Genomic DNA, 57,671 nt, shown 5'->3' on the forward strand with positions numbered 1-57,671 from the left:
GCTGGCGGGGGCGCACGGCGCGGGCTTCGGCGGCGATGCGGGCGTCGCGGCGGGCGGCGGCGCGCTTGGCCTGGGCGAAGGTGACGCGGCCGGCGCGGCGCAGGGCGCGGTAGGGGCGGAAGACGTGCGGGCGGCGGATGCGGCGGGCGATCCACTCGCCGAGGACCAGACCGGCGGCCAGGCCGCAGGCGATGGCCAGGGCGCGCACGATGTTGGTGAAGCCGAGCAGCATCTGGTCCGACATCGCCGCGTACATGCCGCGGTAGACCGCCAGGCCCGGCAGCAGCGGGGTGATGCCGGCGATCGCGGAGATCAGCGGGGGCACGCGGAAGCGGCGGGCCAGCAGGCCGCCGGTCAGGCCGATGGCGACGGCGGCCAGGGAGGAGGCGGTCACGTCGCCGATGCCGAGGAACATGACCATGCCGTGGTACATCGCGGCACCGAACGCGCCGACCAGGCCCGAGAGCGCCACGGCGGACCACTCGGCGTAGGAGCCGATGGCGAAGCCCATGACGGTCAGCGCCGCGGCGATCACGCGGACGGGGAAGGTCTGCGGGTTGCGGGTGGCCGCGGACTCCAGCGGCGGCAGGTCCACGCCGACCAGGTCCGCCAGCTGCAGGCCGATGCCGACGCCGGCGATGATCGCGCCGGTGAACAGCAGGGTCTCGAAGAAGTGCGCGCCGGCGGTCACGGGTGCGCCGGTGATGGCGTCCTGGATCGACTGGACGAGTGTCAGGCCGGCCAGCAGGACGATGATCCCCGAGGCCACGATCTGGCTCGGTCTCATCTCCGCGGCGTGGTTCTCCACCAGCGCCCAGACGACGGCGGCCGGGATGGTGGCGATGACGCCGCCGGCGACGCACTGGAAGAAGTAGGGCAGCCCGTACCAGTTGAGCAGCTTGCCCACGCCCATGATCAGCATCGAGGTGATGAAGGCGATCAGGCCGACGAGCCAGGAGCCGCCGAGCATGATCGCGACCGCACCGCCGAGCAGTCCCCAGCCGAAGACGGCGGTCAGCGGGCCGTAGACGCCGCGCTTGGGTTCGAGCTCGTCGAGGGCCTTCTCGGCGGCCTCGGGCGGGGTGGTGCCGTCCTGGATCGAGCGGATGAGCCGGTCGACGGCGGAGAGCTTGGAGAAGTCGGTGGTCAGCGCGTGCACGACGCGGAAGACGGTGACGGGCTGCTTCTGTACGGTGCCGATCTGCGCGAAGATCGTGATGTTGTTCATCGTGATGTCGCTGTGGCACCAGTACAGGCCGTAGGCCGAGGTCACCGCGCGCATCTGCACCTTGGTGTCCGCGTTGGACGTCCCGGAGCTGAGCAGGATGTCGCCGATGCGTGCGGCGATGTCCATCACGGCGGCGACCTGCGCGCGGTCGGTCAGGTCGATCGGGGCGAACGGGGAGGGCGGCGCGGTGTGCGCGACGTCGACGGTCGCGAGGGACACGGGCCGCTTGCTCCAGCTGCGCAGGCGCGCGAAGAGACTGGACACGGCGGTGAGCGGGCCTTTCTACCAACGTCTACCAACGGGGCGCGCCGCGTGGTCGAACGCGGCGGCGACGTGCCGCCCGCAGGCGACGCCCCGTACTCTAGCGCCGGGGGACGTGGTGCGCGAAGAAGTCCACAAGGTAGGCTTTCTGCGTCGCCCGTCCGCTTCATCGCGGCGGGTGGTCCGCTGGAGTGGCGCAATTGGTAGCGCAACGGTCTTGTAAACCGTAGGTTGCGGGTTCAAGTCCCGTCTCCAGCTCTGTTTTGGCCGGTCACCGGTCCTTGATGCGCTCGTAGGCCGCCAGCGCGCGGCGTCGCGAGGCCTTCAGGTCCAGCATCGGCTCCGGGTAGGCGTCGGTGCCCAGCTCCGGCACCCACCGCGCCACGTATTCCCCGTCCGGGTCGAAGCGTTCGGCCTGCGTGACGGGGTTGAAGATCCGGAAGTACGGCGCGGCGTCGTCCCCGCACCCGGCGACCCACTGCCAGTTGAACGGGTTGGCCGCGTGGTCGGCGTCGACGAGCCGCTCCCAGAACCACTCCTCGCCGTGGCGCCAGTGGATCCCGAGGTTCTTGGTCAGCAGACTGCCGACGACCATCCGCACCCGGTTGTGCATCCGCCCCGTCTCGGCCAGCTCGCGCATCCCGGCGTCCACCAGCGGGATCCCGGTGCGCCCGGTCTGCCATCTCTCCAGGTCCTCGCGGTGCTCGGCCGGCCCGTCGGCGGGGAAGTACTCCCAGCCGAAGTCGTCGAAGCGGGAGCGCATGTTCGCCCACGCGATGTCCGGGTGGTGGTGCAGCCGGTGCCACGCGAAGTCGCGCCACAGCAGCTGCCGCAGAAACGCGTGCGCGTCGCCGGCGGCCTTGGGCTCCCGGTCGGCGAGCTCCGCGGCCGTCACCCACACCTCCCGTGGGCTGACCTCCCCGAACCGCAGGTGCGCCGAGAGCCCGCTCGTCGCGTCCACGGCCGGGAAGTCGTGGCCCTCCTCGTAGCCGGGCCCCTCGACGAGCTTGCGCAGGAACTCGTCCAGTCGCGCCCGCGCGGCCTGCTCACCTGGCGCGTTGTGGCGTTCCAGGGAGACGTCGCGTGGCCGCGCCACGTCCCCTCGATTGCCGACGTCGCGCCGCGCGGCGTCGGCAATGTCCGTTCCGGGTCCCTGCAGCGCGGGCTCGGGCAGCGGCGCGCCGAGCGCGCCGGGGGTGTCGATCAGTTCGCCGGCGCGGTGGGAGAACGGGGTGAAGACGCGGTAGGCGCCGCCCTGCCTGGTGGTCACGTCGGCCGGTTCGGTCAGCAGGTGGCCGGGGTGCTCGGTGACCGTGAGGCCCGCGGCGCGCAGGGCGTCGGCGACTGTGGCGTCGTGCTCGGCCAGCGGGGTGTGGTGGCGGTGCTGCCAGGTCGTGGCGCCGGCACCAGTGACCCGGGCCAGCCGGGGGAGGAGCGTGGCGGCGTCGCCGCGGGCCCGGATGAGCGGCACGCGGTGGGCGGCGAGGCGCCGCTCCAGCTTGCCGAGGCTCTGGTCCAGCCACCACACCGCGGCCTCGCCGGGCTCGCGCACGCCGGTCGCGGACTCGGGTTCGTCGACGTGGACGACGATGACCGCGCCGCGGGCGGCGGCCCAGGTCAGAGCGGGGTTGTCGGCGAGGCGGAGGTCGTCGTGGAGCCAGACGAGGGTCAGCGGTTCGGCGTCGGTGCGCCCGGCCTGGCCTGGCTGTCGGGCGTGGTCTGCCTGGCCTGGCTGCCGGGCTTGGTCTTCCTGGCTGGCCTGTCCGGCCTGCGGATCTTGGTCCACGAGGTGCTCCTGTTCTTCCGGTCTCCCGGTCTGCCGTCCATCGGTTCGTCGGTCTTCGGGGTCGCCGGTTCCCGGGTTTCCATCCGTCCGCGGGCCCGGCGGGCCAGTCTATGTGCCCTTCCCGGCCCCGCCGCGGCCGCGCGACCCCACCGTGACCGCGTGTGCCCCATGGTGACCGCGTGTGCCCCATGGTGTCCGTGTGTGCCCCACGGTGTCCGCGTTTACCGACCCCGGCCCGGTAATCCCGAAATCGGCCCCGCATCGCCGCAGGTCAGTGGATCGGCCGAAATCGCTTACCGACCCTGGGTCGGTAAAACCGCACCCGCCGGGCCGTGTCCGGGCCGGAAAATCCCGCCCGACCGGCCGCGGACCGGTAGCGGACCGGCCGCACCCGGGCCAGACCACCACCGGCCCGGTGTAGAACGGGAGGGAGACACTGAAAATCTCCAGGAACGCTCCCGAAACCCCGAAAGGACCCAGAAAAGTGAGCACCACCGGCCAGAACACCCCCGCGGACGGCGCCGTCGCCGTCGACCAGGTACGTACCTGGAACGAGTCCGTCGGCTCGGAGCCGGCGGTGCGCGTGGCCACCAACGCGGCGACGGTCACGGACGTCGACAAGCTCACCCTCAACCGCGGCGCCGTCACCGCGCTGGACACCTCGGTCTCGCACAAGGTCGACGACTGGGCCGTCGCCGACCAGAAGCGCTCCGGGCGCTGCTGGATCTTCGCCGGCCTGAACTCCCTGCGTGCGGCCGTGATGAGCAAGGAGAACATCAAGGACTTCCAGTTCTCCCAGGGTTTCGTGCACTTCTACGACAAGCTCGAGAAGGCCAACCACTTCCTCGTCGCCATGGACCAGCTCGCCGACCGCGAGCTCGACGACCGCACCGTCCAGCGCCTGCTCTCCCAGCCCGTCGAGGACGGCGGGCAGTGGAACATGTTCGTCGCGGTCATCGAGAAGTATGGCGTCGTGCCGAAGTACGCCATGCCGGAGACCTGGTCCTCCGAGCACACCGCCAGCCTCAACCGCGACCTGCACACCGTGCTGCGCCGCGGTGCGCTGCGCGTGCGTGCCGCCGCCGGTGCGCCCGAGTCCGGCGCCTCGCGTGACGACGCCGCGGTGGTCGCCGCGCGCGAGGAGACGTTGCGCGCCGTGCACCGCGTGCTCACCGTGCACTTGGGCGTGCCGCCGGAGTCCTTCGTGTGGCAGTACCGCGACAAGGACGGCGGCTTCCACCGCGACGGCGAGTTCACCCCGCAGGAGTTCGGCAGGACCTACCTGCCGGAGGACCTGGGCGACTACGTCTGCGTGGTCAACGACCCGCGCAACGAGTACAACCACGCCTACACCGTCGACCGGCTGGGCAACGTCGTCGGCGCGCCGAAGGTGACTTACCTGAACGCGGAGATCGACGTGCTCAAGCGCGCCGCGATCGCCTCCGTGGTCGACGGCCACCCGGTGTGGTTCGGCTGCCAGACCACCGCCTTCACCGACCGGGAGAAGGGCTACTGGGCCAGCGACCTCTACGACCGCGCCGGCTTCTACGGCCTGGACGCCGGGCAGATGGAGATGGACAAGGCCGACCGCCTGCGCACCGGCGAGTCGCTCATGGAGCACGCGATGGTCTTCACCGGCGTCGACCTGCCCGACGAGAACGTCTCAAGCTCCGCCGACCTGCCGGCCACCGCCGAGGAGATCGCGCCGCGTCGCTGGCGCGTGGAGAACTCCTGGGGCGACGAGAAAGCCGACAAGGGCTTCTGGACCATGGCCGACAACTGGTTCGCCCCCTACGTCTTCGAGATCGCCGTGCCCCCGCGCTACCTGCCCGAGGAGCTGCTCGCCGCCCGCGACGAGGAGCCCACGGTGCTGCCCGCCTGGGACCCGATGGGCGCCCTGGCGAAGTAGAGCCGGTCGGCCCGTCCCGTAGCCCGGGGGCGGGCGGACCCCTCCGGCCTCCTGCTCCGTAGCCGGGGGCGGGGCACCGCTCCCGGCCGACGCACCCGCCGGCCGCTCGTCCGCGGAACCTTCCCGTTCCGCGGTCTTTGTCGTGTGTCGGGCGCGCCCGCGCGCGCCCGCGCGCCAGGCACGGTGGCGGTGGGACCGGGGGCACTAGCCATGCCACAGCGCGCGCGCCCGCGCGGCGACGAGCACGACCAGGTCACCGAGTGGCGAGGCCATGCCACAGCGCGCGCGCCCGCGCGCCGGGCACGGTGCGGGACGTCGGCAAGCGGCGGTGGGGCGCGACGTCGGCAAGCGGAACCTGGCTCCGGTTGAGCCGGAGCACACGTTCAACCGGCGGAACGTGAGATCTCACACATCATTGGTGTCCTCTTTGTTGTCCCTTGGACGTAGGCTGTCTCCATAGGCGATAGCCTGTGCAACTTAAAAAGAAGACAGCGATAGTCAAGAGGAGCATTCACCACAGTGGCACTCACGTACGCTGAAGCACTGGTCAAGACCCTGGAGAAGCTGGGGGTGCGCCGTATCTACGGCGTCGTCGGCGACTCCCTCAACCCGATCGTCGACGCCGTGCGCGACTCCGACATCGAGTGGATCCACGTGCGCAACGAGGAGGCCGGCGCCTTCGCCGCCGGCGCCGAGTCCGTCGTCACCGGTGAGCTCGCCGTGTGCGCCGCCTCCTGCGGCCCCGGCAACACCCACCTCATCCAGGGCCTTTACGACGCCAACCGCAACGGCGCCAAGGTCCTGGCCATCGCCAGCCACATCCCGTCGCGCCAGATCGGCTCGGAGTTCTTCCAGGAGACCCACCCCGAGCAGATCTTCCAGGAGTGCTCCGGCTACTGCGAGATGGTCAACTCCGGCGAGCAGGGTGCCGTGATCACCCACCACGCCATCCAGTCCACCCTCTCCGGCAAGGGCGTGTCCGTGCTGGTCGTGCCCGGTGACGTGGCCACCCAGGAGGTCGAGGACTCCCGCTTCCTGGACTCCACGTTCTCCACCGCCCGCCCGATCGCCTACCCGGACCCGGCCGAGGCCGCGGACCTGGTCGCCGCGATCAACAAGGCCAAGTCGGTCACGCTCTTCGTCGGCGCCGGCATCGCCAACGCCCGCGAGCAGGTCCTCGAGCTCGCCGAGAAGATCAAGGCCCCGATCGGCCACGCTTTCGGCGGCAAGCACTTCATCCAGTACGACAACCCCTTCGACGTCGGCATGTCCGGCCTGCTCGGCTACGGCGCCTGCTACGACGCCTGCCAGGAGGCCGACCTGCTGATCCTCATCGGCACCGACTTCCCGTACAACGACTTCCTGCCCTCGAAGAACGTCGCGCAGATCGACGTCGACGGCGCCAAGATCGGCCACCGCACCACCGTGCGCCACCCCGTCGTCGGTGACGCCGGCGCCGTGATCGAGAACATCCTGCCCTCGATCGAGGAGAAGAAGGACCGCTCCTTCCTCGACCGCCAGCTCAATAAGCACGCCAAGCTGCTCGAGAGCGTCGTCGACGCCTACTCCAAGAACGTGGACAAGCACGTGCCGATCCACCCGGAGTACGCCGCCGACATCCTCGACGAGCTCGCCGCCGACGACGCGATCTTCACCGTCGACACCGGCATGTGCAACGTGTGGGCCGCGCGCTACCTGACCCCGAACGGCAAGCGCATCGACATGGGCTCCTACCGCCACGGCACCATGGCCAACGCCCTGCCGCAGGCCATCGGCGCCCAGGCGCAGGACCGCAACCGCCAGGTCATCAGCATGTCCGGCGACGGCGGCCTGGGCATGCTCATGGGCGAGCTGCTCACCGTCAAGCTGCACGACCTGCCGGTGAAGATCTTCACCTTCAACAACTCCTCGCTCGGCATGGTCAAGCTGGAGATGCTGGTCCAGGGCATGCCGGAGTACGAGACCGACCACGAGCACGTCAACTACGCCAAGATCGCGGAGGCCGCCGGCATCAAGGCCATCCGCATCGAGGACCCGAAGAAGCTGCGCGAGGGCATCCAGGAGGCGCTCGACTACCGAGGCCCGGTCCTGGTGGACATCGTCACCGACCCGAACGCGCTGTCCATCCCGCCGAGCATCACCTGGGAGATGCTGATGGGCTTCTCCAAGGCCGCGACCCGCACCGTCATGGGCGGCGGCGTCGGCTCCATGATCAACATGGCGCGTTCCAACCTGCGCAACATCCCGAAGTCGACCGCGCAGTTCTAGGAGCTGGGGTTCCCGGGTTCCAGGGCTCCGGGTTTCCCGGGCTCTGGGTTTCCGGGCCGTGGTCGGTGCCTCCGAGAGGGCTCCGGCCCGGCTGTTCCTGGTCGCAGGGCCGGCTGATCTTCGTCGTAGGGTCGGACGGCCCGGTCGCAGGGCCGGATAGTCCGGCCGGTTTCCCGGTCAGGTTCCCGAAAGGGTTCCTGACCGGGGTTTTCGTCTGCCCGGGTTGACCTTGACGCGGCGTTAACCAGCAGACTGATCGGCATGAGCGAAACGGACATGACCCCGCGCGACGGTGGAGACCGGACGATCGGTGAGACCGCCGGACTGCTCGGCGTGAGCACCCGCACGCTGCGGCACTGGGACGAGATCGGGCTGTTGCAGCCCGCGTGGCGAACCAGTGCCGATTACCGCCTCTACACCGAGACGGACATCGAGCGTGCGCTGACGATCCTGGCCTACCGGAGCGCGGGGTTGTCCCTCGGGGAGATCGCCGACCTGCTGGACGAGCAGGCGCGGGACTCCCGGGTCGCTCAGCTACGCAGGCAGCGCGGCGTGCTCCTCGAGCGTGCGGCGCACCTGACCAGGATGATCGCGGCGGTCGACCGGCTGCTGGAGGAGGAGAATGACATGAAGGACGACGAGCGCATGACGATCGAGGAGAAGGTCGAGCTGTTCGGCAAGGACTGGCCGCAGTGGCAGGACGAGGCGCGGCAACGCTGGGGCGACACCCCGGAGTGGGCGGAGTCTGAACGCCGTCAGCAGAAGATGAGCCGCTCGGACGGGGAGGACGCGAAGGCGGAGATGGACTCCTTCCGGGACGCGCTGGTCGACGCCTGCGACCGTGGCGTCGAGCCGGGCAGCGCCGAGGCCGATGACCTGGTGCTGCGCCACCGCGCCTCCATCGACCGCTACTACCCGGCGAGCCCCGAGAAGCAGGTGATCCTGGCCCGGATGTACCTCAGCGACGACCGCTTCGCGCCCGCGTACGGCGACGCTGCCACGGATCCCGCCGGTTCTGATGTGGCGGTGGGTTCCGATGCGGCGGTGGGTTCTGATGAGGCTGCGCGCTCCGGCGACTCGCCCGCTGATGAGGCTGTGTCCCGGGGCGGGGCCCGCTACCGCGAATACCTGCGCGACATCGTGGAGGCCCGCGCCGTCGCCGAGGAGGTCGACCTCGATCGGGTTCAGTGGCGCTGAGCTTGTGAGGTCGGGGTGCCGGAGACCCTGTTCGGGGTGCCGGGGCCTTGCAGGGGGGGTGCCGGGGCCTTGCAGGGGGTCCCGGGGCCTTGCAGGGGGTACCGGGGCCTTGCAGGGGGTCCCGGAGACCTTGCGCGGGGTCCCGGAGACCTTGCTCGGGGCCCCGGGGCCTTGCACGGGAGGGGCGCCGGGCCTGAGATACCGGGTAGTCGTGATGCCGGGGGACGTGATACCGGGAAAATGTGTCATGGGGGAATTCAACGACCGACGTTTTCCCAGGTCACGGTGAAGGCTCCGTCCTGCGATAACACAAAAAGTCGGTCGGCACGCCGGAACCCCGGCCGGGATGACACAAAAACCCGGCCGGGACGACACAAAAACCCGGCCGGCGCTCCAGATCCGCGGCCGGCACGCCCCGAGCCCCACACCCCGGATCCCACACCCCGGATCCTCGTGCTCTGAGCTCCTGCGCGCCAGCTCCGCCCATGTTCCCGGTAACGTGCTCCGGGGGCTGTGAAATTCGCCCTAATTGCGCCTCCCTGTACGCCGATCCCACACCCCCTTAAATCGCCATGACCTGCATGAACGCCATTCGCTACGTACAGAAAACATTCAGGAACCGTTCAGGCACGACCGATGACGCACGTGTCTAATGGATGTCAGTGAATCGGCGGAAGGTATCGCGCCGCCGGCACGGGCCCACCGGGCACACGGATCGGTCGGCCGACCACCCGGCACCGGATGGCCAACCGGAACCGGATGGCCTCCCGACACCGGGCAGACAACCCGAGACCGACCGGCCACGAAACACCGGCAACCGGGCCCAGACGTCGGCAACCAGCCCCGCCGGACCGAGCAGAGAGATTGAGCAGGATCCATGGACAACATCAATGACACCAACCAGATCAAGGTCCTCGTCGTCGACGACGAGCCCAACATCGTCGAGCTGCTGACCGTCGGCCTGAAGTTCCAGGGCTTCGACGTCCGCTCCGCGGGCAACGGTAACGAGGCCCTCGAGGTCGCCAAGGACTTCCACCCGGACGCCTTCATCCTTGACGTGATGATGCCGGACATGGACGGCTTCGAGCTCCTGCCGAAGCTCCGCGAGGCCGGCATGGAGGGCCCGGTGCTCTTCCTGACCGCCAAGGACGCCGTCGAGAGCCGCATCCACGGCCTGACCATCGGCGCTGACGATTACGTCACCAAGCCGTTCTCCCTGGAGGAGGTCATCACCCGCCTGCGCGTGATCCTCCGCCGCGGCGCGGCCCAGGACGGCGGCCGCGACGACGCGACCGTCACCTACGCGGACCTCACCCTCAACGACGACACCCACGAGGTCACCAAGGCCGGCGAGATCGTCGAGCTCTCGCCGACCGAGTTCAACCTGCTGCGCTACCTGATGCTCAACGCGGAGGTCGTGCTCAGCAAGTCAAAGATCCTCGACAACGTCTGGCACTACGACTTCGGCGGCGACGGCAACGTCGTCGAGTCCTACATCTCCTACCTGCGCCGCAAGGTCGACACGGGCGATCAGCCGTTGATCCACACCGTGCGCGGCGTCGGCTACGTGCTGCGCCGCCCGCGCTCCTGACCCACACCCCGCCCGGCGCCGCCGGGACGGGGGGCCAGCGCCCGCGCACCACGCGGGTGAATCGAGAGTAGGGACGGAGCGAGCCCACGTATGCACGGTGACGACCGCGCCAAGCGCCAGATTTCCGACGCCCGCGCAGACGCCGCGAGCGCCGCATCTGCGGCGTCCAGCGCCGACGCGGGTTCCGGCGTGCCCGAAAGCGCCGGCACAGCCGGCGCCTGGGCCGCCCCGGCCGCCCCGACAGGCGGGCCCGGCTCCACGGACGGCCCGCAGACCGGCTCCACGGACGCGGCGCACGGCCCGCAGGCCGGCGCCCCGGGTTCCGCCGGCGGGCAGGGCTCCGCGGGCGCGACCGCCTGGTCGGCCACGGCCGGCGCTGGCACCACTGACGCCACCGACGCCACCGGCGCCCCAGGCGCCGGGGAACCGGACACCGCACGGAGGGGCAACCGGTGGGGCCGACGGGGCGTCGGCAAGCAACGGAAGAGGGCGCGGTACGGGCGGCGGCGCACGTGGCGCGGGCCGATCGCCGCGCTGAGCACGAGCGTCTCGCTGCGTTTCCTGATCCTGACGCTGATCATCCTGATCTCGGGGGCGGGGCTGTTCGGCTCGTCGATCGCGGTCTCGCAGATCATGCGCGACGCCGTCTACGGGCGCGTCGACGAGGAGCTGCACGACTCGCTCGGCGGCTGGGCCAACAACGCCGAGATCTTCCACGCCGGCGGCGCCGGGGCGCGCCCGCCCAGCGAGTACGTGGTGATCAAGATCTTCCAGGACGGCTCGATGGTCACCTACAACGAGGCCGGCGGCGGGCCCGACCTGGGGCAGGTGCGCCTCGGCGTGGGCATCCAGACCGTCGGCAGCGACCCCGACACCGGCGACCAGGTGCGCTGGCGCACCATCACCGACAGTCAGCAGGGCGTGACGACGGTCGTGGCGAAGTCGCTGGCCTCCGAGGACTCGATCATGGCCAACCTGAACAACATCCAGGGCCTGATCAGCCTCGTCGCGCTCGCCATGATGGGCGGGCTGGGCTACGTGATGACCACGCGCGCCCTGCGCCCGCTCAGTGAGGTCAAGGAGACCGCCAACGCCATCGCCGCCGGCGACCACGACCGGCGCCTGCCGAAGTGGAACACCGACACCGAGGTCGGCCAGCTGGCCCGATCGCTGAACACGATGCTGGAGCGCCTGCAGGCCTCGATCCGCGAGTCGCAGGCCAAGGAGGAGCAGATGCGCCGCTTCGTCGGCGACGCCTCCCACGAGCTGCGCACCCCGCTGACCAGCGTGCGCGGCTACGCCGAGCTCTACCGCAGCGGCGCGGTCGGCGACGTGGACATGGTGCTCGGCAAGATCGACGAGGAGTCCAAGCGCATGAGCCTGCTCGTCGAGGACCTGCTCGCGCTCACGCGCGCCGAGGGTCAGAAGCTCGAGATGAAGCCCGTCGACATGCTCGAGTTGTGCCTGTCGGTCGCCGGCTCCGCGCGGGCGGCGTTCCCCGAGCGGCGCATCGGCGTGGACAACCGTGTCGACGAGGTGCCCATGGTCGAGGGCGACAAGGACCGCCTGCACCAGTGCCTGCTCAACCTGGTGACCAACGGGCTGCGCCACGGCGGCGACGCCGCCGAGGTCACCCTGCGGCTGCGCGAGGACGGGCCCGATCACCTGCTGGTGCAGGTCGCCGACGACGGCCGCGGCATGTCGGCCGAGGACGCCGCGCACATCTTCGAGCGCTTCTACCGTGCGGACACCTCGCGCTCGCGGGCCTCGGGCGGCTCGGGGCTGGGTCTGGCGATCACCAAGTCGCTGGTGGAGAAGCACGGCGGCTCCATCTCGGTGGAGTCCGAGCAGGGCGTGGGCTCCGTGTTCACGATCCGGCTGGCGCGGCTGCCGGAGTAGGGCTCGCCCGGGCCTTGGCCTGCGGCGGGGGCGCGCCTGTGTGGCGCTGCGGGCCCGGGGCGGCAGCGCAGTAAGTCACTGCAGCGCGGCGAGGACCTCGTCGACCAGCTGCGGGAGGTTCTCGTGGCGCACCCCGTGCACGCGCACGAGGCGGAAGGCGAGCGCCGAGCCCGCGGCGGCTGCCGGGCCAGGCTCCGCGCCGGGAGCCGCGCAAGGCCCCTCCGGCACCCCGGCCAACCCCCGCAGGTCCGAGGAGGCCTCGGGAACCACGCGATCGGCGTCCGAGACGACCGAGACGACGCTCAAACCCCCGTCAAAGACCGCGCCCAGCGGCCCCTTAAGCCCGGGCACCTCGCCCGGCCGGTCCGTCATGACCTCGGCCGCTCCCGCCGAGAAGAACCGCACGATCCCGCGGGCCGGCACCCGGCGCAGCCACGGGTCGGCCAGGTGCGCGGGCAGCCCCCTGAAACACGCCCCCAGCCCCACCAGCCGGCGCACCGGCACCCCGGCGCCCGCCAGCAGCAGCCCGTGCAGCCCGCCCAGCGAGTGGCCCACCACGTCGATGGACCCGTCGGGCGATCCCGCGGCCAACCGCCGCGCCACCGGAAGAAGTTCGTTCTGCGCCGCGCCCAGCGGCGCAGTGCCGCGCCCGCCGTACGGGGGCGCGCAGACGGTGCGCTGCGCGACGTCGGCAAGCGAGGAAAGCAACGGGCCGAAGTTCCCCGGCGAGCCGACCGAACCGTGCAGCACCAGAAGCGGGCGCACGCCGGTGGCCCGCGAGACGGCCGGCCCGGGCAGGTCGGGCACGCTCCCGCGGGTGGGCACCAGCCTCAGCAGGGGATTCAGCGCGGGCGACCCTCAGAGTCGGTGTCGAGGGCGGCGCGCAGCTTCTCGGCGGCCTCGTCCATCTTGGCCGGGTCCGTCTTATCCGCGGGGATGGCGGCCGAGAGGTCGTAGCCGGACATGTCGTCGGCCGGGAAGACGTGGATGTGGGCGTGGGGCACCTCGAAACCGGCGATCAGGTAGCCCGCGCGCGCCGAGCCGAACGCCTCGATGACGGCGCGGCCGACGGTCTGGGCGACGTCGTTGAGGTGGGCCCACAGCTCAGGGGCGATGTCCGTCCATTTGTCGACCTGCTCGACCGGCACCACCAGCACGTGCCCGTAGGCGACCGGCTCAATGCTCAGGAACGCGACCGCGCGGTCGTCCCGGTAGACGAAGCGGCCCGGCAGGTCGCCCTCGATGATCTTCGTGAACACGCTACTCATGGCCCTCAGCCTACGGGGCCGTACACTCAGTGTCATGAAAATCCTCGTCATCGGCGCCGGCGCGCGCGAACACGCACTGCTCAAGGGCCTTTCCGCGGACCCCGTCCGCCCCGAACTCCACGTCGCCCCCGGCAACGCCGGCATGGCCGGGCTCGCCACGATTCACGACGTCCCGGTGACCGACGCAGGCGGTCTCGTCACCCTGGCACGTTCGGTCGCCGCGGACCTGGTGGTCATCGGCCCGGAGGCGCCGCTCGTGGCGGGTGTGGCCGATGAGCTGCGTGCCGAGGGCTTCGCGGTCTTCGGGCCCTCGGCGAAGGCGGCGCGGCTCGAGGGGTCGAAGGCCTTCGCCAAGGACGTCATGGCGGCCGCGGGCGTGCGCACCGCGCGGGCCCGGCAGCTGGCCCCGGGCGCGGAGGCGGAGGTCGATTCCGCGCTCGACGAGTTCGGGCCGACCTGGGTGGTCAAGGACGACGGGCTCGCCGGCGGCAAGGGTGTGGTGGTCACCCCCGATCGTGCGGTCGCCCGCGCGCACGCCGAGGAGGTGCTCGCCGCCGGCAACCCCGTGCTCTTCGAGTCCTTCCTGACCGGCCCCGAGGTCTCCCTGTTCTGCCTGGTCGACGGCGAGACCGTGGTGCCGCTGCTGCCCGCGCAGGACCACAAGCGCGCCTACGACGACGACAAGGGACCCAACACCGGCGGCATGGGCGCGTACTGCCCGCTGCCGTGGCTGCCGTCCGACGGTGTGGAGCGCATCGTCGACGAGGTCTGCCGACCCGTCGCCGCCGAGATGGTGCGCCGCGGCGAGCCGTACTCCGGCCTGCTCTACGCGGGTCTGGTGTGGGGTCCGGAGGGCCCGGCCGTGGTGGAGTTCAACGCCCGCTTCGGTGACCCGGAGACCCAGGCGGTGCTCTCGCTGCTCAAGACCCCGCTGGCGGGGCTGCTGGATGCCGTGGCGCGCGGGACGCTCGCCGAGCACCCGGCCCTGGAGTGGGAGGACGGCGCGGCGGTCACGGTCGTGCTCGCGGCCGAGGGGTACCCGGCCGGCCCGCGCAAGGGGGATGCGATCAGCGGGCTTCCCGAGGACACCGAGGACGCGTACGTGCTGCACGCCGGGACGGCTGCTGCTGGTTCTGGTTCTGGGGTCGGTTCTGCGGCGCCGGAGTTCGTCTCCGCCGGCGGTCGGGTGCTGTCGGTCGTGGGCAAGGGCGCGGACCTCGCCGAGGCCCGCGAGCGTGCCTACGCCCTGCTCGAGGGCATCGAGCTGAAGGGCTCGTTCTACCGCCACGACATCGGCGCGGCCGCCCTGGAGGGGCGCATCTCGCTCTGATCCTGGTCTGACCTGGGACGGACGGGTGCTCCCTGTCCTCTCTGTCCGGTGGGCCCGGGCCAGTTTCCTCTGGTCCGGGCCTTTCTGTCCTCCCGATCGGGCCGCGGGCCCTGTCCTGCCTCCCCGACCGACCCGTGTGCTCCGTCCTGCTCCTGAGGGACGGGTCCGTGGGCATTTTGCGTAGGTTTGTCGGGTCGCCTCCGCGTTTCCGCAGGTCAGATTTCAGGCCGGCGGACAAACCCACCCAAAATGCCCACGGGGATGCCGTCGGACACCGACCCTGGTGCCGGTGGTGCGCGTGTGGCGTGCCCGCGGGATCGGGGCGCGCCTGGGGTGCGCGTGTGGCGCGGTCACCCGATCAGGGCCGGGCCGGAAGTTCCGGCAACTGGGCTCTGCTGGTGTAGGCCCGGGCCAACCTGTCCGGAAGGTCGGGTCTGCCGAGTCAGGGGCCGGGGAACCAGGGGTCCCGCGATCCGTGGCGGCGGCCGCGACCGAGGTCCGGCACGGACCCGTCGACCGTCGGCTGATAACCCGGGGACTCCTCGGGGAAGGAATCCATGTAGTCCCGCCTGCGGTCGTAGGGGAGCTTCGGGACGTCGGCGTAGAAGCGGCCGTCGTCACCCGGGCGCACCCGCGTGAAGTGCCGGTCCCGCCCGTAGCGGTACCGCAGCCCCGCCGTCCACTCCTCCCTGCTGGGCGGCAGCGACCACCGGGACGGGTCCAGCGCCAACCCGCGCCCGGCCAACCGCCGGTGCAGATCCACGATCTCGGTGAAGGTCTGTCCCCGCCGGAAGGCCGCGGCGTCCACGTGGCGCAGCGTCAGTCCCGCGTTCGTCAGGAGTCGGGCGCGTTCCAGCTCATGGGACGCCCGTCGCGCACCCGCCGCCCCCGCGGTCTTCGCCGCGCCCTCGTACTCGACGATCAACCCGGAGTGCGGAAACAGGAAGTCGGCGCGCCCGAGCGACACCCCGCATTCGTCGTACATCTCAGCCTGCTGCACAGGGCGAAGTCCCAGCTCACGAAGCTGGACACGCAACCTCGCTCCTGCGGGGACTCGCTCCACGGGCCCGCGAGGGCGGCCACGCGTCGCGCGTGCGATGCCGCGCGTGAGCAGGCGCCGGCCGAGGGCCGTGCGGATGGACTCCGGGCCCGCGAGTCCGAGGTGCAGTGCGTGTTCCAGCGGGACCAGGCCGTGCAGGAAGCCGTCGAGGCGCGCGGCGTCGAGTGCGCACTGCGTCGGGTCGAGGACCGGGACCCGGTGCTCGCCGATCTCGGGGTGACCGGCCTGTCCGCCGATGTCGCCGGCGGAGGCCGGTGCGGCGAGGAGCCGTATGTCCGGGCGTTGGCGGGCGTGGGCGTTTTGGGGGAGGAGGACGTCGACGGTGATGTCGCGGTCGGAAATGTGCAGGTGGAGGCCGTTGATCAGTGAGCCCGTCTGCCCCGTGATGACGCTGCCGGGAAGCGAGATCTGTGCCGCGGCGGCGTGGAACATCGCGCGTGCGGTTCGTTTGAGCTCGCGCCACTCGCTCTTGGCCACGAAGACGCCGGGCGCGAGGCGGATCATGCGGCCCGCGCGGTGGTCGGCGTAGATGCGGTTGCGGACGCGCTTCCCCAGGGCGCGCATGACGAGAAGTTCTCCCCCGAGATCCATAAGTGCGCTGAATCACTCGGGGTGGGGTGGCGCAACCGGAGAGGTGGGGTGGGGAGGGGGTTGGGTGGGTTTTTGGGGTTTGGGTGGTGGGTGCGGGATCCAGGGCCCGGTGTGCGTGGGGCGTGGGCTTCTGGCCTGGTGCTCGTGGGCATTTTGGGTAGGTTTGTCGGGCTGGTTCGGCGTTTTCGCAGGTCAGATTTTGAGGCCTCGGACAAAACGCAACAAAATGCCCAGAAAAACCCAAAGGGGAGGCCGCGAGCACCGGTCGTGGTGCAGGTGGGGCACATGGGGCGCGCTTGTCGTGTCGGCGGAGGGAACCAGCTCCCACGCGGAGGGCGCACGGGATCCACACCCCACCACCCACTCCACCGCACGGGGTGCGCCACGGGGGTGGGGCGCGGGCGTCGGCAATAATGGGGGACATGGCTGAGAAGAAGCAGATCGCGAATGTCCTGGCGTCCCGCTACGCCTCCCCCGAGCTGACGGAGCTGTGGAGCCCGGAGCACAAGATCGTCCTGGAGCGACGCCTGTGGATCGCGGTGCTGCGCGCGCAGCGCGACCTCGGCGTCGAGGTGCCCGGGGAGGCCATCGCCGCCTACGAGGCGCAGGTCGACAACGTCGACCTCGAGTCCATCGCCGCGCGCGAGCGGGTCACCCGCCACGATGTGAAGGCCCGCATCGAGGAGTTCAACGCGCTCGCCGGCTACGAGCACATCCACAAGGGCATGACCAGCCGCGACCTGACCGAGAACGTCGAGCAGCTGCAGATCCACCGCTCCCTGACCCTGGTGCGTGACAAGGCCGTCTCCGTGCTCGCGCGCATCGCCGAGCGCGCCGCCACCTACCGCGACCTGGTCATGGCCGGCCGCTCCCACAACGTCGCCGCCCAGGCCACCACGCTGGGCAAGCGCTTCGCCTCCGCGGCCGACGAGATGCTCGTCGCCGTCGCCCGCCTCGACGACCTGATCTCCCGCTACCCCCTGCGCGGCATCAAGGGCCCCATGGGTACCGCCCAGGACATGCTCGACCTGCTCGACGGCGACGAGACCAAGCTCGCCGAGCTCGAGCACCGCATCGCCGGCCACCTCGGCCTGGACCGCACCTTCGACTCCGTCGGCCAGGTCTACCCCCGCTCCCTGGACTACGACGCCCTGTCCGCGCTGACCCAGCTCGGCGCCGGCCCCAGCTCCCTGGCCACCACGATCCGCCTGATGGCCGGCAACGAGACGGTCACCGAGGGCTTCAAGGAGGGGCAGGTCGGCTCCTCGGCGATGCCGCACAAGATGAACGCGCGGTCCTGCGAGCGCGTCTGCGGCTTCCAGGTCATCCTGCGCGGCTACCAGTCGATGGCCGCCGACCTGGCCGGCCAGCAGTGGAACGAGGGCGACGTCTTCTGCTCCGTGGTCCGCCGCGTCGCGCTGCCGGACGCCTTCTTCGCCGCCGACGGCATGCTCGAGACCTTCCTGACCGTGCTCGGCGAGTTCGGCGCCTTCCCCGCGATGATCGACCGCGAGCTCGAGCGCTACCTGCCGTTCCTGGCCACCACCCGCATCCTGATGGCCGCCGTGCGCGCCGGGGTCGGACGTGAGACCGCCCACGAGGTCATCAAGGAGAACGCCGTCGCCGTCGCCCTGAACATGCGCGAGAACGGCGCCGGCCAGGACCTCGTCGAGCGGCTGGCCGCCGACGACCGCCTGCCGCTGGACAAGGCCCAGCTCGACGCCGCGCTGGCCGACCGCCACGCCTTCATCGGCGCCGCCCAGTCGCAGGTCGACCGCGTGATCGCCCGCGTCGACGAGCTCGCCCAGGCCCACCCGGAGGCCGCCGCCTACCGGGGCCAGGAGATCCTGTAAAACGACGCTTGCCGACGCCGCGCCCACGGCACCGTGGGCGCGGTGCGGCGTGGGACGGGACGTCGGAAAGTGGGGGAGTGGGTGGTGGCGGGGGTCGCCGCCGATTACCGCGCGCCCGGGGCGGGTAATACACTTCGGTCCATGCGTCCTGACCTCTCCGAGTACACGCACCTGACCGCCGGCAAGGTCCGCGAGATCTACGAGGTGGACGAGGATCACCTGCTGATGCTCGCCACCGACCGGATCTCCGCCTACGACCACATCCTGGACACCGAGATCCCGGACAAGGGTCGGATCCTGACGGCCATGAGCTTCTTCTTCTTCGATCAGATCGACTTCCCGAACCACCTGGCGGGCCCGGCCGACGACGAGCGCATCCCCGAGTCCGCGCTGGGCCGGGCGATGGTCTGCCGCAAGCTGGAGATGCTGCCCTTCGAGTGCGTCGCGCGCGGCTACCTGACCGGTTCCGGCCTGCGCGAGTACAAGGCGACCGGCAGCGTCTGCGGCGTCGAGCTGCCCGCGGGCCTCGGCGAGGCGGACAAGCTGCCCGAGCCGATCTTCACCCCGGCCACCAAGGCCGAGCTGGGCGACCACGACGAGAACGTCTCGTTCGACGTGATGGTGGACAAGCTCGGCCGCGAGCGCGCCGAGGAGCTCCGCGACACCACGCTGAAGATCTACCGGCAGGCCGCGGCCGTCACCGAGGAGCGCGGCGTGATCCTGGCCGACACCAAGTTCGAGTACGGCCTGGACCCCGAGGGCAACCTGGTGCTCGCCGACGAGGTGCTCACCCCGGACTCCTCGCGCTACTGGCCCGCCGAGGGCTACCAGCCGGGCAAGGTGCAGCCGAGCTTCGACAAGCAGTTCGTGCGCGACTGGCTGACCGGCCCGGAGTCGGGCTGGAACCGCGACTCCGACGAGAAGCCGCCGGCACTGCCGGGCTCCGTGGTCGAGGCCACGCGCGACCGCTACGTCGAGGCCTACGAGCTGGTCTCCGGCAAGTCCTTCACCAGCTGGTTCGGCACGGACTCCGAGTAAGGGGTCCGCTCGGGGGTCGGGGGATCGGGGGCACCCCACCGCCCGCCGCCGGTTTTACCGGGTGCGGGGCGGTAATCCTGAAAGGAGGCCTGCATCGTCGCAGGTCAGGGATGGGCGCTTTTCGGGTACCGACCGGGGGTCGGTAAAACCGTGCCCCGCTGCGCCGTCAACCCCGCCCGGCTGCGCCGCCGACACCGCCCGCCGACCCCACGCGCCCCACCAACCCCACCCGATCGCCGACCACACCCGACCCACCACGCGGCGACCCGCCCCGCCCGCTCTATGCTTTCCGCATGACCAGCCCGGCCGGCGCCGCCATGCGGCTGTTGCTCGTGGACAACCGCGACTCGTTCACCCACATCCTCGCCGAACAGCTGCGCCGCTGCGGCGCGACCGTCACGGTGCGCGACCACCAGGCCGCCCTGACCCGCGCGGAGGTCGAGACATTCGACGCCGCGGTGCTCTCGCCCGGCCCGGGCCGCCCGCAGCGCGCCGCCGACGTCGGCACCTGCCCGACGGTTCTCGCGGCGGACATCCCCGTCCTCGGCGTCTGCCTCGGCCACCAGCTCATGGCCCACACCCTGGGCGCGCGCGTCGACGAGCTCGCCCCGGTCCACGGCCGCACCGCCGAGGTCACCCACGGCGCGACCGGGCTCTTCACCGGCCTGCCCAGCCCGCTGCGCTGCGTGCGCTACCACTCGCTGGCCGTGCTCGAGCCGGTCCCCGACTCCCTCGTGGTCACCGCGCGCGCCGAGGACGGCACCGCGATGGCCTGCGATTTCCCCGGTCGGCCCTGGTGGGGAGTGCAGTTCCACCCCGAGTCCCTCGACGCCGCCGGCGGCCTGCGGCTGCTCGGCAACTTTCTGCGCCTGGCCGCCGCGTGGAACGCCGCGCACCGCCCGCGCGTGCGCACCCGCCGCCTGCCCTTCCGCCCGGACCCCGCGGCCGCGTTCGAGGCGTTGTTCGCCGCCTCACCCACCGCCGTCTGGCTTGATGACGCATGCGGCGGCCCCAGCGTGCTCGCTGACACCTCCGGTCCCCGTGCCCGCACCGTCACCGCCGACGTCGCGGCCGGGACCGTCACCGTGGACGGGGTGAGCTGGCCCGGCGACGTCTTCGAGTTCCTCGCCGCGGCGACCCCGCGCGGTCAGTCGGCGGGGGAGTGCCCGGTGGGCCCGGGGTGGATCGGCTACCTGGGCTACGAGCTCAAGGGCCAGTGCATGCCCGGCGGTGATGCCGGAGCCGCGGTGCACCGGGCGCCGTACCCGGACGCCGCGCTGATCTTCGCCGACCGCGGCGTGGTCGTCACCGACGGGGCCGCCTGGCTCTTCGCCTACGCGGCCGACGCCGGGGACGGGGACGCGGGGAGCGGCCACGAGACCTGGTTCGACGAGACCGAGGCCCGGCTGCGCGCCACCCTGACCGCGGAACCGGCCGCCGCCTCGGCCGCCGCCCCAACCGCCGCCACCCCGGCCGCCCCGCCGCGCCTGCGCCTCGTCGAGAGTGCCGGGCGAGGCGAGTACCTGCGCCGCATCGCCACCATCCAGCGCGCGATCGAGCAGGGCGAGACCTACGAGGCCTGCCTGACCACCGCCCTGATCGGCACCGGCGAGGTCGGCCTCGACCACTACCTCGCGCTGCGCGCACACAACCCGAGCCCCTTCGGCTCCTACCTGCGCTTCGCCGCCGCGGACCTGCACCCGCAGGCCGCGGACGGCCACCCCGCGCCGGCGCCGAATCACAGGAATGCCGCGCTCCAGGTGCTCTCGACCTCCCCGGAGGTCTTCCTCACCGTCGACCCCGACCCGACCCACCGAACCGACCCGACCCACCGAACCGACCCGGCCCACCCCACCCGCCGCGTCACCCGCTCCAAGCCGATCAAGGGCACCCGCCCGCGCGGGCGCACCGCGGCCGAGGACGCCGCCCTGCGCGCCGACCTGGCCGAATCCCCGAAGGACCGCGCGGAGAACCTCATGATCGCCGACCTCGTGCGCAACGACCTGGCACGCACCGCCGAGCCGGGCAGCGTGCGCGTGCCGGTCGCCTTCGACGTCGAGACCTACGCGACCGTCCACCAGCTGGTCACCACCGTCGAGTCGACCCCGCGCGCCGACGTGACCGCGATCGAGGTGCTGCGCGCGGCCTTCCCGGGCGGCTCCATGACCGGCGCGCCGAAGGCCCGCACCCTCGAGATCCTCGACCGCCTCGAGGACTCCGCCCGCGGCGTCTACTCCGGGGCCGTCGGGCACATCGGTGTCGACGGCACCGCCCGCTTCGCCATGCCGATCCGCACGCTCGTCGCGCACGGCACCGACCTGCACTACGGTGTCGGCGGTGCGGTCCTCGCCCTGTCGGACCCGGACGCCGAGTACGAGGAACTGAAAGCCAAGTCCGCCGCCCTCGCCCCGATCGCAGAGGTGATCTTCCCGCAATGACCGCAACGAACACGCCCACCGTCATGGACTCCTGGCTCGTCGTGGACGGGTACGCCACCGGGCTGGAACGGCACCTCGAACGGTTCCACCGGGGCGTCGGAAATCTCCTGGGCACGCACGTGCCGGCGGAGTTCGACGCCGCCGTGCGCGCCGCTTGCGCCGCCGAGGGCGCGTGGTTCCCGCGCATCGAGGCCGCCGACGGCTTCACGCTGCGGCTGCGGCCGGCCCCGCGCACGCGCACCGAGACGGCGCTGTGGGCCCCGCCCGAGCCCGACCCGCGCACGTGTCCGCAGGTCAAGGGGCCGGACATGGATGTGCTGCAGCGCCTGCGCGCCGAGGCCGTCGCTCGCGGCGCCGACGACGCCGTGCTGCACGCCGACGGCCGCGTGCGCGAGGCCGCCAACGCCGCGCTCATCTTCTTTGCCGGCGACGAGCCCGTGCTGCCCACGGGCCCGCGCCTCGACTCCGTCACCGTCAGAGAGCTTGCCGACGCCGTGGGGGTCATCGTCGGCGAGCGCGACGTGGCGTTGGCGGACGCGCCCACCATGGCCTGCTGGGCGCTCAGCTCGCTGCAGGAGATCACCGAGGTCACTGCGTGGATCGGCGCGGACGGGGAGAAGGTGGCGTGCCCGCGGCGCGACCCGGGCGAGGTCGCCGCGGCGCGCAGCGCGCTGGACCGGCGCCGCCGCGCCGTCTAGAACGCCCCGCGTCGCGGGAAGCGGCGTGATCACTAGCATCGGGTCCCATGACTTCCTCCCGACCCGATCATCCCGTCGAACCGGTGCCCGCGACCCAGGAGCTGCCCGAGCTTCCCGACGTCGCCGGTGGGCGCGACGCCGCCGGCGGTGCCGAGGTGCCCGCCGCGCCGGTGGCCCCGGTGCGCACCGTCGAGCGCCTGCACCACGGCATCAGCTTCATGGACGACTACGAGTGGCTGCGCGACAAGGGCGACCCGGAGACGATCGCCTACCTCGAGGCGGAGAACGCCCACACCGAGGCCGCCACCGCCGGCTTGGAGACGCTGCGCGGCAACATCTACGCCGAGATCTCCTCGCGCATCAAGCAGACCGACATGTCCGTGCCGCAGCGCTCCGGCGACTGGTGGTACTACGGGCGCACCGAGGAGGGCCGCGACTACGGCTTCTCCTGCCGCATCCCCGTCGACAAGGAGGCCGACCCCTGGACCCCGCCGGTCATCCCGGAGGAGGGCCGCCCCGAGGGCGAGCAGATCATCCTCGACCTCAACGAGCTGGCGGAGGGCCACGAGTTCTTCGCCCTCGGCGCCTCCTCGGTCACCGACTCCGGGCGGCTGCTGGCCTACTCGGTGGACACCGCCGGCGACGAGCGCTTCGAGCTGCGTGTCAAGGACCTCGAGACCGGGGAGCTGCTCGAGGACCGCCTGGAGAACATCTTCTACGGCGCGGCCTGGGCCGGCGAGGGCTTCCTGTTCTACACCACCGTCGACGACGCCTGGCGGCCCGACGCCGTGTGGCGCCACCGCCTGGGCACCCCGCAGTCCGAGGACGTCTGCGTCTTCCGCGAGGACAACGCCCGCTTCAACGTCGGGGTCGGCTCGACGCGCTCGCGCAAGTACATGTTCATCGTCACCAGCTCGAAGCTGACCACCGAGGCGTGGGTCGCCCCGGTCGACGAGCCGGAGTCCGACTTCACGGTGCTCTGGCCGCGCCGCGACGGCGTCGAGTACGACGTCGACCACGCCGTCGTCGGCGGCGTGGACCGCTGGGTGGTCACCCACAACGCCACCGGCCCGAACTCCGCGGTCGCCGAGTGCCCGGTGGGCACGCTCGGCGAGGAGCTGCCGGCCTTCGAGGACATGCACGAGCTGGTCGCCCACAGCGAGTCCGCCCGTGTCGAGGGCGTGGACTGCTACCGCGACCAGATCTTCCTGGGCTACCGCGCCGAGGGCATCGGGCGCGCGGCGGTGATGCGCCTGACCGGCGAGGTCGACGAGCGAGGCTTCGGCACCTTCGAGGAGATCACCTTCGACGAGGAGCTCTACACCGTCGGCGTGGTGGGCAACCCCGAGTGGGACGCGCCGGTGGTGCGCCTGTCCTACGGCTCGTTCACCACCCCGGCGCAGCTGCTGCAGTACCGGGTGGCCGACGGCGAGCGGACCCTGCTCAAGCAGCAGGAGGTCCTCGGCGGCTACGACCCGTCGCGCTACACCGCCTACCGGCTGTGGACCACGGCCTCGGACGGCGCGGAGATCCCGGTCTCCGTGGTGCACCGCACCGACGTCGACCCGCTGGCCGAGCCGCGCCCGACGCTGTTCTACGGCTACGGCTCCTACGAGTCGGCCACGGACCCGGCGTTCTCGGTCTCGCGGCTGTCGCTTCTGGACCGCGGCATGGTCTTCGCCATCGCGCACGTGCGCGGCGGCGGCGAGATGGGCCGCGCCTGGTACGACCACGGCAAGCAGCTGGAGAAGAAGAACACCTTCACCGACTTCATCGCGGTGGCCGACGACCTCATCGACCGCGGCATGACCGCCCCGGACCGCCTGGTCATGGAGGGCGGCTCGGCCGGCGGCATGCTCGCCGGCGCGGTGGCCAACATGGCCGGCGACCGCTTCCGCGGCATCCTCGCGGTGGTGCCCTTCGTCGACCCGCTGACCTCGATGCTCATGCCGGAGCTGCCGCTGACGGTCACCGAGTGGGACGAGTGGGGCGACCCGCTGCACGACCCGGAGGTCTACCGCTACATGGCCTCGTACGCGCCCTACGAGAACGTCGAGCCGAAGGACTACCCGGACATCCTGGCGGTGACCTCGCTCAACGACACCCGCGTGCTCTACGTCGAGCCGGCGAAGTGGATCGCGCGGCTGCGTGCGACGGCCCGCGGCAACTTCCTGCTCAAGACGGAGATGTCCGCCGGCCACGGCGGTGTCTCGGGCCGCTACGCCCGCTGGCGCCAGACGGCCTTCGAGTACGCCTGGATCGTGCACGAGGGCACGGGCCTGCGCGCCTGACGCCGCGTCCCGCCCGCCTCGCCGAGACAGGAGCGCGCACGGGTGGGATAATCGCTTTTCATGAACGGTCGGCTGTTGGTGTCCATCTCATCTATCTTCCGCGACACCCTGCCGGCTGCGGCCCGCACGCTCGCCGACCTCGACTCCGAGGGCCTGACCACGAGCCTGCTGATCGCCCCGCACATCGACGGCGACTGGCACCTGGCCAAGGATCCCGAGACGCTCGACTGGGTGCGCGCGGAGCGTGACGCCGGGCGGGCGATCCTGCTCAACGGCTTCGACCAGGCCGTCCAGGGCCGCCGCGCCGAGTTCGACGACCTGCCCGCCCACGAGGCCCGCCTGCGCCTGAAGGGTGCGACCCGCCAGATGGCCAGCCTCGGCGTGGTCACCGACCTGTTCGCCCCGCCGCGCTGGCGGCTCTCGCCCGGCACCCTCGAGGTCGCCGACGAGTTCGGCTTCCGGCTGATCGGCTCCACCCGCGGCGTCTACCTGCGCGAGCCGGACCCGGACGACGACAAGGACGCCGGGGCCTGGCGCCTGGTCTCCTCGCGCAACCTGTCCGTCGGCGAGGGCTTCGGCTCGCCCGGCTGGTGGCGTCGCAACATCATCAAGGCCGCCCGCCGCGGCGCGAAGAAGGGCAACACGATCCGGCTCTCGGCCTCGGCGCGCAACCTCGCCGAGGAGAAGGTCGCCCGCGACTTCGTGGCCGCCGCCGTCGCCGCCGCCGAGGGTGGCGCCCGGCCGGCCTCCTACGCCGAGCTCGTCGCGGAGACCACGCCCTCCAATTGACGACGTCCCGCCCCTCGCCGTCGCCGCGCTCCGCCCCGTGGGCGGTGCGCGCCGGGGGATGACGGGGAATGACACAGAGATGCAGCGCGCCCGCCGCGGGGAGTTCCCCGTGGCGGGCGCGCCGGGTTTAAGGCGTGCGGTGAGCCAGCGGGGAGCCCGCCGGCCGACCGTGCGCTAGATGCGGATGCCGGTCATGCGCTCGATCTGGTCGCGCAGCTCAGCCGGGGCGAACTGCTGGAACGCCCAGGCGATGATGCCGCCGAGGCCGAGCACCACGACCAGGGCGCCGATGACGCCCAGGGCGGCGGAGCTGCCGACCGGCAGGGTCGAGGAGCCGCTCGAGCCGTCGTTGCCCGGCTTGTTGTCGTCGCTCGGCTTGCCGTTGTCGTCGTCGCCCGGCTTGTCGTCGTCGGAGTCTTTCAGGTTGAAGCCGACCTTGACCGGGTCGTGGTCGGAGGCGCGGAAGACGATGTTCTCCGGGTCGTCCTGGTAGAAGTCGACGACGTTGTAGTTGCGTCGCGAGTACTCGAAGGCCAGCGGCTCATCGGCGTTGATGTCCCAGACCTTCGCGTCGACGACGCGGTCCATCGCCGCGGCGTTGCCCAGCGCGTGGTCGAGCGAGCCCAGCCGCGCGGAGAACTGGTAGGAGATGCCGGCGTCGTGCTCCTCGGCGATGTTGGTGTAGCCGCCGTGCTCGAGCACGGCCAGGGTGCGCTCCTTGGAGTAGGAGTTCAGGTCGCCCAGGATGAAGGTCGGGGTGTCCGCCCAGTCCTCCTGCTCGTCCAGGTGGGCCAGCAGGGCCTCGGCCTGGCGGGCGCGGACGTTCGGGTTATTGCCCTGGCCGTCGCCGGAGTCGGCGTCGTTGTTGGCCACGGAGCCCTTCGACTTGAAGTGGTTGACCACGGCGACGAAGCTCTCGGCGTCGTCGGAGCCCGCGGCGTCGTCGGCCTCGGTGCCCTCCGCCTCGGTGCCCTCGTCGGCATCGTCGGCGACGCGGGCGGCGTCGTCAGTCTCGTCGGTGTCGTCGGCGTCGTCGCCGGCGCCGGCGGCGCGGAACTCCTGGGCCAGCGGCTGGCGGGCCAGGCCGGTGAAGGCCTCGTTGTCGAAGATGCGCGACTCGCCGACCGGTTCGACGGTGTCCGGGTTGTAGATGAAGGCGGTGCGGATGACGTCCTCGGCGGTGCCGGTCTCCTCCGGGGAGGGCACGTAGGCCCAGTTGCCGCCGGCGGCGTTCAGCGCGTCGACCAGGCGGGAGAGCGCCTCGTCGCGGCGGTCCTTCGAACCGGTCACCGAGTAGGTGTTCTCGATCTCCTCGAGACCCAGCACGTCGACGTCGAGGCGGTTGATCGCCGCGACGATCTTGCGCTCCTGGTCGCCCAGGGCCTCGGCGGTGTAGGCGCCGCGCACCGTGCAGTTGCGCGCGGTGACCGGGTTGTTCTCACGGTCGTTGTAGGAGCTGCAGTTGTGGTCGGCGCCCAGCGAGGTGAAGTAGTTGAGCACGTTGAAGCTGGCGATCGAGTAGTCGCCCTCGACGGAGTCGATCGCCTCGAGCGCGGCCGGACGCGAGTCCTCCCACGTGATCGGCAGGTCGGCGCCGGCGGTGTTGCCGGTCACCGGGGCGGTCGGCTGCAGCGACCAGGCCTCGAAGCGGTAGTCCAGGACCACCGGGTGGGCGAAGTCCACCGCGTCGCCGGTGCGCAGCGACTTGATCGTCTTCGCGTCGTCCTGGGCGATCCACGGCAGCGGGGTCGCCTGGTCGCCGCGCAGGTAGTTGCGCGAGCGGCCGTCGTCGAGGACGAGCACCTCCTCGGTCTGCTCCTCGGTCAGCTTCTGCACCGGCGAGTCCGCGGCCGTGTCCGGCTCGTGGACCTCGGTGGCCTGCAGGTACGGCTCGTCGCCGGTGGCCAGCTGCACGGTGCCGAACTGGTTGAGGTTGTAGTTGCCGGTCACGGTCATGTCGCCGGTCGGCTTGACCAGCATGCCCTCGAAGGCCTCGCGGGCCTCGTCGCCGGCGGGAATGGCCTCGATCTCGAGGGCGACGACGGGCTCGAGGTCCTCGACCGGCTCGACGTCGGTGGCCTTGATCTGGGTCAGCTCGTAGTGCTCGCCCGCGGTGCCGGTGACGGCCACCGAGGCACCGACCTCGGGAAGCTCCTTGCCGGGACCGGTGTAGACGAACAGGCCGTGCGAGGCGTCGCCGGCCTTCGGCTCCTCGGAACCGGTGCCCGGGTCCTGCAGGTAGAAGCCGTCGAAGCCGCCCTCGGGGTAGGCCGCGGTGACCACGCCCTCGACGGTGACGGTCTGGCCGTCCAGCGGGGTGGTCGGCCCGGTTCCCTGGACCTCGGCGGCGGTGACGCGCTCGCCCGGCTCGACCGGGGTGGAGCCGTCATCGCCGTCGGAGCCGTCGTCGGAGTCGTCACCGTCGCCCGGGTCCGCGGCGTCGTCGGAGGCCTGCGGGGTCGGGGTGTCCACGGTGAAGTCGACCGAGTTGTCGTCGGTGTCCACGCCGTCCTCGGCGCGCTGCACCGAGGTGGTGTTGGAGGTGGCGGCCGCCGGGGCGCCCTCGAAGTTCTGGGCGGAACCCCAGCCGACCAGGTCGACGACCTCGCCGTCGGCGTCGGTCAGCTCGGCGATGGCCTGCTTGGCGCTGAAGTTGAAGCCCGCCTCGAGGTCGACGCCCGGAAGCTCCTCGCCGTTGTCGCCGCCGGCGCCGGCGATCAGCAGGTGGCCGCCGGCCGGGACCTCGCCGGTCAGCGTCGTCGCCGCACCGGAGTTGCCCTTGGTGGACTGCTGGTCGAGGGTCCAGCCCTCGACGCTGATCGCCTCGTCGGTCGGGTTGTAGAGCTCGACGAAGTCACGGTTGAACACGGCGCGGGAGTTGCCCCCGCCGCCGTAGACCTCGTTGATGACCACGTTGGAGCCGTCCGGGGCGGCCACGGCCTGCGGGACGACGATCGAGCCGGCGGCCGCCGTGACCGCGGCCGTCAGGGCGGCGGTCACGGCACGGCGCACCGGACGGCGCAGGGGACCGCGCACGGTCGGGGCGACGGGACGTCGGAAATCGGAGGGGGAGGGGCGCGGGGGCGTCATATCTGCACGCTTCCTGGGAGGAGACAGGGGACGAGCTCATTATCAGCGCCCAGGCGGCTGTCGGCAGGGTGTAGGGGCGACGCCCGCGCCCGGCGCCAGCGCGTTCACCCCCGGGGCGGGAAGAATTCCGCCGCGCGCCAACCGCACGCCACCGCAGGTTCACCCCCGCGCGGCTCACTCTGCCCGGCGCGGGCGGGGCCCGGGCGGGTGAGCGAGGTGGGCGGGGCTTAGTTTCCGCAGCACCGGGGCGGTAGGCTCTGTGACGTACCGATACCTGCGAAGCCCAAAAAGGGGAGACCTGTGGCCCGTGTAGTAGTCAATGTCATGCCCAAGGCGGAGATCCTGGACCCCCAGGGCCAGGCCGTCGTCCGCGCCCTGCACCGCACCGGCGTCGAAGGCGTCGCCGACGTGCGCCAGGGCAAGCGCTTCGAGCTCGAGGTCGACGACTCCGTCGACCGCGCCGAGCTGGAGAAGGTCGCCGAGACCCTGCTGGCCAACACCGTCATCGAGGACTTCGAGGTCGTCGTCGAGGCCGCGGGGGAGGCGCAGTGACCGCCCGCATCGGAGTCATCACCTTCCCCGGCACCCTCGACGACGTCGACGCCGCGCGCGCCGTGCGCTACGCCGGTGCCGAGGCCGTGGCGCTCTGGCACGCCGACGCCGACCTCAAGGGCGTCGACGCCGTGGTGGTCCCCGGCGGCTTCTCCTACGGCGACTACCTGCGCAGCGGCGCGATCTCCGCGATCGCGCCCGTGATGGGCGCCGTCGTCGAGGCCGCGGGCAAGGGCATGCCGGTGCTGGGTATCTGCAACGGCTTCCAGATCCTCACCGAGGCCCACCTGCTGCCCGGGGCGCTCACCCGCAACCAGAACCTGAGCTTCCACTGCGTGGACACCGTGCTCACCGTCGAGAACACCGACACCGCCTGGACCCACGGCCTCGACGCGGGCTCGGTCTCGGGGTCCGGCTCGGTCCCCGGTGACGGCGCCGGGATCCTCATCCCGGCCAAGCACGGCGAGGGCCGCTTCCAGGCCTCCGCCGAGACGCTCGCCGAGCTCGAGGGTGAGGGCCGCGTGGTGTTCCGCTACACCGACAACTTCAACGGCTCGATGAACTCGATCGCCGGCATCTGCAGCGCCAACGGCCGCGTCGTCGGCCTCATGCCGCACCCCGAGCACGCCATCGACCCGCTGACCGGCCCGTCCACGGACGGCCTCAAGCTGTTCGTCTCCGCGGTCGGCACCATCGCCGCCTGACCGTCGCGCCCGAAGCCCGAAGGGAGTTCCCCCACACCATGACCGTCCACAACGACACCGTCGCCGCGGCGCAGGCCGACCCGCACGCCGAGCAGCCCTACCGCGAGCTCGGCCTCAAAGACGACGAGTACCACCGCATCAAGGAGATCCTGGGCCGGCGCCCCACCGACGCCGAGCTCTCCGTCTACTCCGTGATGTGGTCCGAGCACTGCTCCTACAAGTCCTCCAAGGTCCACCTGCGCTACTTCGGTGAGACCACCACCGACGAGATGGCCGAGAAGATCCTCGCCGGCATCGGCGAGAACGCCGGCGTGGTCGACATCGGCGACGGCAACGCGGTGACCTTCCGCGTCGAGTCGCACAACCACCCCTCCTACGTCGAGCCGCACCAGGGCGCCGCCACCGGCGTCGGCGGCATCGTCCGCGACATCATGGCCATGGGCGCGCGCCCGGTCGCCGTGATGGACCAGCTGCGCTTCGGCCCGGCTGACGCCGCCGACACCCAGCGCGTGCTGCCCGGCGTGGTCGACGGCATCTCGCACTACGGCAACTGCCTGGGCCTGCCCAACATCGGCGGTGAGACCTCCTTCGACGCCACCTACGCCGGCAACCCGCTGGTCAACGCCCTGTGCGTGGGCACGCTGCGCTCCGACGACCTGAAGCTGGCCTTCGCCTCCGGCACCGGCAACAAGGTCATGCTCTTCGGCTCGCGCACCGGCCTCGACGGCATCGGCGGCGTGTCCGTGCTGGCCTCCGACACCTTCACCGAGGGCGCCGAGCGCAAGCTGCCGGCCGTCCAGGTCGGCGACCCCTTCGCTGAGAAGGTGCTCATCGAGTGCTGCCTCGACCTCTACGCCGCCGGCGTGGTCGTCGGCATCCAGGACCTGGGCGGCGCCGGCCTGGCCTGCGCGACCAGCGAGCTGGCCGCCAACGGCGACGGCGGCATGCGCGTCAACCTGGACAATGTCCCGCTGCGCGCCAAGGACATGACCGCCGCCGAGATCCTGGCCTCCGAGTCCCAGGAGCGCATGTGCGCCGTGGTCACCCCGGAGAACGTCGAGCGCTTCCGCGAGATCTGCGCCCACTGGGACGTCACCTGCGCCGAGATCGGCGAGGTCGCCCCCGGCGACCGCCTGATCATGACCCACCAGGGCGAGGTCGTCTTCGACGCCCCGGCCCACACCATCGCCGACGACGCCCCGCAGTACAACCGCCCCTGGGCCCGCCCGGCCTGGCAGGACGAGCTGCAGGTCCAGCAGCCGGTCGAGCGGCCGGCCGACCTGGCCGAGGCGCTCAAGAAGATGGTCGCCTCCCCGGCGCTGTGCTCGCGTGCGCACATCACCGAGCAGTACGACCGCTACGTGCGCGGCAACACCGTCAAGGCGCTCAACTCCGACGCCGGCGTGCTGCGCATCGACGAGGAGACCGGACGCGGCGTGGCCGTCGCCTCCGACGCCTCGGGCCGCTACACCAAGCTCGACCCGAACACCGGCGCGCGCCTGGCGCTGGCCGAGGCCTACCGCAACGTCGCCGTCACCGGTGCCCGCCCGGTCGCCGTGACCAACTGCCTCAACTTCGGTTCCCCGGAAAACCCCGACGTGATGTGGCAGTTCCGCGAGGCCGTCCACGGCCTGGCCGACGGCGCCCAGGAGCTGGGCATCCCGGTCTCCGGCGGCAACGTCTCCTTCTACAACCAGACAGGTGACGAGCCGATTCTGCCGACCCCGCTCGTCGGCGTGCTCGGCGTGATTGACGACGTCGCGGACGCCACCGGCCACGACCTGGGCAGCGTGCCCGAGCCCGAGTACATCTACGTGCTGGGCAAGACGCACGAGGAGTTCGGCGGCTCCGTCTGGCAGGAGATCTCCGGCGGTGGGCTCAACGGCCTGCCCCCGCAGGTCGACCTCGCCGACGAGGAGCGCCTGGCAGACTTCTTCGTGCCGGCCGCCGCGCACGGCCTGCTCACCGCCGCGCACGACTGCTCCGAGGGCGGCATCGCCCAGGCGGTCGTGGAGATGGCGATGCGCTCCGGCCTGGGTGTGGACCTGGATCTGACCGCGGTGCACGAGGAGCTGTTCACCGCGCTGTTCTCCGAGTCCGCCTCGCGTGCGGTCATCGCGACCACCGCGGACCGCGCCGACGCCGTCGAGAGCCTGCTCGGCGAGGCCGGCGTGCCGTTCATCCCGGTGGGCAAGACCGTCGCGGACTCGCGTGAGCTGAAGGTCATCGGCGAGGACGACGCGTTCACCGCCGACCTGGACGAGCTGACCGAGGCCTGGTCCGCCACGCTCCCCGACCTGTTCGGGCATGCCGTGGGTGCCAACTCGAACCCCGAGGAGCTCGAGGAGCTGTAGGGGAGCGGGGCTTCGCCCTGGTCCTGGGGTGATGCCCCGGGAAGTTCCGGGAGAGTCGCCGTGCCGGAGGACGGTGCGGTGGCTCTTTCGTGCTTCGGGGGTGTTGGGGGCCGGGGGGCTGGGGGTCGGGCCGACGGTTTCGCTGGCCGTCGGGGTGTTGCGGCCCGGGGTACCGGGAAAATGTGTCATGGGGGAATTCAACGACCCGCGTTTTCCCAGGTCGATGAGAACCGGTCGGGCTGGGATGACACAAAAAGTCGGGTCGGGGAGCCGTCCCTGGGGATAGCGGGTAGCCAGACCGGGAAAATCAGGCAGTCCCGGGGAAAATCAGGCAGTCCCGGGGAAATGGGGCAGGAGCGGTGCCCCGGACCTCCCGGCCGGCCCCGGGCCCCCGACCGACCCCGCCCCGCTGCTACACCCGCCCGCTGACCACGTAGTGCGGGCGGGACTCGTGGCCCGGGGCGGTGCCCAGCTCCGCGTCCAGCTCCTGGACCCGCGGCACCTCCTCGACCTGAACGTCCCTCAGCCCCGCCTCGCGGAAGACCTCGGCGAAGGCCTCCGGCCCGCGGGATCCGGCCAAGGGCAGCGTCCGGACCGTCTCGTCCGTGTAGGTCCGGGCGAATTCGTCCGGACCGCCGGCCGACTCGACCTCGAGGTCACCCACGGTGCCCTCGGGAAACCAGTTCGCGTCCACGCAGACCACCCGGCCTCCCGGGGCGAGCAGCCCGGACCAGGACCGGACGGCGGCGACCGGGTCGCGCAGGGTCCACAGCAGGAAACGCGAGACCACGGTGTCAAAGCCCACGCCCGTCCCGACGCCGGCCGCGGCCAGGCCGGGGGCGGGTGAGACGGCGTCGGCGCGCACGAAACGGGCCAAGGGTGCGGCGGCGCGACGTCGGCAATCGAGCTCGGAGCGCGCGGCGGCGAGCATGCCCTCGGCGGTGTCCACGCCGACGACCGCGTGACCGAGGTCGGCGAGCAGGAAGGCGAGGTAGCCCGAGCCGGTGCCACAGTCGAGGACGCGGGCCGGCGGTGCGGGCAGGTGCGCGGCGAAGACGCCGGCCCACAGCTCGCGGTCGACGCGGGCGCGGCGGCCGTGCATCTGGTTGCCGTGGTAGGCCGCGGCGCGGTCGGACCAGTAGCGGTCGAGCCGCTCTTGGAGCTGAGTCAGGTCGGTGCGCAGGGAAGTGGTCATTTCGGCTCCTGGTCCTCCTTGAAGGTGTCGAAGAGCAGCACGATGCGCCCGTGGACGTCGACGCGGTCGACGCGGGTGCGGTAGACGGGCTCGAGGACCTCGGGAAGCAGGATCTCGTCGGGGGTGCCCGCCGCGACGACGCCGCCGTGGTCGAGCAGCACGAGCCGGTCGCAGTAGCGCGCGGCCAGGTTCAGGTCGTGGAGGACCACAACCGTTGACCCCTCCCGGTTCGCGACCAGGTTCAACAGCTCGTACTGGTAGCGCACGTCGAGGTGGTTGGTCGGCTCGTCGAGGAAGAGGTACGGGGTCTCCTGGGCGAGCGCGCGGGCGATGAGCGCGCGCTGGCGCTCGCCGCCGGAGAGCGACTGGACGTCGCGCGGGGCGAGGTCCAGGGCGCCCAGCGAATCGAGTGCGGCCTCGACGATGCGCTCGTCCTCGGCGCGCGGGCGGGCCGTCGCGCCCAAGTAGGGTAGGCGACCGAGCATGACCAGGTCCGCCACGCGGATCGGGATGTCCGACTCCTGTTCCTGGGTGACCACCGCTATCTCGCGGGCCAATTGCTTGCGTGGGATCGAGCCCAGCGCGCGGTCGCCCACCATCACCGAGCCGGCGTCCGGGTCCAGCGACCCGTAGAGGCAGCGCAGCAGCGTCGTCTTGCCCGAGCCGTTCGGCCCGACAAGTCCCAGCACCCCGGACGGCGGTACGTCGAGGTCGACGCCGTCGAGCACGCGCTTGCGCCCGCGGTTCAGCGTCAGCCCGCGCGCGCGGATGCCGGCGGCGCTGTTCACATCGCCGACGCGCCCTGCGCCGGCCTCCGCGCCTGCACTGCCGCCGGCCGCGCCCTCACCGGATGTCACTGATTGTTCTCCAGGAACTCGTCGACCTTCTCCAGACCGTCGACGGCCAGCGGCGTCGGCGGCTCGGCGAAGTTGAGCAGCAGCGGCATGATGCGGTTCTCGCGCACGGCGTTCGAGTTCTCCAAGCCCTTGATCTGCTTGACCGCGTCAACCACCGGCCCGGCCTCGCCCTCGGAGTAGAGCGCGATGATCACGTCGGGGTCGCGCGCGAGGAGGTCCTCGGCGGTGACCTCGAAGACGCGCTCGGAGGAGTCTCCGTAGACGTTCTCCAGCCCGGCGGACTCGACGATCGGGTGCGACATCGATCCGGTGCCGTAGGCGTAGGTCACGCCGCCGCCTACGGTCGGGTAGAGCACGGCGACCGAGCGGCCCTCGCCGCTGGCCTTGTTCGCCAGTTCGGCGACGCGCTTCTCGAGGTCCGCCACGACCTCGTCGGCCTTGTCCTCACGGTCGAAGACCTTGCCGTAGAGGCGCACCTCGTCGTAGACGTCGTCCCAGGTCACCGGCGACTTCAGGGCGTCGCAGAAGCCGGGCTCCTCGAGCATGCGCACCCCGCCGGTGTCGCCCATGGTCTGGCGGTTGACGGTGTCGGTGAAGCCGAGCACGAGGTCCGGCGAGGTGGCCACGATCTCCTCCTTGGAGATCTGCAGGTGTCCGGAGGCGTCGAGCTTGTCGGTGATGCTCGGGATCTCGGCGATCTTCGCGTTGGTGGCGTCGTCGTAGTACTCGGTGGGGTACTGGCCGGCGCGCGCGGTGACGCGGTCGAGCACACCGAGCGCGTTGAGCGTGGCGATCGACGCCGGCTTGAGCGTGGTCACCCGCTCCGGCGCGGCGTCGAAGTCGACGGTCTCGCCGCAGTTCTCGACGCTGACGGCGGCTTGATTGGCGACGCCGCCCCCCTCGCCGTCGGCGGTTCCCTCGCCGTTTGCGCCGCAGGCGGCCAGCGGCAGCACCAGCGTGCAGCAGGCCAGGGTCGCGAGGGCGCGGCGGGATCCGCGGGCGCGGCGGGGGCGGGTGAAGGAGTTCATCTGGGGTCCTTTCGGGGAAGTGTCAGTTGGGTTTTTCAGTTGGTGTGTCTCGGTTGGCGGTCTCAGTTCGCCGGGGCGTACATGCGGCGCACCAGGATCAGCAGGAAGGGTGCGCCGACCAGCGCGGTGATGATGCCGATGGACAGCTCGCGCGGGGCGAGCAGAGTGCGCGCCCCGATGTCCGCCCAGATCAGCAGGATCGCCCCGGCCAGCGCGCTGACCGGGATGACCGCGCGGTGCGCGCCGCCGACGAAGCGGCGGGCCAGGTGGGGCACGACCAGACCGACGAAGCTGATGGAGCCGGCCATCGCGACGATGCCGCCGACGAGCAGGCAGGTGATCACCAGCAGGCCGGCGCGCAGTTTCTCCGGGTCTACGCCCGCGGTCAGGGCGGTCTCGTCGCCGACGGCCAGCGCGTCGAGGTTGCGGGCCAGCAGCATCAGCAGCGCCACGGAGGCGACGACGATGACGGCGATGACGACGAGCGGGCCGTCCCAGCCGGCCAGGCCCAGGGAGCCGAGCAGCCAGAACATCACCGAGCGCGAGGACTCCGCGGAGTCGGAGGCGAAGATGAGGAAGCTGGTCACCGCCGAGAGCGCGTAGCCGATGGCCACGCCCGCCATGAGCAGGCGGATCGACGTCAGCCGGCCCTGCGAGCGGGCCACGGCCCACAGCAGCAGGGAGGCGGCCAGCGCGCCGATGAAGGCGCTGCCCTGCAGGGCGTAGTCGCCCAGTCCCGCGCCGAGGCCGAAGAGGATGGCCAGTGCCGCGCCGGTGGAGGCGCCGGAGTTCACGCCGAGGACGAAGGGGTCGGCCAGCATGTTGCGCACGAGCGTCTGCAGGATCGCGCCGGAGAGCGCGAGGCCCGCGCCGACGAGTCCGCCGAGGATCACGCGCGGCACCCGGATCTCCCAGATGATCGCGTCGTGGACGGCCGCACCCTCGAGCGCGGTGCCGAGGAGGTGGTGCGAGACGACCTGGAGGGTCTCGGTGGGGCGGATGGGCACCGGCCCGGCGCCGACGCCGACGATGAAGGTGATCGCCAGAGCGACGGTCAGGGCCAGTGTCCACAGCGCGGTGCGGCGGCGGGCGGCGGCCAGGCCCAGGGTGTCGGTCATGGCGACCAGCCTACATTCAAACGGTTCCTAGATCAATTGAATGTTTGCCGGTTCCGGCGGCGGTGGGGAGGGCTGCGGCGGGGGTGATCCCGGATGTTGTGCTGGCGTGGGATGCCCGGGCGCGGTAGCGTACCTACGCGACCGTAGGAAAACCTTACGAGGGGGACCACCGTGACTCCGGGACTCCACGAGACCAGTGCCCGCCGCCCCGCCGAGACCGGCCCGGCGACCGGTGCTGCGACCGGCACGGATCCGGCGCGCCCGGGGCAGCGCGGCGGTGCGCCCGGCCCCGTCGGCCCGGACGGCGCCGACGCCCCGCGACGCCGCCGGCCCCTCGTCGACCGCGGCCCGCGCCCTCTGATCCGCGGCTGGTTCCACCTGGTGGCCGCCGGCCTCTCGGTGGTCTCCGGCACGGTGCTGACCACCTTCGCCTGGATGACCCTGCCCTGGTGGCAGGCCCTCGGGGTGACCGTCTACGCCGTCGGTCTGCTCACCCTCTTCGGCGTCTCCGCGGCCTACCACCGCGGCCCCTGGCGCAGCGAGGCCGCCGTGCGCTGGTGGCGCCGGGCCGACCACGCCACCATCGCCGTCTTCATCGCCGCCACCTACACCCCGCTGTGCCTGATCGTCCTCGAACCGGCCCAGGCCGCCTGGATGCTCGGCACCGCGTGGCTCGGCGCGGTAGGCGGGGTGGTGCTCAACCTCGTGTGGATCGGCCACCCCCGCTGGCTCGACGTCGCGGTCTACCTCGCGCTCGGCTGGCTGATCGTCCCGCTCATCCCGCAGCTGTGGCACTCCGCCGGCCCCGCCGTGGTCTGGCTGCTCTTCGCCGGCGGCGTCGTCTACAGCCTGGGCGCGGTGGTCTACGGAGCACGCTGGCCGGGCCGCAGCGCCCGCTGGTACGGCTACCACGAGCACTTCCACACCGCGACGATCATCGCCGCGATCGTGCACCTGGTGGCCGTCTGGATGGTCGTCGTCCAGGGCGGGTGACGTGCGCGCGGCGCAACCGCCCAACCGCAAGGGAAACGCCCGCGGCGGGAACCGCGGGCGTCGTCAATTGAACTAGTCGATGCGCTGGTGGGTGACCTGCGGCGTCAGCGAGAGCGGCGAGTAGTGCCCGCGCAGCTCGCGCAGGGTGTTGGCGTGCTCGGCGAGGCGCTTGTCCTCCTCGGTCTCTGGGACGAAGGTGCGCGCCAGCTGCGGCTCGCCGTCGACGCCGAGGCCGATGTAGGTCACCGTGGCGTGGATGGCGGTCTCGAGCTCGTCGCGGCCGCGGTGGGCGTCGCCGGCGCGCACGTGGATCGACATCTGCATCGAACGGGCGTCGGTGCGCATCATGCGGGCGTCGACCTCGATGAGGTCGCCGATCGAGATCGGCTGGTAGAAGCGGATGCCGCCCGCGTAGACCGCGACGGTGCGGATGCCGGACCACTCCATCGTGCAGGCGGTGCCGGCCTCGTCAATCCACTCCATGGCCGTGCCGCCGTGCACCTTGCCGCCCCAGTTGATGTCCGTCGGCTTCGCCAGGAAGCGCGTGATCAGGCGCGGGGCGTCCGAGGGGCCGTCGTAGGTCTGCTTGGCCATCTCCGTCTCGATGGCCTTGCGCAGCTCGATGCGCGACTCGGCGGCCTGCCAGACGCGCTCCTCCTCCTTGTTGGCCGGGTGGAACTTCGGCACCGCCTGCGAGCGGCCCGTCGCCGTGTCCTTGGCCACGAAGATGACCAGGCAGTCGCAGGCCGGGGAGAAGTGGCCGTCGCGCGGGTCGGCCGAGAGGACCTCGTTGACGATGTGCATCGAGGACCGGCCCGTCATCGCGATGCGCGAGCGGACCTCGACCATGTGGCCCGAGGGGATCGGGCGGGTGAAGTGGATGTGGCCGACGTAGGCCGTCACGCAGTAGGTGCCCGACCACTGGGTGGCGCACGCGTAGGCCGCCTTGTCGATCCACTCCAGCACGCGGCCGCCGGAGACCCCGCTGGCGCCGGCCATGAGCACGTCGGTCGGTGCCGCCATGAACCTCAGCGTCACCGAGGGGGAGGGGGTCTGGGGCTCGGCGGTGGTCTCGGCCATGGTCCTTCTTCCTGTCACTTCACTCGTTGCTTCACTTATTGCTTTCCGACGTCCCGCCGCAGCGCACCCGGGGCGTCCACCCGAGGCCAGGTTACCCGCGTCGCGCGCGAGCCGCGGGGCGGGCGGGTGGGGTTAGGCTGGCGGCCATGAAGAAGGTCGATCCCGCAGAGGCGCGTGCCGCCGTCCTCGCCGTCGCCGACTGGGTCCGCGACCCCGACACCGTGGACCGGCCCGCCCGCCCGGCGGTGGCCGCGGCCGTGCGCGCCACCGCCCGCACGCTGGCACAGGAGGCACCCGGCCACACCGTCGAGCTGCGCGTGCCGCCGTTCGTCGCCGTGCAGTGCGTCGAGGGGCCGCGCCACACCCGCGGCACCCCGCCCAACGTCGTCGAGTGTGCTGACCTGCAGTGGCTGCGGCTGGCCACCGGGCTCGAGGACTTCGACGCCGCCGTGGCCGGCGGGCGGGTCGAGTCCTCCGGCTCGCGTGCCGGGGAGGTTGCCGGGCATCTGCCGGTTGTGCCGTTGGAGTGAGGTTTCGGGGGTCTGGCTCGGCCGGGGTCGGGGGTTCTTGGCTCGGCTGGGGTCTGGGGTTCTGGCCGGGCGCTGCCGGGATCGGGGCCCGTGGGCATTTTGTGTAGGTTTGTCGGGCCGGCGTGACGTTTTCCCGGGTCAGTTTTCGGACTCTCGGGCAAACCCGCCCAAAATGCCCACCGGTGAGTCCATCGGGCACCGGTCCTGGTGCTGATGGTGCAGATGGGGCGCAGCTGTCGGCTCGGGCCCTACCGAGAGGGATGGTGGGCCCCGGCGGCCGAGCTGCGGGACCTGGTGCCCCGGCAGAACCGGAGGATCGGAGCCCGCACCGCCGTCCGGGGCCGATCCCGGGCAAGGGCGTTAGTGTCCCGCAACAACGGGCCGTTAAGATGAAAGACGTGGCAATCGAGAACTGTCCCGGACCGCACGGCGTCGCCGCGGACCTCGACGACCGCGGCGAGAACGAGCCGCGCGAGGAATGCGGCGTCTTCGGTGTGTGGGCTCCGGGTGAGGAAGTAGCCAAACTCACCTACTTCGGGCTGTTCGCCCTCCAGCACCGCGGCCAGGAGGCCGCGGGCATCGCGACGGGCGACGGCGACCGGATCGTGGTCTACAAGGACATGGGCCTGGTCTCCCAGGTCTTCGACGAGTCCCTGCTCAGCGCCTTCGAGGGCAGCGTGGCCATCGGCCACACCCGCTACTCGACCGCCGGTGGCAAGGACTGGTCCAACGTCCAGCCGATGTTCCGCTCGACGCGCGACGGCCTGGACATCGCCCTGGGGCACAACGGCAACCTGGTCAACTACGTCCAGCTGCGCGACGAGGCCGTCTCCAAGGGCCTGATCGACCGTGAGGACGCCTCCGACACGACCGTGCTGACCGCCCTGCTCGCCGACGGCGTGCACGGCGAGACCGGCATCTTCGAGGCCGCCCGTGAGCTGCTGCCGCGGGTGACCGGCGCGTTCTGCCTGACCTTCACCGACGGCAAGACCCTCTACGCCGCCCGCGACCCGCAGGGCGTGCGCCCGCTGGCCCTCGGCCGGCTCGAGCGCGGATGGGTCATCGCCTCCGAGACCTGCGCGCTCGACATCGTCGGCGCCTCCTTCGTCCGGGAGATCGAGCCCGGCGAGCTGGTCGCCGTGGACAACACGGGCATCCGCTCGGAGAGCTTCGCCAGGCCGCGCCCCCGCGGCTGCGTCTTCGAGTACGTCTACCTGGCCCGCCCGGACTCCGTGATCCGCAACCGCCCGGTCAACGCCGCGCGCATCGAGATCGGCCGGCGCCTGGCCCGCGAGTATCCGGCGGACGGCGACCTGGTCATGCCGGTGCCCGAGTCCGGCACCCCGGCGGCCGTCGGCTTCGCCCAGGAGTCCGGCATCCCCTTCGGGCAGGGCCTGGTCAAGAACGCCTACGTGGGCCGCACCTTCATCCAGCCCACCCAGACGCTGCGCCAGCTGGGCATCCGACTCAAGCTCAACCCGCTGCGCCACATGATCGAGGGCAAGCGACTGATCGTCGTCGACGACTCGATCGTGCGAGGCAACACCCAGCGCGCCCTGATCCGCATGCTGCGCGAGGCCGGTGCGGCCGAGGTGCACGTGCGCATCGCCTCCCCGCCGGTGAAGTGGCCGTGCTTCTACGGCATCGACTTCGCCAGCCCCGGGGAGCTGATCGCCAACTCGTCGTCGGCGGCCGACGAGGAGACCGTGGTCTCCTCGATCTGCACCGCCATCGGCGCCGACTCGCTCGGTTTCGTCTCCGTCGACGCGATGGTCGAAGCGACCGAGCAGCCCCGCGACGAGCTGTGCTGCGCCTGCTTCGACGGGCACTACCCGCTGGGTGTGCCCGTGGGCAACGACAACGCGGAGGTCGTGGCGGCCCTCCAGCACTGCGGCAGCGCAGATGAGTTCAACGACCTGGTCATGGCCGCCGAATCGAAAGGAAACCTGAACGGATGAGTGAGAACGAGGCCGCCTCCGGCGAGCAGACCGGGGCCTCCTACGCGGCGGCCGGCGTGGACATCGCCGCCGGCGACCGCGCCGTCGAGCTGTTCGCCCCGCTGGCCAAGAAAGCCACCCGCCCCGAGGTCCGCGGCGGACTCGGCGGCTTCGCCGGGCTCTTCGCCCTGGGCGAGTACCGCCAGCCGCTGCTGGCCGCCGGCTCCGACGGTGTGGGAACCAAGCTGGCTGTGGCGCAGGCCGTCGGCAAGCACGACACCATCGGCATCGACCTGGTGGCCATGTGCGTCGACGACCTGGTGGTCTGCGGCGCTGAGCCGCTCTTCCTGCAGGACTACATCGCCATCGGCAAGGTCGTGCCCGAGCACGTCGCCGAGATCGTCTCCGGCATCGCCGAGGGCTGCGTCCAGGCCGGCTGCGCGCTGCTGGGCGGCGAGACCGCCGAGCACCCCGGCCTGATGGAGGAGGGCGAGTACGACGTCTCGGCCACCGCCGTCGGCGTCGTCGAGGCCGACGAGCTGCTCGGCCCCGACCGGGTGCGCGCCGGTGACGTCGTCATCGGCATGGCCTCCTCGGGCCTGCACTCCAACGGCTACTCGCTTGCCCGCCACGTGCTCCTCGAGCGCGCCGGCCTGCCGCTCGACGGCTACGTCGAGGAGCTGGGCCGCCCGCTGGGCGAGGAGCTGCTGGAGCCGACGCGCATCTACGCGCAGGACTGCCTGGCCCTGGCCGCCGAGTGCGAGGTCAAGACCTTCTGCCACGTCACCGGCGGTGGCCTGGCGGGCAACCTCTCCCGCGTGATCCCGGAGAACCTCACGGCCCGCCTGAGCCGCGGCACCTGGACCCCGGGCCAGATCTTCCGCACCATCCAGTCCCTCGGCCAGGTCAGCCAGGAGGAGATGGAGAAGACCTTCAACATGGGCGTCGGCATGGTCGCCGTCGTCTCGGCCAACGACCGTGACCGCGCGCTGGCGATGCTGGCGGCCCGCCACATCCCGTCCTGGGAGCTGGGCACCGTCACCGAGTCCGCCGACGGCGAGGAGCGCGTCGAGCTGACCGGCAGCCACCCCGGCTACTGAGCCCCACACACAACGAAGCGCCGGTCCCTCCCGCTGGGGGAGGGGCCGGCGCTTCGACGTTCACCGCCCGCGCAAAGACCCGGGGACGGAGATCAGCGGCTACCGGTGGCCCGGCCGTCGCCGTCCTCCGTGTCGTCCTCGTCGTCGATGTAGGCGGCGTACGGGTCCTCGTACTCGTCGTAGTCCTCGTAGTCGTCATACCCGTCGTCGTGGGAGTCCTGGCCGGACTTACCGGCCAGCTCCCGCTGCAGCGACTCAAGGTCCATCTCGGGCGTGTAGTACTTCAACCGGCGTGCGACCTTCGTCTGCTTCGCCTTCGCGCGTCCGCGGCCCATGGCCATGACCCCCTTGGAGTTCGGGACTATCCAGGGCAATTCGGATAACCCATCGGCTGTTCAATCGTGATTATTCCTGTAAGACAGGATAGCGGGTACGCGAACAAATTTCTGCAATGGGCCCTGAGCACTACTTATAAGGCAAAGCTGGCGAAAGTGCGGTTAAGTTTCGTCAGTCCCGCCGGCGCCCCCGCCGCCTCAGCCCCGCCGCGCCTCGCGCAGCCGGTCGATCGCCGCGCGCCCGGCGTGCTCGCCTTCGTCGACCGGCAGGCTGTCCGGGTCGAGCACCGCTGCGGCCTCGCCTGCCTGCAGCTGCCCGCCGGTGAGCGCCGAGCGCTTGACCAGCCCCAGGGCGACCGGCCCGTCCTCGAAGTGGTGCACCACCGTGCCCAGCCGCCCGACGCGGCGCCCGCCCGGCCCGGCGGTGATGTCCGTGCCCGGTACCGGCAGCTCGGGGGCCGACCCGTCGAGCTGGAGCAGCACCATCAGCCGCGGGGAGCGGCCGATGTTCTCCACCCGCGAGACGGTCTCCTGGCCGCGGTAGCAGCCCTTGTGCAGGTGCACCGCGCCGGCGTGCCCGTGGCGGCCGATCCAGTGGGCGACCTCGTGGGCGATGGACTTGTCGTCCAGGTCCGCGCCGTGCTCCGGCTCCATGGCGGCCACACGCGCGGCCGTCCAGGTCATCAGTCCCGCTGGCTGCACGCCGGCTCCCGTCAGGGCGGCGGCTAAGCCTGCCAGTTCCCCGCGCTCGACGAGGAAGTCGGTGCGGGCGGGGCCCGCCCAGTCCACGGTGCGGGAGACGGCGACGCGGGGCAGCGGGACGTCATCAATTGAACCCGTGCCACCCAGGACGGTGACCACGCCCAGCCCGGTGGGCTCGACGGTGACCTTGGACCAGAAGATCATCCGCTCGAGGTAGCCGCGCAGCGACTCGGCCTGCGCGGCCGGGAGGTCGAGGTAGAAGGCGTCGGCGGTGCGGGTGACAAAGGCGTGGTGGGCGACGTGGCCCTGGGAGTCCATGTCCAGCGCCTCGGCGGAGAAGCCGGGTTCGGCGTCGTCGAGCTTCTGGGAGAGCAGGTTGTTGAGGAACTCCGCGGCCTCCTCGCCGGCCACGCGCAGCACGCCGCGCTGCGAGCGGTCGATGAACACGGGGCCCTGGGCGGCGGCGCGCTGTTCGCCGAGGGGGTCGCCGTAGTGCCAGGCGACGCCGGCGGCGTCGATACCTGTGGCCGCGGGGTCGTCCGGGTTCGCCGGCGTGGCGACCGGGAGATCCAGAAGGGGGGAGCGGTAGGTCTGCGAATCCGTCACGCCCCCGATGGTAGCCATGCGAAACGGGCATAATCGAGGTATGGCTGTCCCACAAGGAACCCGAGCGCCCGTCATCTTCGTCCTGGAACCGTTCGGGGGTTCGATCCGGCGTAACAACCCGAACCTGCCGTTCATCTTCTGGGACGACGCGGCGGTCACCCGCGGCGACGGCGTCTTCGAGACGCTGCTCATCCGCGACGGCAAGGCCGCCAACCTGCGCCGCCACGCGGAGCGTTTCCGCTCGTCGGCGCGGCTGCTCGACATGCCGGAGCCGGACGCGGAGTACTGGGCGCGCGCGACCGCCGAGGCCGCCGAGGCCTGGGTGACCGAGCGCGGCGAGGGCGTCGACGCCAAGTGCGTGTGGACCTACACCCGCGGGCGCGCCTCGACCGGCTACCCCAGTGCGTGGCTGGTGCTCAGCGACATCCCGCAGAAGACCCTCGACCAGCGCGCCAACGGGGTGAAGGTGATGACGACCCCGCGCGGCTTCAGCGTGGACACGACGCTTCCGGGCGTCGACGAGGTCACCCGCGGCGGCCTGGCGGGCGAGGAGCGTCGCGTCGCGCCCTGGCTGACGGTGGGCGCGAAGACGCTCAACTACGCGGCGAACATGGCCGCGCTGCGCTGGGCGCACGCCCACGGCACCGACGACGTCATCTACGTCGACCCTCGCGACGTGCACCCCGATAAGGGCCCGCGCGTGCTCGAGGGCGCGACCTCGACGGTGGTGCTGGCCAAGCCCAAGAAGCGGCTGCGCACCCCGGTGCCGGGCGGCGAGGTGCTGCCGGGCACCACGCAGGCGGCGCTCTTCGAGCACGCCGAGGCCGCCGGCTGGCGCTGCAAGGCGCGCGACATCTACCTGCGCGACCTCAAGACCGCCGAGAGCGTGTGGCTGGTCTCCTCGGTGCGCGTGGCCGCCCGGGTGCTCTCCCTGGACGGCAAGACCCTCGAGGCCGGCGGGGACCCCGGGGAGGTTCGCGCGCTCATCGAGGGCGCGCTGGGTTCCTAGACGTTCAATTGACGACGTCGCGCCTGCCCCGCGCGGGCGCGCGCGTGCCGGGTGGGTGCGCTGCCCGGCGCCGGGGCGCCGGGGTGGGCGCCTGGCCCCGGGGTGGCCGGGGCCTAGCCCCCGGGTGGGCCGGCGCCTAGCCGGCGTAGCGGGTCAGTTCGGCGGACATGCGCGGGCGCAGCTCGCCGTCGACCATGCGCTCGTCGACCCAGCCGAGGTGGTTGTTGGGCAGCAGGCCGTAGAGGCGCTTGCCGGGGCCGAGGGCCGTCGGGCCGGTCTCGGTGACCATGGTGGAGGCCGACTCGACCTGCCAGGCGCGCTCGGAGATCGGCTTGCCGTAGAAGATCTCGGCGACACCGGTCGAGTGCGTGGTCACGATCTCGATGTTGTCCTTGGCGTCGATGCGCCAGAAGCCGGACTCGCGCTGGTCCTGGCCGGTCGCCTCGCCGTTCTCGTCGATCTTCCAGATGCGGGACTCGTAGACGAGGTAGTTCTCGCCGTCGTGGGCGAAGGTGACCTGCTGGCCGAAGGCGTACTGGCCGTCCTCGGCGGTGTCCGCCTCGCCGGTGCCGCGCCACACGCCCACGAGGGGCAGCAGGGCGAGCAGGCCGTCGTGGATGTTCGGGCCCTGGCGCAGGTTGGCGGTGTCCTCGGCCACGGGCAGGTCGCCCAGGTTCGGGATGTTGCGCCCGGCGGTGTCCTTGGACTGCTCGGCGGCGAGGTTGATCGCCTCGTTGCCGTCGAGGGTGCGCGCCTTCATCGGCTGCTGGTCCGCGCCCTGCCCGGCGGCCTTCCCCGCGGCTTGGGCGTCGGCGGCGGTGTCCGCCCGGGAATCGGGGTTGTTCTGCGCGTTGTCGTGCTCGTGGCTCATGCGCACCAGGCTACAAGGCCCGCGCGACAACGGCGGTCTGGGAGGGGTCTCGGACGGGAGGATGGGCCCGTGGGTCGCGCTGCGGCAGCGCCGTGGGTCGCGCTGCGGAAGTGCGGCGCCCCGTTAGGGTGGGGGCATGCGCGCGCTCCTGATCACGAACCCGAACTCGACGGGTCAGCGGCCCGAGGTCATGCGGCAGGTGCTCGCCCACCTGCTGCCGCTGCCCGGCCTGCGGCTGAAGTCCGTGTTCACGCACTACCCGCAGCACGCCGTCGAGCTGTGCTCCGGGCTGACGCGGAAGGACTACGACGTCGTCATCGGCGTCGGCGGCGACGGCACGCTCAACGAGATCATCAACGGCCTGCTCGGCGGCGACGCCGCCGGTTCCGAAGGGGCGGCCGCCGACACCGACCCGGCGCAGATCGCCGAGGCCGAGCCGGGCGCGCCCGCCCCCGACCCGGCCGAGCTGCCGGCGCTCGCGCTGCTGCCGACGGGCTCGGCCAACGTCTTCGCCCGCGCGCTGGGCTTCCCGCAGGATCCGGTGGCCGCCGCGGAGCTGTTGGCCCGGCTGCTGCGCGAGGACCTGCTCCGCACGATCCACCTGGCCCGCTGGAACGGCAACTGGTTCGGCGTCAACGCCGGCTTCGGCATCGACGCCGACGTCATCGCCCGCATGGAGCGCGCCCGCTCGCGCGGCTTCGCGGCCACCCCGCTGCTCTACCTGACGACCTCGCTTCTGGCCTGGAACCGCATCCGCCGCGACCCGCCGCAGATCAGCGTGCGGGCGACCTCGGTGGACGGCGAGGAGATGGAGCTCGATGATCTGCCGCTGCTCTTCGCCTCGAACACGAACCCGTGGACCTTCCTCGGCCCGCTGCCGGTGGTGACCAACCCGGCGAACTCCTTCGACCGCGGCCTCGGGCTGTTCGGCCTGACCCACCTCGACGGCGTGGGCGGGGTGGCCGGCATGCTGCACCTGCTGGGCATGGGGCACTCGCGCTGGTTCGAGCGGTTCATCGAGAAGCGCACCGTGCGCGTCGACGACGCCGCGGACCTCACGCTGCGCAGCGTGCGCCCGCGCAACTTCCAGGTCGACGGGGAGCTGGCCGGCGAGTTCGACGAGATCCGCCTGCACACCGTGCCCGACGCCATCGAGGTCTTCGCCCCGCGCGAGGAGACCCGCTTCAGCGACCGCACACCGGGGCAGGTGCTGCGCGACTTCCTGCGCTGGCGCTAGGGGGCGCCGCGCGCCGGGACTGCCGGGTCCGCGCAGGCGCGCCGCCGGCACACCGGCCCGGCGCCGCCCGCTACCGCCCCGCGCCGTAGTCCGTAGAGTCGAAGTCGCTGGCCTCGGAGGACTCGATCGGTGCGAGGTCGCTGAGGCTCACCGTGATGTTGCGCCGCTGCGCCTCGAAACGCAGCGAGCCGCCGCTGACCCCGACCGACTCCACGCGCGACTCCAGCGGCAGCACCCGGGTGTCCAGGTCCCAGGCGAACGCCGCGGCGGCCTCCTCCTCGCGGCCCTCGGGGGCCTCGAGGACCTCATAGGGGCGCATGGTGAAGTGCTCGCCGTCGAGGCGCAGCGTGGCCAGCACCGTCACCGGGTCCGAGAAGCCCTCCGGAGTGCCGGTCAACTGCACCTCGGTCGCCCCGCCGCCGGTCGGCGAGATGTCGTAGGGGTTGGAGATGTCCAGGTCCGTCATGCCCAGCTGCTCGCCGACGGCCACCCCGTCGAGGCTGATGCGCCGGGTGCTCAGCTCGGCGCGCGCCCCGGAGATCTCCCCGGTGAGAACCTGATCGGCGGTCACCTTCAGCCCGTCGAGCTGGGTGGAGGCGTTGACCAGGCCGAAGCCGGGGGTGTCCACGTCGAGCACCTCGACGCTCATCCCGGAGATCTCCCCGGTCAGCGTCGAGGCCAGGTACGGGCTGCCGCCGATGGAGACGCGCGGCTCCATCTCCAGGTTGGACTCCCGGGCCACGGCGGACGCCACGTGCGCCTCCGCACGGGCGGCCACCGCGGCGTCGGCAAGCATGCCGCACGCGCCGACGGCGACCACGACGCCGCCGGTGAGCACCAGTTTCCGGGAGAATTTCACAACGAGCCATTGTAGCGGGGGCTCGCGTGGCTAGGGTGGGCGCCATGACCGCAAGCGAGATCACCGTGCACACCGGCGCCCCCGACGCCGCGACCGCCCGCGACCTGGTCGCCCGCACCGCTGAGGCCGACGGCTTCGAAGCCCTCTCCGAGCAGTTCCTGCTCGGCCTCGACGACGCCCGCCTGGGCCACCGCCACCTCACCGTCACCCGCGACGGCGCCCTGGTGGGGCTGGCCGCCGCCGACGGGGAGTCCGCCGAGCTGGTCGTCGACCCGGACGCGCGACGCGCCGGGGTGGGCCGCGCGCTCGTCGCGAAGTTGGGGCCGATCCCGCTGTGGGCGCACGGCGACCTGGAGCCCGCGCGCGCCTTCGCGCGCGAGCTGGGATACGGCGCGCAGCGTGAGCTGCTCGTGCTCGCCGTCGCCGGAGAGACGCTTTCCGACGCCGCGTCCGTCTCCTTCAGTGCGCCCGGGGTTGCCGAGGTGGGGCGCGAGGGCTTCCTGGCCCTCGACCTGGCGGAGTCCGAGCGCCGCTTCGGCCGCGACGCGGTGCTCGACGCGTGGCTGAAGGCCAACAACGAGGCCTTCTCCTGGCACCCCGAGCAGGGCAGCTGGGACCGCGAGCGCCTCGAGCGTGCGATGGAGGCCGAGTGGTTCGAGGCCGGCGACGTGTGGCTGCTGTGGGGCGGCGGTGACTCCGTCACCGCCGCCGGGGACAAGGGCATCGCCGCCGGGGACAAGGGCATCGCCGCCGGGGACAAGGGCATCGCCGCCGGGGACAAGGGCACTGAGGTATCTGTGCCGCCGCTGGCCGGATTCCACTGGACGAAGTGGCACGGCGGGCCGGCCGGCGAGGCCGTCGGCGAGGTCTACGTCATCGGGCTGGCCTCCGACTTCCGCGGCCGCCGGCTCGGCGACCCGCTGCTCGAGGTCGGCCTCGAGCACCTGGTGCGGCGGGGCGCGGACCGTGTCATCCTCTACGTCGAGGCGGACAACGAGGCGGCCGTCAAGGCGTACCGCCGCCGCGGTTTCACCGAGGCCGAGCGCCACGTGGTCTACGGGCCGGCCGAGTAGAACGGTCCGTTATCCCCCACGAACGGGGGTATTATGACCGGACATACTCTGTGATCTTATCCGGAAGTCTCTACGGAGGGTGCCCGTCAACACACAGCTAACAAGGGTGTCTATAAGCAAGTTTCTGTCGGCGACCCCCACCGTTAACGAGCCGTTCATCTTACATTGTCGCTGCGTACGCATCGGTTTCTTAGGTTGGTGCCACGTGAGCAACGGAGGTAGCCGGCATGTCCACGCCTCGGCGTGAAGGCGCACGGCCCGTTGGTTGCTCTCTATCTCTACGAGACATCCACGAGTCCCGCATCGCGAAAGGTTTCCCTGATGAAGAACTTCAAGCGCTCCGCCGCCGTCCTCGGCGTCGTCGCAACCGCCTCTGTCGCCCTGGCCGCCTGCTCTGAGGGTGGCGAAGGTGGCGAGCTGATCGGCGAGGGTGCTTCCTCGCAGCAGAACGCCATGGACTACTTCGGCACCAAGTTCTCTGAGACCGGCTCCAGCCTCGCGTACAACGCCTCCGGCTCCGGCTCTGGCCGCCAGAACTTCATCGGCGGCCAGGCGGACTTCGCCGGCTCCGACTCCCCGCTGAAGGAGGAGCAGGTCGACCCGGCCAAGGACCGCTGCGGCGGCGCTGACGCCTGGCACCTGCCGTTCGTCATCGGCCCGGTCGCCATCGGCTACAACCTGGACGGCGTCGACAACCTGAACCTGTCCGTCGAGAACGTCGCCAAGATCTTCAAGGGCGAGATCACCAACTGGAACGACCCGGCCATCGCCGCCGACAACGAGGGCACCGAGCTGCCGGACCAGGACATCACCGTGGTCTACCGCTCCGACGAGTCGGGCACCTCCGACAACTTCCAGAAGTTCCTCAAGGCCGCCGCCCCGGACATCTGGGAGACCGACGGCCAGCAGTTCCCGACCGCCGTCGGCTCCGGCGCCAACGGCTCCAACGGTGTCGCCACCGAGGTCAACAACACCGCCGGCGCCATCACCTACGTCGAGGCCGGCTTCGCCCACCAGAACGAGAACGTCGAGGTCGCCAACATCGACTTCGGCCACGGCCCGGTCGAGCTCGGCAACGAGTCCGTCACCAAGGCCCTCGACAACCTGACCTTCGAGACCGAGGGCAACGACATGGTCGTCGACTCCGACGCCCTGTTCGCCATGGATACCGAGGGTGCCTACCCGCTGGTCCTGACGACCTACGAGATCGTCTGCTCCGACTACAGCGGCACCGATAAGCCGGAGACCGCCGAGACCCTCAAGAGCTTCCTGAACCTGGCCCTGGATCACCAGGACGACGAGCTGGCCGACCGCGGCTACATCCCGGTCACCGGCGAGCACGCCGACCGCCTGAAGACCGCCGTCGAGGCCATCAAGTAGCCTGACCGAGGTTCATCAGCCTCCCGGTCACGCCGGGCTGACCGCAGAAACGCCCCCGAGGACCCTCGGGGGCTTTGCGGCGCCAGCGTGACGGTGCCCTGCCCGGTCGGCGGGACGCCCAACGCCCCAGAAACGCAAAAATCTTGTGAAGAAGGATCGCCGCCACATGGCAAACACCCCGAACGTCGACGAGCGCGAGACGCTCGACGGGGACCCGGCCCTCGCCGGTAAGACCGCCACCGGAGGCGCCGCCCCGGCCACCGATGAACCCAAGGTGGCCAGCAAAGGCGCCGGGGTCAAGCGACCGGGTGACCGTGTCTTCGAGTTCCTGTCCACCGCCGCAGCAACCCTGATCACCATCATCATCGCCGCGATCGGCCTGTTTCTGATCCTGCGCGCGATCCCCTCGCTGTCCCGTAACGAGGGCGGCCTCTGGGGCTTCCTGACCTACGCCGGCCCCTGGCAGACCCAGGACACCACCGCGATGCAGTTCGGTATCCCGAACATGTTCGCGGTGACCGTCCTGATCTCGCTGGTGGCCCTGCTGCTGGCGATGCCGATCGCCCTCGGCGTGGCGATCTACCTGTCGAACTATGCCCCCAAGCGCGCGGTCAAGCCGCTGGGCTACCTCGTCGACATGCTCGCCGCCGTGCCGTCGATCGTCTACGGCCTGTGGGGCTGGCAGACGCTCGGGCCCTTCCTGGGTGGCTTCTACGACTGGCTGCACAGCTGGGCGGGTGGCTTCTTCCTCTTCGCCACCTACGACAACTCGCCGGGCTTCGGCACCGGCCGCAACATGTTCACCGGTGGCGTGGTGCTCGCCGTGATGATCCTCCCGGTCATCGCCGCCACCGCCCGCGAGGTCTTCGTGCAGACCCCCAAGGGGCAGATCGAGGCCGCCCAGGCCCTCGGTGCCACCAAGTGGGAGGTCGTGCGCATGACGGTGCTGCCCTTCGGCCTGTCGGGCTACATCTCCGGCGCGATGCTCGGCCTCGGCCGCGCGCTCGGTGAGACCATGGCCCTCTACATGGTCGTCTCGCCGTCCTCGCAGTTCCGGTTCTCGCTCTTCGACGGTGGCACCACCTTCGCCACCGCCATCGCCAATGCCGCGGCGGAGTTCAACAACGACATCTCCGCCGGCGCGTACATCGCCGCGGGCCTGGTGCTGTTCCTGCTGACCTTCGTGGTCAACAGCATCGCCCGCGCCATGGTGAAGTCCAAGTAGGAAGGTGGGGAAGAAACAATCATGACCCAGGCAACCAAGGTCACCCCGGGCGGGGACGGCAAGCTCTCCGCCGACGGGCCCGTGTTCAACCAGATCTCCTCCTCCCGCCGGATCACCGACAGCGTCGCCAAGGTGATCATCTACCTGGCGATGGTCATCGCGCTGGTCCCGCTGGTGTGGGTGCTCGCCGTGGTGATCAAGAACGGCATCGGCACCGTCATCGACCCGTCGTGGTGGACTCAGTCCCAGCGCGGCGTCTCCAACTCCTCGCCGGGCGGCGGCGCCGCCCACGCGATCATCGGCACGATCGTGCAGACCCTGATCTGCTCGCTCATCTCGATCCCGATCGGCATTTTCACCGCGATCTATCTCGTCGAGTACTCCCGCGGCGGCAAGCTCGGCCGGATCACGACCTTCATGGTCGACATCCTCTCCGGTGTCCCGTCCATCGTCGCCGCGCTGTTCATCTTCGCGCTGTGGATCTCGGTCCTCGGCCAGGGCAAGTCCGGCATGGCCGTGGCCCTGTCCCTGGTGCTGCTGATGGTGCCGGTCATCGTCCGCAACACCGAAGAGATGCTCCGCGTCGTCCCGGCGGACCTGCGTGAGGCGGCCTACGCCCTCGGCGTGCCGAAGTGGAAGACGATCGCCCGCATCGTCCTGCCGACCGCCCTGTCCGGCATCATCACCGGCATCATGCTCGCCATCGCCCGCGTGATGGGCGAGTCCGCGCCGGTGCTGATCCTCGTGGGCACCTCCAACATCATCAACTGGTCGCCGATCGGTGGCCCGCAGTCGTCGCTGCCGCTGATGATGCTGGACATGTACAAGGCCGGCACGGCCCCCGCCGTCCTGGACAAGCTGTGGGGCGCGGCCCTCACGCTGGTCATCATCATCGCCCTGCTGAACATCGGCGCCCGGATCATCTCCGCCCGGTACTCCGTGAAGCACTGAGGCCATCGAGAGAAATTTACGAAGAAGAGAACCAGGAGCTAGAGATGTCGAAGCTTGAACTGCAGGACGTCAACATCTACTACGGCGACTTCCACGCCGTGCAGGATGTCAACCTCTCCGTGCCAGCCCAGTCGGTCACCGCGTTCATCGGGCCGTCGGGCTGCGGTAAGTCCACCGTGCTGCGCACGCTGAACCGCATGCACGAGGTCATCCCGGGTGCCTCCGTCAAGGGCAAGGTGCTCCTCGACGGGCACGACATCTACGGCCCGAAGGTCGACCCGGTCTCGGTGCGCAACACCATCGGCATGGTCTTCCAGAAGGCCAACCCGTTCCCGACGATGTCCATCGAGGACAACGTCGTCGCCGGCCTGAAGCTGTCCGGTGAGAAGAACAAGAAGAAGCTCAAGGAGGTCGCCGAGCGCTCCCTGCGCGGCGCGAACCTCTGGGAGGAGGTCAAGGACCGCCTCGACAAGCCGGGCGGCGGCCTCTCCGGTGGTCAGCAGCAGCGTCTGTGCATCGCCCGCGCCATCGCGGTCGAGCCCGAGGTGCTCCTCATGGACGAGCCCTGCTCGGCCCTCGACCCGATCTCGACCCTGGCCGTGGAGGATCTCATCCACGAGCTCAAGGAAGAGTTCACCATCGTGATCGTGACCCACAACATGCAGCAGGCTGCCCGTGTGTCCGATCAGACCGCCTTCTACTCGCTCGAGGCCACCGGCAAGCCCGGCCGCCTCGTCGAGGTCGGCCCGACGAAGAAGATCTTCGAGAACCCCGACAAGAAGGAGACCGAGGACTACATCGCCGGCCGCTTCGGCTAAACCTCGGCACGACGCCAAGAGGCCTTCGCCCGCTCACCGCGGGGGAAGGCCTTTTGTCGTGTCTGAGGTGGCGCAGAAGTACCCCGGAGAGCCGGGGGAGAGGCGCTGGCGGGCCCGGGGAGGCGCTTACGCCCTACCGCCCGTGGCGGTGGGAGAACTGCCGCTCGAGTTCGGCGAAGCGGCGCTCGACGTCGGCCTGCGACTCCTCGTCGCGGCGCCGGGCGATGTACTCCTCGCGCACCAGGCCCGTGGTCAGGTAGATCACCCGCGAGGAGACGTTGACCGCGTGGTCGGCGTAGCGCTCGTAGTAGCGGGCGATCAGCGCGACGTCGACGGCCTCCCGGGTGGTGTAGGGCCACTCGCGCTGGGTGAGCACGAGCATGATGTGCTCGTGCAGGTCGTCCACGGCGTCGTCGTCCTCGTTGAGGCTGACCGCGGAGTCGGCGTCCGGGTCGACGAGCAGGTCGCGGATCTTGGCCACCATGTGCAGGCCGAGCCGGCCCATCTCCTCGAAGAAGCCGCGCACCCGCTCTGGGCACGCGTACTCCGGGTGGCGGCGCCGCGCGGCGTTGGCGATGTGCATCGCGAGGGCGGCCATGCGGCGGAAGTCCTCGACGATGTAGATCGAGGAGACCACCTGGCGCAGGTCGCGGGCCACGGGGCCCTCGAGGGCAAGCAGCTCGACGGCGCGGGCCTCGCAGCGGTCGACGATCTCGTCGAGCTCCTCGTCCATGGAGAGCGCCTCCTCGGCGGACTCCAGGGAAGCGCGGGTCAGCGCGTCGTTGGCCTTGTCCATGACAGAGCTGACCAGATCGCACATGACGATGAGGTCATGGGCGAACGAATCGAGATGTTCACGGTAGGCTGCACGCATGCCGAATAGGATACCCGCAAGGGTCTGAAAGACCCCTGTCCGAAGGGCTACCTACGGGGGAACTTTAGGTTAACCGTCGGGTAACAACGCACGTCAGAGTGTGCATATCGCGTACTACTTATGGGTTGCCGCCATTTGTGGTGGCCGGTGCGCTTCCGGCCCGGCCCCGCCGCCCGCCGAGGCGCGCTTCCGTCCGCCGCGCGGCAGGCCGCCAGACGCCCCTACCCGCCGCTGTTCTCGATCTCGGCGCCCACCGGCACCGTCTCGTCCTCCGGGTCGTCGAGCCAGCCCTCCGGCAGCGCCACCTTCGCCGCCGACCCCTTACGTCCGCGCGCGCCCGAGGCGTCCTCGGCGACGACCTCCGAGTCGCGCCACGGGTCCAGCTCCGCGGCGAGCTCGGCCAGAGAGGAGATCCGGGCGAGCCTGCCGCGCAGGTCCCCGCCAACGGGGAAGCCGCGCAGGTACCAGCCGATGTGCTTGCGCAGCATCCGGCAGCCGTGCTCCTCGCCCTCGACCTCGGCGAGCAGCCGGGCGTGGCGCTCGATGATCCCGGCGACCTCCCCGAAGGTCGGCTCGGCCGGGATCGGCAGCCCGCGCAGCTCGGCGGAGAGCTCCGCGAACAGCCACGGCCTGCCCAGGCAGCCGCGCCCGACCTCCACGCCGTCGCAGCCGGTCGCGTCCATCATGGCGCGCGCGTCGCCGGCGGCGAAGATGTCGCCGTTGCCGAGCACGGGCACCCCGGTGTCGGCCATGTGCTCGACCAGCCGGGCGATCTCGTCCCAGCGCGCCTGGCCCGAGTAGCGCTGGGCGGCGGTTCGCCCGTGCAGCGTGACCGCGGCCGCGCCCTCCTCGACGGCGATCCGCCCGGCGTCCAGGTGCGTGTGGTGCTCCTCGTCGATGCCGATGCGGAACTTCACCGTCACCGGGATCCCGGAGTCCCCGCTCGCGCGCACGGCCGCCGCGACGATGTTCGCGTAGAGGCGCCGCTTGTAGGGGATCGCCGAGCCGCCGCCGCGCCGGGTCACCTTAGGCACCGGGCAGCCGAAGTTGAGGTCGACGTGGTCGGCCATGTCGCGGTCGACGACCATGCGCACGGCCTCGTAGGTGTACTTCGGGTCCGAGGTGTACAGCTGCAGGCTGCGCGGCGACTCCTCGGGGTGGAAGCGCGTCATCTTCAGGGTCTTCTCGTTGCCCTCGACCAGGGCGCGCGCGGTGACCATCTCGCAGACGTACAGCCCGGAGACGGTGCCGATCTTCTCCTGCTCGAGGTGCCGGCACAGCATGCGGAACGGCATGTCGGTCACCCCGGCCATCGGGGCGAGCACGACCGGCGACGCCAGCTCGAGTTTTCCCAGGCGTAAACTCACGGCCCCATTCTGGGGGACGCGCACCCACGGCGCCAAAAATTGCCGACGTCGCGCCGAGCGGCGTCGACAATTGAACTCCGGGTTGCCGGGGGTGACGTCCGCCTACCGGGCGGACGCGACGCTGCAGGTCAGCGAATCGCCATGAGTTTCGGCAGGACACGGGTGACATCGCGTGTCACGTATCACTATCATTGGGTCAAGTGGCGCGGCCAGCCGCGCGAAACCGCACCCCAAGACGTCGACAAGCTAAGGAAGACAATGAGCGAGCGTATCGCCAATGCAGCCCTGCAGGGCAAGGTCATGTCCGCCGAGGAGGCGGCGCAGTTCATCGACAACGGCGCGACCGTGGGCATGTCCGGGTTCACCGGCGCCGGTTACCCCAAGGCGCTGCCGACCGCCATCGCCGAGCGCGCCAAGAAGGAGCACGCCGCCGGCAACGAGTACAAGATCAACGTGCTCACCGGTGCCTCCACAGCCCCCGACTGCGACGGCGTGCTCGCCGAGGCCGACGCGATCAACTACCGCGCGCCCTACCAGTCCGACCCGTCGATGCGTAAGGCCATCAACTCCGCGTCGATGAAGTACCAGGACATCCACCTGTCCCACATGGGCATGCTGGTCCAGCAGAACTTCATCGACGTCGACGTAGCCGTCATCGAGGCCGTGCGCATCACGGAGGAGGGCAACGTCATCCCGTCCTCGGCCGTGGGCAACAACGTCGAGTACATGGACGCCGCCGACAAGATCATCATCGAGGTCAACGAGTGGCAGTCCCTGGAACTCGAGGGCATGCACGACATCTGGGAGATGCCGAAGCTGCCGAACCGTGTCCCGATCCCGATCACCAAGCCGGGTGACCGCATCGGCACCCCGTACATCGAGGTCGACCCGGAGAAGATCGTCGCCATCGTCAAGACCGACGAGGCCGACCGCAACGCGCCGTTCAAGCCGGCCGACGAGATCTCCGAGAAGATCGCCGGCAACTTCCTCGACTTCCTCGAGGGCGAGGTCGCCGCGGGCCGCCTGAGCTACGACGGCTACATCATGCAGTCCGGCGTGGGCAACGTGCCCAACGCCGTGATGGCCGGCCTGCTCGACTCGAAGTTCAACAACATCCAGGCCTACACCGAGGTCATCCAGGACGGCATGGTCGACCTGATCGACTCCGGCAAGATGACCGTCGCCTCGGCGACCTCGTTCTCGCTGTCGCCGGAGTACGCGCACAAGATGAACGAGGAGGCCTCGAACTACCGCGAGCACATCATCCTGCGCCCGCAGCAGATCTCGAACCATCCCGAGGTCATCCGCCGCGTCGGCCTGATCGCCACCAACGGCATGATCGAGTCCGACATCTACGGCAACATCAACTCCACCAACGTCTCCGGCTCCCGGATGATGAACGGCATCGGCGGCTCGGGCGACTTCACCCGCAACGCCTACATCTCCTCGTTCATCTCCCCGTCGGAGGCCAAGGACGGCAAGATCTCCACGATCGTGCCCTTCGCCTCGCACATCGACCACACCGAGCACGACGCCATGGTCGTCATCACCGAGTACGGCTACGCCGACCTGCGCGGCCTGGCCCCGCGTGACCGCGTGGCCAAGATGATCGCCATCGCGCACCCGGACTACCGCGCGCAGCTGGAGGAGTACTACGAGCGCGCGCTCAAGGGCAAGAACCTGCACACCCCGCACGACCTGGGCACCGCGTTCTCCTTCCACATCAACCTGGCCGAGAACGGCACGATGCGCCTGAACTAGGGCGGTCGCCGCTCCCGGTGGCCGGGGGCTCAGCCGGGGCCTCGGCTGAGCCCCCGGCGCCGGACGTCGATTCGGCCCGGCGGGCGCCGCCGGGACGCGGCCCGCGCAACCGGCGGGCTGATTGCGGCACCGGTTGTCCTGCACGTTAGGATGACCGGTGTCGCTTCACCGTTTTCGGCGACGTTCGACCCGCCGTTTTGCGGCGGCGTTGGACCCGCCATTTTCGGCGGGTGTCCCGCTGGTTCGCCGGCGGGTGAGGGCCTCTAGCTCAGTTGGTAGAGCTGCGGACTTTTAATCCGAAGGTCGTGGGTTCGATCCCCACGGGGCCCACAGTCCGGTCCGCGGGGACCGTGCGGGGTAAGGCCCGGGCCTCGCACATGCGCGGGACCCGTGTGGGGGTCTGTGTGCGGCTCGTGCGTGGGGGAGGGGCGTACCGGCGTACCGGCGAAGCGGTTTCCCGGTGCTGGCCGCATGGTTTTACCGACCGGGGGTCGGTAAGCAATTTCGGCCAGATCACTGACCTGCGCTTTCGCAGGCCCGAAAACACGTTTACCGACCGGCAGTCGGTAA

Annotated in this window: 44 protein-coding genes, 2 tRNA genes and 1 pseudogene; 30 read left to right on the forward strand and 17 right to left on the reverse strand. The window is 71.0% G+C overall.

Translation table 11 applies throughout. The features are described from left to right. A partial coding sequence (gene thrE / locus QQA02_RS08140) for a threonine/serine exporter ThrE (protein WP_284864069.1) occupies positions 1-1,492 on the reverse strand: 1,492 nt, incomplete at its 3' end. Between the two features lie 182 nt (positions 1,493-1,674). Here thrE and QQA02_RS08145 point away from each other — a divergent pair. After that, a tRNA-Thr gene (locus tag QQA02_RS08145) sits at positions 1,675-1,747 on the forward strand. Between the two features lie 13 nt (positions 1,748-1,760). Here QQA02_RS08145 and QQA02_RS08150 read toward each other — a convergent pair. After that, complete coding sequence (locus QQA02_RS08150; protein ID WP_284864070.1) at positions 1,761-3,275, reverse strand: cryptochrome/photolyase family protein; 1,515 nt, start codon at positions 3,273-3,275, stop codon at positions 1,761-1,763. Positions 3,276-3,759: 484 nt separating this feature from the next. Between QQA02_RS08150 and QQA02_RS08155 the strand changes: the two genes are divergently transcribed. From QQA02_RS08155 to QQA02_RS08175, 5 genes are all read left to right on the forward strand, one after another. Beyond that, positions 3,760-5,184, forward strand: coding sequence for a C1 family peptidase (locus QQA02_RS08155; protein ID WP_284774571.1), 1,425 nt, complete (start codon positions 3,760-3,762; stop codon positions 5,182-5,184). A 519-nt stretch (positions 5,185-5,703) separates the two neighbouring features. Beyond that, positions 5,704-7,452: a pyruvate dehydrogenase gene (locus QQA02_RS08160; protein ID WP_284774573.1), complete on the forward strand. Its 1,749-nt coding sequence runs from the start codon at positions 5,704-5,706 to the stop codon at positions 7,450-7,452. A gap of 261 nt (positions 7,453-7,713) precedes the next feature. Beyond that, complete coding sequence (locus tag QQA02_RS08165) at positions 7,714-8,649, forward strand: MerR family transcriptional regulator (protein WP_284774574.1); 936 nt, start codon at positions 7,714-7,716, stop codon at positions 8,647-8,649. Positions 8,650-9,526: 877 nt separating this feature from the next. Continuing rightward, a complete protein-coding gene (locus QQA02_RS08170) occupies positions 9,527-10,240 on the forward strand; it encodes a response regulator transcription factor (protein ID WP_284774576.1) in 714 nt (237 codons plus the stop codon). Between the two features lie 90 nt (positions 10,241-10,330). Further along, a complete protein-coding gene (locus QQA02_RS08175) occupies positions 10,331-12,139 on the forward strand; it encodes a sensor histidine kinase (protein WP_284774578.1) in 1,809 nt (602 codons plus the stop codon). 75 nt (positions 12,140-12,214) lie between these two features. On the opposite strand, the gene QQA02_RS08180 is transcribed toward QQA02_RS08175, so the two are convergent. After that, the gene (locus tag QQA02_RS08180; protein ID WP_284864073.1) at positions 12,215-12,946 is read right to left on the reverse strand and encodes a hypothetical protein; all 732 of its coding nucleotides are present in this window, start codon (positions 12,944-12,946) and stop codon (positions 12,215-12,217) included. A 35-nt stretch (positions 12,947-12,981) separates the two neighbouring features. Beyond that, positions 12,982-13,407, reverse strand: coding sequence for an HIT family protein (locus QQA02_RS08185; RefSeq protein WP_075664518.1), 426 nt, complete (start codon positions 13,405-13,407; stop codon positions 12,982-12,984). Between the two features lie 34 nt (positions 13,408-13,441). Between QQA02_RS08185 and purD the strand changes: the two genes are divergently transcribed. Further along, positions 13,442-14,737, forward strand: a complete 1,296-nt coding sequence (gene purD, locus QQA02_RS08190; protein WP_284774582.1) for a phosphoribosylamine--glycine ligase — start codon at positions 13,442-13,444, stop codon at positions 14,735-14,737. A 442-nt stretch (positions 14,738-15,179) separates the two neighbouring features. Here purD and QQA02_RS08195 read toward each other — a convergent pair whose 3' ends face one another. Beyond that, on the reverse strand, positions 15,180-16,361 hold the full coding sequence (locus QQA02_RS08195) for a hypothetical protein (protein ID WP_284864076.1): 1,182 nt from the start codon (positions 16,359-16,361) through the stop codon (positions 15,180-15,182). Between the two features lie 440 nt (positions 16,362-16,801). Here QQA02_RS08195 and purB point away from each other — a divergent pair, with 440 nt between their 5' ends. From purB to QQA02_RS08225, 7 genes and pseudogenes are all read left to right on the forward strand, one after another. Continuing rightward, positions 16,802-18,241, forward strand: a complete 1,440-nt coding sequence (gene purB / locus QQA02_RS08200; RefSeq protein ID WP_284776271.1) for an adenylosuccinate lyase — start codon at positions 16,802-16,804, stop codon at positions 18,239-18,241. Between the two features lie 141 nt (positions 18,242-18,382). Next, a complete protein-coding gene (locus QQA02_RS08205; RefSeq protein WP_284776269.1) occupies positions 18,383-19,279 on the forward strand; it encodes a phosphoribosylaminoimidazolesuccinocarboxamide synthase in 897 nt (298 codons plus the stop codon). A 317-nt stretch (positions 19,280-19,596) separates the two neighbouring features. Continuing rightward, a pseudogene (locus tag QQA02_RS11725) lies at positions 19,597-20,136 on the forward strand (aminodeoxychorismate/anthranilate synthase component II); the annotation flags it as partial. A gap of 159 nt (positions 20,137-20,295) precedes the next feature. Further along, positions 20,296-21,717 (forward strand): anthranilate synthase component I family protein, encoded by a 1,422-nt coding sequence (locus QQA02_RS08210; RefSeq protein ID WP_502870986.1) that lies wholly within the window; start codon positions 20,296-20,298, stop codon positions 21,715-21,717. Beyond that, positions 21,714-22,415: an aminotransferase class IV gene (locus tag QQA02_RS08215; protein WP_284776267.1), complete on the forward strand. Its 702-nt coding sequence runs from the start codon at positions 21,714-21,716 to the stop codon at positions 22,413-22,415. Before QQA02_RS08210 ends, QQA02_RS08215 begins: the two co-directional genes overlap by 4 nt. Before the next feature lie 47 nt (positions 22,416-22,462). Beyond that, positions 22,463-24,706: a S9 family peptidase gene (locus QQA02_RS08220; RefSeq protein WP_284864079.1), complete on the forward strand. Its 2,244-nt coding sequence runs from the start codon at positions 22,463-22,465 to the stop codon at positions 24,704-24,706. Between the two features lie 60 nt (positions 24,707-24,766). Next, positions 24,767-25,495, forward strand: coding sequence for a DUF2334 domain-containing protein (locus QQA02_RS08225; RefSeq protein ID WP_284776264.1), 729 nt, complete (start codon positions 24,767-24,769; stop codon positions 25,493-25,495). Positions 25,496-25,669: 174 nt separating this feature from the next. Here QQA02_RS08225 and QQA02_RS08230 read toward each other — a convergent pair whose 3' ends face one another. Next, the gene (locus QQA02_RS08230; protein WP_284775770.1) at positions 25,670-28,585 is read right to left on the reverse strand and encodes an ExeM/NucH family extracellular endonuclease; all 2,916 of its coding nucleotides are present in this window, start codon (positions 28,583-28,585) and stop codon (positions 25,670-25,672) included. A gap of 300 nt (positions 28,586-28,885) precedes the next feature. Here QQA02_RS08230 and purS point away from each other — a divergent pair, with 300 nt between their 5' ends. From purS to purL, 3 genes are read left to right on the forward strand one after another with little or no spacing between them, the layout of a single operon-like run. Then, positions 28,886-29,137, forward strand: coding sequence for a phosphoribosylformylglycinamidine synthase subunit PurS (gene purS, locus QQA02_RS08235; RefSeq protein ID WP_075664509.1), 252 nt, complete (start codon positions 28,886-28,888; stop codon positions 29,135-29,137). After that, complete coding sequence (purQ, locus tag QQA02_RS08240; protein WP_284775772.1) at positions 29,134-29,841, forward strand: phosphoribosylformylglycinamidine synthase subunit PurQ; 708 nt, start codon at positions 29,134-29,136, stop codon at positions 29,839-29,841. Before purS ends, purQ begins: the two co-directional genes overlap by 4 nt. Before the next feature lie 38 nt (positions 29,842-29,879). Then, positions 29,880-32,195 carry a phosphoribosylformylglycinamidine synthase subunit PurL gene (gene purL, locus QQA02_RS08245; protein ID WP_284775774.1) on the forward strand — a complete coding sequence of 772 codons (2,316 nt, stop codon included), beginning with the start codon at positions 29,880-29,882 and terminating at the stop codon, positions 32,193-32,195. A gap of 412 nt (positions 32,196-32,607) precedes the next feature. Here purL and QQA02_RS08250 read toward each other — a convergent pair whose 3' ends face one another. From QQA02_RS08250 to QQA02_RS08265, 4 genes are all read right to left on the reverse strand, one after another. Further along, positions 32,608-33,390, reverse strand: a complete 783-nt coding sequence (locus QQA02_RS08250; RefSeq protein WP_284775775.1) for a class I SAM-dependent methyltransferase — start codon at positions 33,388-33,390, stop codon at positions 32,608-32,610. Next, the gene (locus QQA02_RS08255) at positions 33,387-34,247 is read right to left on the reverse strand and encodes an ABC transporter ATP-binding protein (protein WP_336620421.1); all 861 of its coding nucleotides are present in this window, start codon (positions 34,245-34,247) and stop codon (positions 33,387-33,389) included. Before QQA02_RS08255 ends, QQA02_RS08250 begins: the two co-directional genes overlap by 4 nt. Next, positions 34,244-35,275 (reverse strand): ABC transporter substrate-binding protein, encoded by a 1,032-nt coding sequence (locus QQA02_RS08260; protein ID WP_284775777.1) that lies wholly within the window; start codon positions 35,273-35,275, stop codon positions 34,244-34,246. The genes QQA02_RS08255 and QQA02_RS08260 overlap by 4 nt, the downstream gene beginning before the upstream one ends. Before the next feature lie 62 nt (positions 35,276-35,337). Beyond that, complete coding sequence (locus tag QQA02_RS08265; RefSeq protein ID WP_284775780.1) at positions 35,338-36,393, reverse strand: FecCD family ABC transporter permease; 1,056 nt, start codon at positions 36,391-36,393, stop codon at positions 35,338-35,340. Positions 36,394-36,750: 357 nt separating this feature from the next. Between QQA02_RS08265 and trhA the strand changes: the two genes are divergently transcribed. Continuing rightward, on the forward strand, positions 36,751-37,386 hold the full coding sequence (gene trhA, locus QQA02_RS08270; RefSeq protein ID WP_284775823.1) for a PAQR family membrane homeostasis protein TrhA: 636 nt from the start codon (positions 36,751-36,753) through the stop codon (positions 37,384-37,386). Positions 37,387-37,458: 72 nt separating this feature from the next. On the opposite strand, the gene QQA02_RS08275 is transcribed toward trhA, so the two are convergent. Beyond that, positions 37,459-38,466: an acyl-CoA thioesterase gene (locus QQA02_RS08275; protein WP_284775782.1), complete on the reverse strand. Its 1,008-nt coding sequence runs from the start codon at positions 38,464-38,466 to the stop codon at positions 37,459-37,461. Between the two features lie 146 nt (positions 38,467-38,612). Between QQA02_RS08275 and QQA02_RS08280 the strand changes: the two genes are divergently transcribed. The 3 genes from QQA02_RS08280 (at position 38,613) to purM (ending at position 42,033) form a co-directional block, all read left to right on the forward strand. Beyond that, entirely contained in the window at positions 38,613-38,996 is a 384-nt protein-coding gene (locus QQA02_RS08280) for a sterol carrier family protein (RefSeq protein WP_284775784.1), read from the forward strand. A 398-nt stretch (positions 38,997-39,394) separates the two neighbouring features. Further along, positions 39,395-40,954 (forward strand): amidophosphoribosyltransferase, encoded by a 1,560-nt coding sequence (gene purF / locus QQA02_RS08285; RefSeq protein WP_284864083.1) that lies wholly within the window; start codon positions 39,395-39,397, stop codon positions 40,952-40,954. Further along, a complete protein-coding gene (purM, locus tag QQA02_RS08290; RefSeq protein ID WP_284864085.1) occupies positions 40,951-42,033 on the forward strand; it encodes a phosphoribosylformylglycinamidine cyclo-ligase in 1,083 nt (360 codons plus the stop codon). Before purF ends, purM begins: the two co-directional genes overlap by 4 nt. Positions 42,034-42,125: 92 nt before the next feature. On the opposite strand, the gene QQA02_RS08295 is transcribed toward purM, so the two are convergent. Together QQA02_RS08295 and ygfZ are read right to left on the reverse strand one after the other, a co-directional pair. Further along, the gene (locus QQA02_RS08295) at positions 42,126-42,368 is read right to left on the reverse strand and encodes a DUF3073 domain-containing protein (protein ID WP_211272327.1); all 243 of its coding nucleotides are present in this window, start codon (positions 42,366-42,368) and stop codon (positions 42,126-42,128) included. Positions 42,369-42,566: 198 nt separating this feature from the next. Further along, entirely contained in the window at positions 42,567-43,694 is a 1,128-nt protein-coding gene (ygfZ, locus tag QQA02_RS08300) for a CAF17-like 4Fe-4S cluster assembly/insertion protein YgfZ (RefSeq protein WP_502870985.1), read from the reverse strand. Positions 43,695-43,716: 22 nt separating this feature from the next. Between ygfZ and QQA02_RS08305 the strand changes: the two genes are divergently transcribed. Further along, positions 43,717-44,685, forward strand: a complete 969-nt coding sequence (locus QQA02_RS08305; protein ID WP_284775792.1) for an aminodeoxychorismate lyase — start codon at positions 43,717-43,719, stop codon at positions 44,683-44,685. Between the two features lie 136 nt (positions 44,686-44,821). Here the strand turns inward: QQA02_RS08305 and QQA02_RS08310 are convergent, their stop codons facing one another. Then, positions 44,822-45,445 (reverse strand): heme-binding beta-barrel domain-containing protein, encoded by a 624-nt coding sequence (locus QQA02_RS08310; protein WP_284775825.1) that lies wholly within the window; start codon positions 45,443-45,445, stop codon positions 44,822-44,824. A gap of 247 nt (positions 45,446-45,692) precedes the next feature. On the opposite strand from QQA02_RS08310, the gene QQA02_RS08315 reads away from it, so the two are divergent. Further along, positions 45,693-46,793, forward strand: a complete 1,101-nt coding sequence (locus QQA02_RS08315; protein ID WP_284775794.1) for a diacylglycerol/lipid kinase family protein — start codon at positions 45,693-45,695, stop codon at positions 46,791-46,793. Between the two features lie 70 nt (positions 46,794-46,863). On the opposite strand, the gene QQA02_RS08320 is transcribed toward QQA02_RS08315, so the two are convergent. Continuing rightward, the gene (locus QQA02_RS08320) at positions 46,864-47,652 is read right to left on the reverse strand and encodes an LmeA family phospholipid-binding protein (RefSeq protein WP_284775796.1); all 789 of its coding nucleotides are present in this window, start codon (positions 47,650-47,652) and stop codon (positions 46,864-46,866) included. Between the two features lie 44 nt (positions 47,653-47,696). On the opposite strand from QQA02_RS08320, the gene QQA02_RS08325 reads away from it, so the two are divergent. The 5 genes from QQA02_RS08325 (at position 47,697) to pstB (ending at position 53,099) form a co-directional block, all read left to right on the forward strand. After that, on the forward strand, positions 47,697-48,725 hold the full coding sequence (locus tag QQA02_RS08325; protein ID WP_350309456.1) for a GNAT family N-acetyltransferase: 1,029 nt from the start codon (positions 47,697-47,699) through the stop codon (positions 48,723-48,725). 318 nt (positions 48,726-49,043) lie between these two features. Then, complete coding sequence (gene pstS / locus QQA02_RS08330; RefSeq protein WP_284864099.1) at positions 49,044-50,105, forward strand: phosphate ABC transporter substrate-binding protein PstS; 1,062 nt, start codon at positions 49,044-49,046, stop codon at positions 50,103-50,105. A gap of 166 nt (positions 50,106-50,271) precedes the next feature. After that, on the forward strand, positions 50,272-51,330 hold the full coding sequence (gene pstC, locus QQA02_RS08335; RefSeq protein ID WP_284775799.1) for a phosphate ABC transporter permease subunit PstC: 1,059 nt from the start codon (positions 50,272-50,274) through the stop codon (positions 51,328-51,330). A gap of 21 nt (positions 51,331-51,351) precedes the next feature. Next, entirely contained in the window at positions 51,352-52,281 is a 930-nt protein-coding gene (gene pstA / locus QQA02_RS08340; protein ID WP_284775802.1) for a phosphate ABC transporter permease PstA, read from the forward strand. A gap of 44 nt (positions 52,282-52,325) precedes the next feature. After that, entirely contained in the window at positions 52,326-53,099 is a 774-nt protein-coding gene (gene pstB, locus QQA02_RS08345) for a phosphate ABC transporter ATP-binding protein PstB (protein WP_284775803.1), read from the forward strand. Positions 53,100-53,232: 133 nt separating this feature from the next. On the opposite strand, the gene phoU is transcribed toward pstB, so the two are convergent. Further along, positions 53,233-53,973 (reverse strand): phosphate signaling complex protein PhoU, encoded by a 741-nt coding sequence (phoU, locus tag QQA02_RS08350; protein ID WP_075664492.1) that lies wholly within the window; start codon positions 53,971-53,973, stop codon positions 53,233-53,235. Positions 53,974-54,194: 221 nt separating this feature from the next. Next, complete coding sequence (dusB, locus tag QQA02_RS08355) at positions 54,195-55,340, reverse strand: tRNA dihydrouridine synthase DusB (RefSeq protein ID WP_284864091.1); 1,146 nt, start codon at positions 55,338-55,340, stop codon at positions 54,195-54,197. A 258-nt stretch (positions 55,341-55,598) separates the two neighbouring features. Here dusB and scpC point away from each other — a divergent pair, with 258 nt between their 5' ends. Next, entirely contained in the window at positions 55,599-57,101 is a 1,503-nt protein-coding gene (gene scpC, locus QQA02_RS08360; protein ID WP_284775806.1) for a succinyl-CoA:acetate CoA-transferase ScpC, read from the forward strand. 257 nt (positions 57,102-57,358) lie between these two features. Beyond that, positions 57,359-57,431 (forward strand) — tRNA-Lys (locus tag QQA02_RS08365). Positions 57,432-57,671 lie beyond the last annotated feature (240 nt).

Origin of the sequence: Corynebacterium sp. MSK006 (assembly GCF_030232385.1) — a bacterium.
GTDB lineage: Bacteria > Actinomycetota > Actinomycetes > Mycobacteriales > Mycobacteriaceae > Corynebacterium > Corynebacterium frankenforstense_A.

Coding starts and splice junctions, on each gene's coding strand:
- QQA02_RS08165 (WP_284774574.1), top strand. CDS start 7,714: ATGAGCGAAACGGACATGACCCCGCGCGACGGTGGAGACCGGACGATC.
- QQA02_RS08170 (WP_284774576.1), top strand. CDS start 9,527: ATGGACAACATCAATGACACCAACCAGATCAAGGTCCTCGTCGTCGAC.
- QQA02_RS08175 (WP_284774578.1), top strand. CDS start 10,331: ATGCACGGTGACGACCGCGCCAAGCGCCAGATTTCCGACGCCCGCGCA.
- QQA02_RS08185 (WP_075664518.1), bottom strand. CDS start 13,407: ATGAGTAGCGTGTTCACGAAGATCATCGAGGGCGACCTGCCGGGCCGC.
- purD (WP_284774582.1), top strand. CDS start 13,442: ATGAAAATCCTCGTCATCGGCGCCGGCGCGCGCGAACACGCACTGCTC.
- QQA02_RS08195 (WP_284864076.1), bottom strand. CDS start 16,361: ATGCGCGCCCTGGGGAAGCGCGTCCGCAACCGCATCTACGCCGACCAC.
- purB (WP_284776271.1), top strand. CDS start 16,802: ATGGGGGACATGGCTGAGAAGAAGCAGATCGCGAATGTCCTGGCGTCC.
- QQA02_RS08205 (WP_284776269.1), top strand. CDS start 18,383: ATGCGTCCTGACCTCTCCGAGTACACGCACCTGACCGCCGGCAAGGTC.
- QQA02_RS08215 (WP_284776267.1), top strand. CDS start 21,714: ATGACCGCAACGAACACGCCCACCGTCATGGACTCCTGGCTCGTCGTG.
- QQA02_RS08220 (WP_284864079.1), top strand. CDS start 22,463: ATGACTTCCTCCCGACCCGATCATCCCGTCGAACCGGTGCCCGCGACC.
- QQA02_RS08225 (WP_284776264.1), top strand. CDS start 24,767: ATGAACGGTCGGCTGTTGGTGTCCATCTCATCTATCTTCCGCGACACC.
- QQA02_RS08230 (WP_284775770.1), bottom strand. CDS start 28,585: ATGACGCCCCCGCGCCCCTCCCCCTCCGATTTCCGACGTCCCGTCGCC.
- purL (WP_284775774.1), top strand. CDS start 29,880: ATGACCGTCCACAACGACACCGTCGCCGCGGCGCAGGCCGACCCGCAC.
- QQA02_RS08250 (WP_284775775.1), bottom strand. CDS start 33,390: ATGACCACTTCCCTGCGCACCGACCTGACTCAGCTCCAAGAGCGGCTC.
- QQA02_RS08260 (WP_284775777.1), bottom strand. CDS start 35,275: ATGAACTCCTTCACCCGCCCCCGCCGCGCCCGCGGATCCCGCCGCGCC.
- QQA02_RS08265 (WP_284775780.1), bottom strand. CDS start 36,393: ATGACCGACACCCTGGGCCTGGCCGCCGCCCGCCGCCGCACCGCGCTG.
- QQA02_RS08275 (WP_284775782.1), bottom strand. CDS start 38,466: ATGGCCGAGACCACCGCCGAGCCCCAGACCCCCTCCCCCTCGGTGACG.
- QQA02_RS08280 (WP_284775784.1), top strand. CDS start 38,613: ATGAAGAAGGTCGATCCCGCAGAGGCGCGTGCCGCCGTCCTCGCCGTC.
- purM (WP_284864085.1), top strand. CDS start 40,951: ATGAGTGAGAACGAGGCCGCCTCCGGCGAGCAGACCGGGGCCTCCTAC.
- QQA02_RS08295 (WP_211272327.1), bottom strand. CDS start 42,368: ATGGGCCGCGGACGCGCGAAGGCGAAGCAGACGAAGGTCGCACGCCGG.
- ygfZ (WP_502870985.1), bottom strand. CDS start 43,694: ATGGCTACCATCGGGGGCGTGACGGATTCGCAGACCTACCGCTCCCCC.
- QQA02_RS08305 (WP_284775792.1), top strand. CDS start 43,717: ATGGCTGTCCCACAAGGAACCCGAGCGCCCGTCATCTTCGTCCTGGAA.
- QQA02_RS08310 (WP_284775825.1), bottom strand. CDS start 45,445: ATGAAGGCGCGCACCCTCGACGGCAACGAGGCGATCAACCTCGCCGCC.
- QQA02_RS08315 (WP_284775794.1), top strand. CDS start 45,693: ATGCGCGCGCTCCTGATCACGAACCCGAACTCGACGGGTCAGCGGCCC.
- QQA02_RS08325 (WP_350309456.1), top strand. CDS start 47,697: ATGACCGCAAGCGAGATCACCGTGCACACCGGCGCCCCCGACGCCGCG.
- pstC (WP_284775799.1), top strand. CDS start 50,272: ATGGCAAACACCCCGAACGTCGACGAGCGCGAGACGCTCGACGGGGAC.
- pstA (WP_284775802.1), top strand. CDS start 51,352: ATGACCCAGGCAACCAAGGTCACCCCGGGCGGGGACGGCAAGCTCTCC.
- pstB (WP_284775803.1), top strand. CDS start 52,326: ATGTCGAAGCTTGAACTGCAGGACGTCAACATCTACTACGGCGACTTC.
- phoU (WP_075664492.1), bottom strand. CDS start 53,973: ATGCGTGCAGCCTACCGTGAACATCTCGATTCGTTCGCCCATGACCTC.
- scpC (WP_284775806.1), top strand. CDS start 55,599: ATGAGCGAGCGTATCGCCAATGCAGCCCTGCAGGGCAAGGTCATGTCC.